The organism is Kosakonia sp. R1.Fl (assembly GCF_023516815.1).
In the GTDB taxonomy this organism is placed as follows: Bacteria; Pseudomonadota; Gammaproteobacteria; order Enterobacterales; family Enterobacteriaceae; genus Kosakonia.
In genome coordinates this window covers 3,843,579-3,900,301 of sequence record NZ_JAMGSQ010000001.1, presented here as the reverse complement: position 1 = coordinate 3,900,301, position 56,723 = coordinate 3,843,579, and the positions used below count along the sequence as shown (strand labels likewise).

The following is a 56,723-nucleotide window of genomic DNA, read 5'->3' as shown; positions in this document are numbered from 1 at the left end:
TAATCAGGATATCGCGGTGTTGCAGGCGGTGGTGATGATCTCCGCGCTCGGCTTTGTGCTGATCAACCTGCTGGTTGATTTACTGATGCCGTGGTTTGACCCGCGGCTGCAAACCGTTAGCGGAGGGGCGTTATGAGCCTGGTTGATTACGCCATCGCCGCACGCAAACGGGTTCCTGTCTGGTCGGGTTTGCGCTGGCAGCCAGGATTATGGCTGGCGTGGACGGTGATTATTCTGGCGGTTCTGGCCGCGTTATTCCCTGCGTTGTTTACCGAGTATAGCCCGACAGAAGGTATCGCCGGTGCCCAGCGGTTGGCGCCACAAGCTGGTCACTGGCTGGGCACCGACCAGCTAGGACGCGACCTGTATGCGCGCATTGTTTATGGCGCGTCGCATTCCCTTTCGGCTGCATTGGCGGCGGTGGCGATGGGGTTGATTGTCGGCACGCTGACCGGCGTTATCGCCGGAGCGCTTGCCGGACGCGTTGAATCGGTACTGATGCGTCTGGTGGATGTTCTGCTCTCAATTCCTTCGCTGTTGTTGTCGCTGACGGTCATTATTTTGCTTGGCTTTGGTACGGTGAACGCGGCAATTGCCGTCGGCGTGGCTTCGGTCGCCAGTTTTGCCCGCCTGTCGCGCGGTGAAGTGGTGCGCATTCGCCATACCGATTATGTCGAAGCGGCCAGAGGCAGCGGCGGCACCTTCCTGGCCGTCCTGTGGCGACACATTTTACCCAACTCGCTCACGGCGGTACTGGCGTTCGCCACGCTGCAATTCGGCCAGGCGATCCTCGCCCTTTCCACCCTCAGTTTCCTCGGTTACGGCACCCCGCCGCCGGTGCCGGAATGGGGCTTACTGATTGCGGAAGGACGCAATTATTTATCCACTGCCTGGTGGCTGACGACCTTCCCGGGTGTAGTCGTGGTTGTGGTGGTGCTGGCGGTAAACCGCATCAGCCGCCAGTTTAGCGGAGACCGCGCATGACAGTATTATCGGTAGAAAATTTACGCGTCAGTTATCGCACCGGGCGAGAATGGCGCGAAGTGGTGCATCAGGTCAGCTTCACCCTCCAGCGTGGTGAAATGCTGGCATTTGTCGGCGAGTCGGGTTCCGGTAAAACCACCACGGCGCAGGCGATTATTGGCCTGCTCGCTGAGAATGCCCGGCGCGACAGTGGCGACATTGTGCTTAACGGCGAAGTGATAAGCCAGTGGTCGGCAAAGCGGCTGAACAGTCTGCGCGGGGCGCGCATCAGTCTGGTGCCGCAGGATCCGGGAAATTCGCTCAACCCGGTCAAAACGATCGGTGCGCAGGTGGCGGAAGTGCTCCATCTGCACAGCAAACTCACCGCCCGACAGCGCGACGCGCAGGTGCTGGCGCTGTTGAGCAAAGTGGGACTTAGCCATCCAGAGCAACGCATCAAACAGTATCCGCACCAGCTTTCCGGCGGCATGAAACAGCGTGTCCTGATCGCCATGGCTATCGCTCTGCAACCGGATGTGATTATCGCCGACGAACCGACCAGCGCGCTGGATGTCACCGTGCAAAAACGCATTCTCGATCTGCTGGATGTGCTGCGGCGTGAATCCGGCACGGCAGTGCTGTTTGTGACGCATGATTTGGCGCTGGCCGCCGAGCGCGCCGATCGGCTGCTGGTTTTCCGTGACGGCGAAATTCAGGAACAGGGTAAGACGGCGGATATTTTGCGCGCGCCGCAGCATGCCTACACCCGCCAGTTGCTCAGCGATGTGCACGGGCAATCACTGACTATCGCGCCAGTTTCCGGCCAGTCGCTCTCCTCGCCGGCAATCCGTTTGCTGGATATCCATAAACGCTTTTCGCTTGGTAAGGACCACACGTTACAGGCGCTGGACGCCGTGAGCTTTGAGGTGCGTCGCGGCAGCACCCACGCGTTGGTGGGCGAATCTGGCTCGGGTAAAACCACGCTGGCACGTATCCTGCTGGGTTTTGAACAGGCGGACAGCGGCAGAGTGATCATTGATGATATTGATGCCACGCAGTTGCGCCCGGAGGCGCACCGGCAACTGCGGCGCAAAATCCAGTTCGTTTATCAGAACCCTTTCGCCTCGCTCGATCCGCGCCAGACGCTGGCGCAGATTATCGAAGAGCCGTTAAAGAACTTTGAGCGCATTGAGAAAGCGGAACGCATGGCACGCGTGGAGGCAGTTGCCCGCCGGGTCGCGCTGCCGCTGTCGTTACTTGCACGCACGGCGCGGGAGCTTTCCGGCGGGCAGCGTCAGCGCGTTGCGATTGCCCGCGCACTGATCCTTGAACCAGCCATTCTGGTGCTGGATGAGGCCACTTCTGCGCTGGATGTCACGGTACAGGCGCAGATCCTCGCCCTGCTTCAGCAACTGCAGCAGCAACTGGGGCTGACTTATCTGTTTATCACCCACGATCTGGCGACCGTGCGCCGTATTGGTCACAGCGTCACGGTGCTGCGTAATGGTCGCGTTGTCGAACACGGTCCGGTTGAGCAACTGTTTGCCGCGCCGCAGCACGACTATACCCGCGAATTAATCAACGCCATTCCCCATTTTTCACCCGCTACGGAGGAGTTCGCATGACGCGAAAACGCCTGGGCTTTTTTACCCGCCTGCTTGATAACGCCGCGCCCAAAGAGCGCTACCGGCTGGCGACGGAACAGATCCGCCATGCTGAACGCCACGGTTTCGATACGGCATGGATTGCGCAGCACCATTTCCATGAACACGAAGGCGGTTTACCGTCGCCGCTGGTTTTTCTGGCGTACGTTGCCGCGCACACCGAACGCATTCGGCTCGGCACTGCCATCATCACTCTGCCGCTGGAAAACCCGCTGCGGGTGGCGGAAGACGCAGCGGTGCTGGACTTGCTCAGCGACGGACGGCTGGAAGTGGGCTTTGGCTCCGGCGGGACGCCGACATCCTTTCTGCCGTTTGGTCTGACGATTAACGAACGTGCGACAGCCTTTGCCGATGGTCTGCATCTGATCCAGAGTGCGTGGCGCGGGGATTCGCTCACTCACCCGGATAACCACCTCTACCCGCCTGCGCCGCAGCTGGCGGAGCGCGTGTGGATCGCCACATTCTCAGTGGAAGGCGCTATCCGGGCAGCGCAAGGCGGTCACGGATTGATGCTATCGCGCACGCAACCGCGCCCTGCGGATGAACCCTTCCTGCCGCTGGATGCTATCCAGAACCCGATGATCGATGCCTACCTTGCCGCGCTGCCATCCGGTGTAGCACCGCGCATTCTGGCGTCGCGCACCGCGTTTGTTGCCGACAGCGTTGATTACGCGCTTCACGTCGCTGCACCGGGCCTTACGAAGCAAGCGCAGCAGCACCGCGCGGCGGGCTATCGCGTAAATGGTGACAACGTCACTGATTACATTCAGCAATTTGATGCCCATATCGGTGATGCGAAAACCGTTCTGGATTCGCTCAGCAAAGACAGCGTGCTGGCGCGCGCCACCGATATCTCTTTCCAGGTGCATTCGGTCGAACCTTCGCACCAGGACATCCTGCGTTCCATCGAACTGATCGCCGGGCAGATCGCCCCGCAGATTTTATAAGGAGTTGTTATGGCGTTTACTCAGGACATTCTTGCCGAACTGGCGGAGATCGCTCCCGGCTCTCCTGTGGCTCAGGCGCGTGACACGCGTGATGCCGCAACGCAGCATGCGCAAGGCAGTTACCAGGCGCTGTTTGATATTCAGGAAGAGGCGTTCACCACCGATGAGCGCTATAGCGTGGCGGCGAAAGTGGCGAAATGGCACAACGCCAATGAACTGGCGGCACACTACGCCGGTTTTGGCCTCGCCGACCCGACTTCGGCACGCTTAACCCCGGCGCTGGAATTCGCCCGCTTACTGACTTTTTCACCGGTGAAAGCGACGCCTCAGGCGCTGAACACACTGGTTGCCGCGGGCTGGAAGAAAGAGAGCATTGTCACACTGGCGCAACTGGTTGCGTTTGTCAGCTTCCAGAGCCGGTTACTGGCCGGATTGCGGCTGTTAAACGGAAAAACGGTAGCTGACAGCGATATTCCGGTGGTGGCCGGTGCCTGGCACACCAGCGCGAAAACGCAAAGCGGCAAAGCTGCGCCGGTACAATTTACGCAACAGGAATTAGGCTGGGAGCCGTGGCTGGCGGCAAAACCGCTGGCGGAATTCACGCCTGACGAACAGGCGATCCTGGCGAAATTTGGCCATACGGATTCCGACTATTTCCGCCTGCTGGGCCGTAACCTGCCGGTGCTGGAGCAGCGCACCTTAACCGATAAAGGCATTTTCTATACGCCGGGTGGTTTACCGCGTGCGGAACGCGAGCTGGCGGCTACCGCGGCCAGTAAAATTAATGGCTGTATCTACTGCGCCTCGGTTCATGCGCGTAAAACCAGCCAGTTATCGAAGGATGATAATGCCGTGGAAACCTTGCTGGCCGTGCAGTCGGGCGGGATTTTGAGCGAGGGACAATCGACGCGCTGGCAGGCAGAAATTGATGCCGCTGCCGCGCTGTCGGTAACGCCGCCTGCGCTAACGGTGGCGCATCTGGAAAGACTCAATGCTCAGGGGCTGGATACCTTGCAGCAACTGGATCTTATCCAGTCTGCTGCGTTTTTCGCCTGGGCGAACCGCTTGATGTTAACGCTTGGCGAGCCGTATTTGCCATGAGTGATTGACCCGGTGAGCACAAGGCTCACCGGGTGGAGGATGAGTGCTGAACAGCCTGTTGCGGTTGATGCTTTGTTTTTCGGTGACCATAGATCAGAAGCGAGGTCATGGCGGCAAACGTCAGCACCGCCGCCGGTAACGTCAGGTAGCTGTAAGTGAAACCAAACGCGATAATCAGCCCGCCGAACCAGGCACCGACCGCGTTGCCGAGGTTAAACGCCATCTGTCCCCCTGCCGCGCCGAGCATTTCACCGCCCTTCGCATTTTGCAGCAGCATGATTTGCAGCGGCGCAGAGAGCGCAAACAGCCCGGCGCAGCAGACAAAACCAAGCGACAACGCCCCCACTTTGCTTTCACCGGCGACAAACAGCGCCAGCATCGCCAGCATAATCAGTAATTCCGTTACCGCCGCGATGCGCACTGGGCTGAATTTCACTGATAAGCGACCACTGAACATATTGCCCAGCACCATGCCGAGCCCCATCAGCATCATGATCAGTGTCATCGCGCTTTCGCTGAAACCGGAAACATTGACCATAAACGGCTTCACATAGCTAAACCAGGCGAATACACCCGCGTTGCCAAACATGGTGGCGGCAAAAATCAGCCACGGTTCTGGTTTCTTCAGGAAGTGAAACTGCTCGCTCAGGCGACTTTCGCTGGTATCAAACAGCGACGGCACCCAGGCAATCACTGAGACGATCACCAGCGCGAAAAAGACGGCGATCAGCAAGAAGGTGTAGCGCCAGCTGAACGCGTGTCCGATCCACGTGCCGAGCGGAATGCCAATCAAATTGGCGACAGTCATCCCGGCGATCATCCCGGCTACCGCCATCGTCACTTTTCCCGGCGGCGCGATTTTAGAGAGGATGATCGCCCCTACGCCAAAAATCGCCCCGTGCGGGAAACCGGAGATAAGACGGGCGATAATCAGCATGGTGTAGGAGCTGGAGAAGGTAAAAATGGCGTTCCCCACCAGACACAGCGCCACCAGAAACAGCAGCGTGTTTTTCAGTGAAAAGCGGTTCGAAAAAAGCGCCATGATCGGTGCGCCAATCACCACGCCAAACGCGTAAGCGGAGATCAGGTGCCCTGCCGAAGGAATCGAAATGCCGACATTGTTCGCGAGTTCGGTCAACACGCCCATAATGCCGAACTCCGCCATGCCCAGACCAAAGGTCGCAAGTGCCAACGAAAAAACGGTTTTTTTCATACCACTAACCACTTGTTAAAAGTTTGCGACAGGCATTATTGACTATTCATGCCGCAGCGACCAGTTGAAATGGCCGGGCTGGCATATAAATCCATGCATTCGGGCAGATTAATGAATAAAGCGCAAAGGTGGGAAACGCAGGTGTGAGGAAAGATAAAACCGCTCCGAACGGTTATCCGGAGCGGTTGGCGGTTTATTTAATGCCTTCGGTGCTCTCTTTTTTCGCTTCCAGATGCTCCACATCGCGATACCAGCGCGGGTGGTGTTTCTGCGCCCAGCGGCGGCTAACTTTGCCTTCGATCATGCCTTTGATGGAGCCTTTTACCCAGAACGCCATATACATATGGATCAGGATAGCGTGCAGCAAAATGATCGCCGAAGTGGCGTGCAGCAGCAGGCTGTAGCGGATCACCTGAATCGGGAAGTAGTGCGCAAAGTACGGACGCCAGATAATTACCCCGGTCACCAACAGCACAAAAATCATGCTCATGATGGTCCAGAACATCATTTTTTGTCCGGCATTGTATTTACCAACTTTCGCGACCTTATGTTCGTTGCCTTTCAGCACTTCGACAATGTTTTTCAGCCACGGCAGATCCTGCTTGTCCGGGATGTTGTGATGCACAAAACGCACAAACATAAACATCAGCGCGAGGAAGACAACCACGCCAAAGAACGGATGCAGAATGCGCCCCATCTGCGGTGTGCCGAAGGTTTCCGTCAGCCATTGCAGCGTCGGGAAGAAAAACGAAATGCCGGACAGCGCGACAAGGAAAAAGCAGATCACCACCGTCCAGTGACAGGCGCGGTCGATAAACCTGGTGCGCACAATCATTTTTGACTTACTCATGATGCTCCTCTTCATCGTCGTCCACTTCTTTGTTCGGCCCGATGCCGATGTAGTGGTAAATCAGCCCGGCGAAGGTGGCGAGGAAGCCCGCCGCCGACAACGGTTTCAGTACCCCTTTCCACAGATTGACTGAGGTATCTATCTGCGGGTCTTTCGGCAAGTTGTGGTACAGGCCCGGCTGATCGGCGTGATGCAACACATACATCACATGGGTGCCGCCCACGCCCTGCGGGTTGTAGATGCCCGCACTGGCGTAACCGCGCGCTTTGAGTTTCGCCACGCGCTGCTCGCCAAGCTCCAGCATCTCGGCTTTGGTGCCGAAATGGATAGCGCCGGTCGGGCAGGTTTTCACGCAGGCAGGCTCCTGGCCGACGCTGACGCGATCGACACAGAGCGTGCATTTATAGACCCGGTTATCCTCTTTGTTGAGGCGCGGCACATTAAACGGACACCCGGCGATGCAGTAGCCGCAGCCGATACAGTTCTCTTGCTGGAAATCGACAATGCCATTGGCGTACTGAATAATCGCGCCCGCCGACGGGCAGGCTTTCAGGCAGCCCGGTTCCGCACAGTGCATACAGCCATCTTTACGGATCAGCCACTCCAGTTTGCCGTTCTGCTCGGTTTCGCTAAAACGCATCACCGTCCAGGATTTGGCGCTCAGATCGGCCGGGTTATCGTAAACCCCGACGCAGTGCCCCACTTCATCACGAATATCGTTCCACTCCGAACAGGCCACCTGGCAGGCTTTGCAGCCCACACAGGTGGAAACGTCGATAAGTTTGGCGACTTCCGCTTTGTAATCACGCGCCCGCGGGGGCGGCGTGACCGGGTTGGTGGCGGAGCGTTTCAGAATGTCCTGCGTTTCCATAGCCATTATTTCGCTCCTTTACGCCTTCTCGATATTGACTAAAAACGCTTTGTACTCCGGCGTTTGCGAGTTTGCGTCGCCCACGTTCGGCGTCAGGGTATTGGCGATATAACCTTTTTGCGCCACCCCTTCAAAGCCCCAGTGCAGCGGAATACCAATGGTTTCCACCTGCTGACCATGAACCTGCAAAGTCCGCAGACGGCGCGTCACCACCGCGACCGCGCGAATAAAGCCGCGCTTGCTGCTCACCGTCACGCGATCGCCGTTGGCGATGCCTTTTGCCGCCGCCAGCGTTTCGCTGATTTCGACAAACTGCTGCGGCTGGGCGATGGCATTCAGGCGTGCATGCTTGGTCCAGGTGTGGAAATGCTCCGTCAGGCGGTAGGTGGTGCCGACATACGGGAACTGATCTTTTTTCCCCATCCGTTTGGCATCGTCCTCGAACAGACGCACTACCGGGCTGGAGATCACGTTCGGGTGCAGCGGGTTGGTGCCCAGCGGTGTCTCCACCGGCTCGTAGTGTTCCGGGAATGGCCCTTCCGCCAGCTTGTCGAGGGCGAACAGCCGACCCAGCCCCTCCTGCTGCATGATGAATGGCCCGGTATTGCTGCCCGGCGGCGCGGTGTTGTAGTCCGGAATATCATTTCCGACCCACTTCGCCCCGTTCCACTGGATAAGCATCCGTTTCGCATCCCACGGTTTACCCTGCACATCCGCCGACGCGCGGTTGTAGAGCACGCGGCGGTTCAGCGGCCACGCCCACGCCCAACCGAGCGTATTGCCAAGCCCGGACGGATCGGCGTTATCGCGGTTCGCCATCTGGTTACCCTGCTCCGTCCAGCTCCCGCTGTAGATCCAGCACGATGAGGCGGTGGTGCCGTCATCGCGCAGCAGCGCAAAGCTATTGAGCAGTTGGCCTTTTTTCGCCAGCAGTTGCCCGTTGGCGTCATAGAGATCCGCCAGCGCGTAGCCGTTGTTCTCTTTCGCCACCTCTTCCGAGTGCGGGTTGTGCGGCTGGCGGTAGTTCCAGGACATCTTCAGCAGCGGCTCGGCGCCTTTGCCGCCTTCGGTGCGGTACATCTCGCGCAGGCGGTGGTAAATCCCGGCGAGGATTTCGCCATCGTTCAGCGCTTCGCCCGGCGCGTCCTGACCTTTCCAGTGCCACTGTAACCAGCGGCCGGAGTTGGCAATCGAACCATCTTCCTCGGCAAAACAGGTCGACGGCAGACGGAACACTTCGGTCTGGATTTCAACCGGGTTGACGTCGTTCATCTCACCGTGGTTCTGCCAGAAGGTAGAGGTTTCAGTCACCAGCGGATCGATAACCACCAGGTACTTCAGCTTGCTCAACGTGCTGACCACTTTGTTTTTGTCCGGGAACGACGCCACCGGGTTAAAGCCCTGACAGATATAACCGTTGACTTCGCCTTTCGCCATCTTGTTGAAGTACTTGATCACATCCCAGGCCTGATCCCACTTCGGCAACCAGTCAAAGCCCCAGTTGTTCTCTTTCTGCGCCGCGTCGCCGTAGAACGACTTCATCAGGCTGACAAAGAACTTGGGATAGTTGCTCCAGTAGTTCACCTGATCCGGCAACAGCGCTTTTGGCGTATTCGCCGCCAGGTACTGTTGCAAATCGGTCTGTTTTTCCGACGGCAGCGTCAGGTAACCCGGCAGGCTGGTTGATAACAGCCCCAGATCCGTCAGCCCCTGAATGTTGGAGTGCCCGCGCAAGGCGTTTACCCCGCCACCGGCCATCCCCATGTTGCCGAGCAGCAACTGGATCATCGCCATGGTACGGATGTTCTGCGCGCCGACGGTGTGTTGCGTCCAGCCCAGGGCGTACAGGAAGGTGGTGGTTCTGTCCACCGCGCTGGTTGAGGCCAGCACATCGCAAACTTTCAGGAAATCTGCTTTTGGCGTGCCGCAGATATTTTCCACCGTTTCCGGCGTATAGCGGGCAACGTGCTGTTTCAGCAAGTTCCAGACGCAGCGCGGATCGCTAAGTGTGTCATCCCGTCTGGCGTAGCCGTTTTCATCAAACTGGTAATTCCACGAAGTTTTGTCGTACTGGCGTTTTTGCGCGTCGTAGCCGCTGAACAAGCCGTCTTCGAAGGCAAAATCATCCCGCACCAGCAACGCGGCGTTGGTGTAGTGTTTGACGTATTCAGCATTGATTTTGTTGTTTTCGATCAGGTAGCGCAGCACGCCGGAGAGGAAAGTGATATCCGTCCCGGAACGTATTGGCGCATAAATATCGGCAACGGATGCCGTGCGCGTAAAGCGCGGATCGACGACGATCAACGTGGCGTCGTTATTGTTTTTGGCTTCCATCGCCCAGCGGAAACCGACCGGGTGGGCTTCAGCGGCGTTACCGCCCATCACCATCACCACGTTGGCGTTTTTGATATCAACCCAGTGGTTGGTCATCGCACCGCGACCAAATGTTGGAGCAAGACTTGCTACCGTTGGTCCGTGTCAGACGCGTGCCTGGTTATCTACCGCCAGCATGCCGAGTGAACGCACAAATTTTTGCGTCAGCATGCCGGTTTCATTACTCGCCGCCGAGGCGCACAACATACCGGTGGAGAGCCAGCGGTTAACTTTTACGCCTGCGGCGTTGTTTTCGACGAAGTTGGCATCACGGTCGTTTTTCATCAGACGGGCGATGCGGCTAAAGGCCTCATCCCAGCTAATGCGCTGCCATTTGTCAGAGCCTGGCGCGCGGTATTCCGGGTAGCGCAGGCGGTTTTCACTGTGTACGTAATCCAGCAGACCGGCTCCTTTCGGGCACAGCGCGCCGCGGCTGACCGGATGATCCGGGTCGCCTTCGATATGATAGATGGCCTCTTTCGCGTTTTTCGCACCATCACCCAGGCTATACATTAATAACCCGCAACCCACGGAGCAGTATGTACAGGAATTTCGCGTCTCTTTGGCGCGCAGTAATTTATAATTTCGCGCCTGCGCCAGCGCCATTTTGGGAGCAAATCCCAACGCGGCCGCTGTGGTTCCTGCCATTCCGCCCGCGCAGATTTTAAAAAATTGTCTGCGGCTGACGTCCATTGCTTTCCTCAATTATTGTCTTCGACTGCGGCCGGAAAACTAAACATTCCACGCGGTGAATTAATTGCGGTAAATCAATAACGCCTGGCGCTTGATACCTAATAGTTTCGCGCGTCGAATTTTTATCCCTCAAAAGGAGTAGGTGTGACCCGGTGAATTTCGCTTAATCATTCAGCCGTGTTATAAAATGTGCGTTTATTTCCGGCGGTTAATGGCAGTAATGAATAAAAAACGCGCAACGTTAATTGGTTTACTGGCGGTATTACTCTGGAGCACGATGGTCGGTTTTATTCGCGCCGTCAGCGAAGGGCTTGGCCCGGTTGGCGGTGCGGCGATGATCTACACCTTAAGCGGGTTGCTGCTGGCGATCATCGTCGGCATCCCGGATTTACGCCGTTTTTCAGCGCGTTATCTTATTGCCGGCAGCGTGCTGTTTGTCAGTTATGAACTGTGTCTGGCGCTCTCGCTGGGCTTTGCCGCGACGCGACAACAAGCGATTGAAGTGGGCATGGTCAACTATTTATGGCCGAGCCTGACGATCCTTTGCGCAATATTATTCAACGGTCAAAAAGCCAGTTTATGGGTTATTCCCGGTTTATTACTGGCGTTATTGGGCGTGAGCTGGGTGCTCGGCGGCGAAAGCGGCCTTAATATCTCTGAAATCCAGCAAAATATTATCTCCAGCCCGTTGAGCTATGTGCTGGCGTTTGCCGGGGCGTTTATTTGGGCGATTTACTGCACCGTCACCACCAAATACGCCAACGGCGCGAACGGCATTACGCTGTTTGTCTTGCTGACAGCCGCGACATTATGGGTGAAATTCGCGCTAACACCGCAACCGGAAATGGTCTTTACGCTGCCGGTGATGGTGAAATTACTGATGACCGGCATTGCGCTCGGTTTTGGTTATGCCGCGTGGAATATCGGGATTTTGCACGGCAACGTCACGGTGCTGGCGGCAGCATCGTATTTCACCCCGGTTCTCTCGTCCGCGCTGGCGGCGGTAGTGTTAAGCGCCCCGCTCTCGTTCTCCTTCTGGCAGGGCGCGCTGATGGTGTGCGCCGGATCGCTGCTCTGCTGGTACTCAACCCGCCAGCGCGCGTGATCCGGCCAAACTCTACGCTTTTTCCACTCGCGCCAGGCTAAACCAGATCCCCACCGCCAGCAGCATTAACAGCGCACCGGCGGTGCTCAGTGCAATGCTGTGCGAACCGGTAAACGCCGTTTTCGCCGCCGAGATGATCCCTTCAGCAAGTGCGGGCGGTGCGTCCTGCGCCAGGCGGAATGCTTCACCAATGGAGGATGAAGCCTGCGCGGCGGTCTCGCTGCTTAACCCCTGCGGAAGCTGGATCGAGGCGGAGAAACTGCGGCTCAAAATCAGCCCAAACACGGCAATGCCAAGACCGGCGCCCAGTTCGTAAGACATCGCTTCTATCGCCCCGGCGGCTGCCGCTTTCTCTTTGGGCGCAGCGGCCATAATCGCCGCCGTTGAAGCCAGTAACGCGCTCGCCGCACTGAAACCGAGCAGCGCCATCAATACGCCGGCCTGCCACGGCTGGGTGGCAAAATTGGTCGCGGAAAGACCAAGAAAACTCAGTGCGCTGAGCGCCATTCCGCCTGCGGCGACGCGGCGTAAGCCCAGTTTTGACACCAGAACCCCGGCAATCGGCCCGCTAAACCCGCTCGCCAGCATGACCGGCAACATAAATACCCCGGCGGCAAATGGCGTGAAACCGTGGACAAATTGCAGCTCCTGCGCCATCAGCAGCTCAAAACCGACCAGCGTGACCATCGCGGTGATCGCCATCAGCACACCGCTTAAAATCACGCGATGTGTAAACAGACGCATATCGATCATCGGCGTGGTGGCGGCCAGCTGAATGCGGACAAACCCGGTCAGCAAGGTGGCGCCCACGAGCACTGTGCTTGCCACGATCCACAGCGGCAACGAGCCTTTCATTGCCGTTTTGGCACTCCACACCAGCAGCAAAATGGCGACAATTAAACTCAATGCCTGATTCAGATGTAACGGCTGCTCGGCGCGGCCCTGCTGGCGCGGTACAAAGCGTGCGGTCAGCGCCATCACGACAATGACGATCGGTACGTTAATTAAAAATACCGACCCCCAGTAGAAATGCTCCAGTAACATACCGCCAATTAATGGGCCGAACGCCGCGCCGCCGGAACCAATGGCCGCCCAGACGCCAAGCGCCGTATTGCGTTGTTGTGCCTGCGAGAAGGTATTACGGATCCCGGCAAGCGTTGCCGGCACGATCATCGCCGCGCCCACAGCTAACAGCGCGCGCGTGGCAATCAGCCAACTGGCGCTCGCGGCAAAAGCCGCCAGCAACGAGGCCGCGCCAAACAAGCCGCTGCCGATAAGCAACAGGCGCTTAAAACCGATTTTGTCACCCAGTGCGCCCATCGGCAGCACCATTCCTGCCATCACCAGCGAGTAGATATCAATTATCCATAACAGCTCATTTCCGCTGGCATTTAACTCCGCGCTCAGTGTGGGCGCGGCGACATGCAGCACCGTCGCATCGATAGCGACCGGAATATAAACCAGCACAATGATGACCAGCGTTAACCACTGACGAAACATACTTCTCTCCATCGTTTTTCATTCCTGGACAGATGTCCAGAATCGCGATCCTACGGGAAGTTGAACACATGTCCAGCTTTTTGTTACACTCCGTTTACCCCCTATTTAGCCGAGGTTTTATGCGCTACCTGAACAAGGACGATCGCCGTGAAGTGATCCTGAAAGCCGCGATGCGCGTAGCGCTGGCGGAAGGTTTTACCGCTATGACCGTTCGCCGCGTGGCAAGCGAAGCCGGGGTTGCCACCGGCCAGGTCCACCACCATTTCACCTCGGCGAATGCATTAAAAGCCGAGGCGTTTATCCGCCTGATTGCGGAACTGCTGGAGGTGGAAGTGGTACCCGCAACCGCGCCATGGCGCGAGCAGTTGCACGCGATGCTGGGCAGCGATGAAGGCGGTCTCGAACCCTATGTGCATTTGTGGCGTGAAGCGTTATTGCTGGCGAGTAAAGAGCCGGAATTCAAAGGCGCGTACCTGCTGACCATGGAGATGTGGCACGTCAAAGTGGTGCAACTGATTGAGCAAGGCCGTGCGGCAGGCGAATTCACGGATACCGATACGGCGGCAAACATTGCCTGGCGCCTGATGGCGCTGGTCTGCGGGCTGGACGGGATTTGCATGCTGGGCATGCCAGATGTCGATGAAGCTGCCTTCAATCGCCATCTGGCCGTCATGATTGACAACGAGCTTGGTTAAATTTTTTCGCCGTGCAAATCGAAACCGGCCATTACCGTTTCCAGCTGTTGCAGGCTAAAGCCGTACTGTGCGTCGCTCACACCCAGCCCAAAGCGCTGTTGCAGCGCGTCATACAGCGCCGGAACATTCGCAAAGGTCACCTCTTCCAGCACCTGACCGTTTTTCCAGTGGGTAAAATGGAAGTTGGTTAACGTCAGTTTGACGCCGTCCGGCAGATGGCGGCACATCAACAGGTGATGGCGAAAATGGGATGCCGGCCAGTGTGCGGAGTGAAAATTCCCCATGACGAAATCGGCCTGATACTGCTGCCCCATCTCAAACTGATACATCGATTGCCAGCGCTCGTGGTGACGGAACTGGAGCACCCAGTCTTCCCCCTTGCGCTGCAAGCGGTAGACGCCATGCGGGGTTGCCTGCTCAATATCCTCCTGTAAGCGAATTGGCGCGGTCAGTGTCTGCCCGCCAAATCCGACATCGGCGATCCATGGCTCGCCCGCAATCTGTACCAACAGAATACGGTGCGTGCGCGGTGGCATCTGGTGTGGATTCGCAATCACCACCCGTCCTAACAGGCTGCGCACCGTAAAACCCACCTCTTTCAGCACGCGTTCAAACAGCCCGTTCTGCTCAAAACAGTAGCCACCGCGACGGGCAACCACCAGTTTATGGAAAATCGCCTCATCGCTGAGTTCGATCTCGCGCGGCAGTACCACATCGAGGTTTTCAAAAGGGATAGCGCCGTTGTGATGTAAATGCAGCGCCCGCAGCGTTTCCAGTGAGACATCGGGCGTTTGTTCCCAGCCAATACGGGCCAGATAAGCGGTCAAAAAAGGGGTCATACAGGCTCCTTGCGAATGGTGTCCCGTTGTTATAGCGCATTTTTTTCGCTTTACCGTCGATTTCGTGCCCTCGATTTATCCCTTTGTGCTGCGCTGCATAATGCCGAGCGCGGTGAGCATCAATACCAGCCCGGTGAGCAGCGTCAGTGTCGCCATCGCCATCCCCTGACCTACTGAGCCTTGCTCGAATTGCCGCCAGATAAATACCGCCACGGTTTGTGTACCTGCCGGCGCCAGCAACAGCGAGGTGACCAGCTCGCGCGAGGCAATGGCGAACACCATTAACATGGAAGCGAGCATCGCCGGGAAAATCAGCGGCAGTACAATCAGCCGCAGCGCCTGAAACGCGCTGGCACCGTGAACCCGCGCGGCAGGCTCCAGGTTACCACCCAACTGGCGCATAGCGCTGCCGATATAACGCACCGGCCACGGCAGCAGCAGGCAACAGTAAGAGATAAGCAAAATTGCCCAGCTGTTATAGGGCGAAACCGGCCAGAAGCTGCGGTTCCACAGCAAAATCAACCCAACGCCAACCACCACGCCGGGCAGCGCGGCTGGCATCAGCGATAACGCATCAATTACCGAGCGCCCTTTTATCTTCTGCATCACCACCAGCCAGGCGGCGCACAAGCCCAGCGCGCCGGTAATCAGCGCCGCGCCGAATGCCAGCGACAAACTGGTGCCCAGCGCGGGTAGCGCATCACCGCGCTGTTCGAACAGCGCCGCAAAATGTTTCACCGTGAGATTATCCAGCGACACGCCGCCGGAAAGCGTGGCGCTGAAGCCGGTGAACGCCATCGACAATCCCGGTAGCACCACGGCGAGAAAACCGACTGCCGCCATCACCAGCAGCACCGGTAAAGTGGCAAAGCCGAGCTTCGCCCCGACAAGCTCGGTCGGTTTCCCGGATACGCTGGTGACATCTTTATCGCCGGTTAGTTTGCGCTGCAACCACCATCCACATAGCGCGATAGCAATCAACACTACCGACAGCAGCGACGCGCCGGGCAAATCGATCGGCCAGTCGGCCAGTTTCTCTTCGATACCGACGGTCAGCATCACCACGCCGGAACGGGTGCCCAGTGCGGCGGGCACACCATACTCTTCTACCGCCAGCGTGAACGCCAGCAACATACCTGCCGCCAGCGCCGGAGAAAGTAACGGCAGCGTGATATGGCAAAAAGCGCGCCACGGCGTGGCGCCATGAACGCGGGCGACTTGTGCCAGGCGCTGCCCGCTGGCGAGCAAACTGCGCGATACGGCAAAGTACACCACCGGGAAGATATTCAGCGTCATCACCAGGATGATGCCGCTCTTGCTAAACAGCAGATTGTTGAGATCCAGCCCGGTGAGCTGCATCAGGTAGCCCTGGGTTTGCAGCACCAGCATCCACGACAGCGCGGCAATATAGGGCGGGGTTAAGAACGGAATCAAAAACAGCAGATCCCACAGTTTCGGGCACGGTAAATCAAGTAAGCCGCGCGCGACGCCGAGCGGCAAGCCAATCAGCGCGCTGCAAAGTGCCACACCGCAGGCAATTTGCAGTGTGCCACCGAACATGGCGGGCAGTTGCGGCTCGGCCAGTAATGTAGGGATGGCGGAAAAAGCGCCGCCAAACTCGCCCGCGCTAAAATGCGGAAATACCGCCTGCAAGAGAATAAACAGCAGCGGCAGCGCGACCAGTATCAGCAGCAGCGCCAGCGTTGCTTGCGCAATTAATCTTTGGTTCACAACGGGTATCCTGAAAGCGGGGTTGCCCCCGCAAAGATCGAAAGGATTACTGAGCAAAGAGCGCGTTAAAGCGCTTCAGAACCTCGCCACGTTCACTGGTGCCGCTGCTCTGGGTTGGCAGTACTTTCAGTTCGGTAAACAGCGGGCGTTTCGCTTCCACGTCCGTGCGGGCAGGCATCAGCCACGCGTCGGCGACCATTTTTTGCCCTTCCGGCGACAGCACATAATCGATAAACGCTTTAGCGTCATCGGCGTGTTGGGTGGTTTTGAGGATCATCATCGGGCGCGGCGCGATAACGGTGCCGCTGGCCGGGAAGATCACTTTCAGCGATTCGCCCTGCGCGATATTGCCATAGGTGACATAGTCGACCGCGCCAAACACCGCCGCTTTCGCCCCTTGCATCACCGGCGTTACCGCCTGGGCGTTCGGGCCGCTCACCACCATGCCGTTCTTTTTCAGCGCCCCGAACAACTGCCATGCGCGGTCGCCCATGCCATTTTGCAGACCGATCAGCAGATCAAGCGAGGCGCCGGAAAGTGACGGATCCGGCGTAGTCACTTTGTCTTTAAAGTCAGGAGATGTCAGATCGTTCCACTCTTTCGGCTCCGGGGTGCCGCTCTTGGTGTTCCAGACAATCCCCAGCGCGGAGATGCCCTGCGCCACATAGTCAGCGCTTTTCAGTGTCTGCGGGACATTTTGGGCATTGGCACTGGTAAACGGCAGCAACCAGCCGCGATGATGCAGATCTTCGGCGGTATCCCACGAGGCAGAAATCAGAATGTCGGCCTGCGGATTGGCCTGCTCGGCTTCGAGTCGCGCCATCACTTTGCCGGTGGTGGCCTGGAAAATATTCACTTTAACACCGGTTTTTTGCTCAAAGCCGCTGGCCAGGCTTTTTGCCAGCGAGCCAGGACCTGCGGTGTAAACAGTCAGCGCGTGCGCGCTGGAGATCATCATCGACGACAGCACCATGGCTAAAGCGACTCCTTTTTTCACGGACAGTAAGGCTTTCATGCAATTTCCCCTGAGGTTGAAGTAACGGTTCGTACAGATTCAACGGTCCCGGACGCTAAATGCACAATGCGATCGGCAAGTAGCTGTGCTTCGCGGTGGTCATGAGTGACATACACGGCGGTGGTGCCGAGCTGGCGCAGCAGTCGTGCCATCTCAAGACATAAGGATTCGCGCAGCGCGGTGTCGAGATTGGAGAGCGGCTCGTCGAACAACAAGACGCCCGGCTCGGCGACAATGGCGCGCGCCAGCGCAACGCGCTGTTGCTGCCCGCCGGAAAGGCCTGCGGGTTTACGCCCGGCAAATTCCGCCAGCCCAACCCTTTCCAGCGCCTGCGATACGCGCAGTTCGCGCTCTGCGCGCGGTACGTTGCGCATTTTCAGCGGGAAAGCGACGTTTTGCGCCACGCTCATATGCGGCCACAGCGCGTAATCCTGAAATACCATGCCGATGTCTCGCGCCTCCGGCGGCAGCGTCCAGCCTGCTTTCGCCACCAGGCGATCGCCAAACCAGATCTCACCTTCCGCCGGTTCACTCAGCCCCGCCAGCAAGCGCAACAACGTGCTTTTGCCGCAGCCAGACGGGCCGAGCAGCGCCACAATGCTGCCAGGTTGAATATGTAAATCGATGTGATTAAGAACGGTATGTGCGCCAAAGGCGTAGGAAACGCCTTGTAAGCGGATGTCTGTGAATGCGCTCATCCACGCCCTCCCGTAACAGAAAGCCGTGACGTTCCCGTGGTCTTCATCCGACGGGGCGCATCCACCTGCACAAAAGTCAGGGGAGCAAACATATTGTTATCCTCTTTGGGATTTGATTGCGGCTGACTATAGGCAGCGAATATGACGAAGAAATGACGTCAATATTGCGCATTGATTTTTAACTGAATGTCTAAACTGATAGGCATATTCCCGCACTCAAGTCGAAAAGGATCCCCCGTGCGCATCGCGACGATCACCAATTTTGCTTATACCGCGACCGTGGTATTAACGCTGACCTCCGGCGTGGCGCTGTTTATGGCGTCGAATGCGGAACGTGCTGAGCGTGACGCCGTGGCGCAAAACCGTGTTTTCGATGCGTTGACGGACGATCTGGAAAAAGAGGCTTATGCGCTGAGTGAACTGGCGCGTGAAGCGGTGATCAAAAAGCAGCCGGAAGTGATTCAAAGCTGGAAAACCCGCCAGCAGCAGGATGTTGACCTGGAAAATCATCTGGTTGCCCTGCGTGACCGTGGCGCTTCCGATGAAGAGCTACTGATCCTGCGCGATGGGCTGTCGACGCTGGATCAGCTGGAAGATGAGCAGCGCATCGCCATTGCCGATATTGACGCCGGGAAAACGGACGAGGCGATGAATCTTTTGTATAGCGCCAGCTATGAAGAGCGGCTTTCCGAAGCGGAGTACCGTTTCGCCCACTTCCGCAGCTTGTCGGATCAGCGTGTCCAGAGCGCGATAAGCGAAGCAACTGACCGCTCTTTACGCTTGCGCACGTTGTCCGAAATTATGGTCGGGCTGACGGCGCTGCTGTTCCTGTTTGTGCTTGGTTTTATTATCAAACACCGTATTTTGCGCCCGGTGGTGACGTTAAGCGATGTGGTTAACCGCCTGGCGACTCAGGATTACAATGTGGAAGCGCCTGTGCTGGCGCAGGTGGATGAGATTGGCGATATGGCGCAGGCCATTCGCATATTTCGCGAAAACGGCCTGACCCGCCAGCGGCTGGAACAGGAGCGTGATGCGGAGTGGGCCACGCGTACCTTACTGGCGCGAATGACGCAGCGTCTGCAGGGGTGTGATTCCCATAGCGCGATTTTTCGCGTGGTCAGCCGCTTTGCACCGCAAATCATCCCCGATATGGGCGGCCGGTTGTTTGTACTCAATTCCCGCACTAAGCGCATGAAATGCGTGGCGCGCTGGGGTTTGCCGCCGGGCGAAGACGCCCCCTTCCCGGCTGAACACTGCTGGGCGTTAAAACGTGGGCAGTTGCATAGCCCGGCGAAAGGCGGCGTTGACATGCCGTGCGAACATATTCAGCCCGAAATTGCCTCCCGCGCGATTTGTGTGCCGCTTAATGCGCAGAATAAAAGCATTGGTTTGCTCACCTTCGATAACTACACGCCGGGCAAAGAGCCACCCTATATCTACCTGGAACTGCTGGCAGAAACGCTGGCGCTGGCGCTGGCAAACCAGATCCTGCGCGATACGCTGACGGAACGCGCCATGCATGATTCGTTGACCGGCCTGTTCAACCGCCACAGCCTGGATGAGACGCTGCGCAACATGCTCGACCAGGCGATGGTGGAAGGCACGACGCTGAGCTGTTTGATGGTCGACGTGGATTATTTCAAGAAGCTCAACGACCAGTACGGCCACGACGCGGGTGACAAAGTGCTGCGCGAGTTGTCGCGGTTGATTACCGAAACGCTGGATGACAACAGTGTTGCGTTCCGCTATGGCGGTGAAGAGTTCCTGCTTGTTCTGCCGGGCGCGGATGAAGTGCAGGCGAAAAAAGTGGCTGAGACGCTGCTGCATAATGTCCTCAATCACCACATGTTGTATGAGTCACAGGATATTGGCCCGGTGTCGGTTTCTATTGGGCTGGCGACCTGGCCGCGCCACGCGCGCGCCGATAATCTGGTGCGGGCAGCCGACCTGGCGCTCTACCTGGCGAAAGAACAAGGCCGCGGCCAGATTGTGGTGGCCAGGAGTACCGGATAATGCGCCATGCCTTGATTTTGCCGCCTGTTCGGCCATTTAATGGCAGAAACGTTTGCACAGAGGAACCGCTATGAGCTATTTCCGCCCGGTGGCGTTAGAACATGCCTGCCGCCTGCTAAACCACGGTCCGACCATTCTGATTACCAGCCGCGATGAGCAGATTGACCGGCGCAATGTGATGGCGGCCGCGTGGTCGATGCCGGTTGAATTCTCTCCGCCGCGAATTGCAATAGTGGTGGATAAAAGCGCCTGGTCGCGCGAGCTAATTGAACGCAGCGGTATGTTTGGCATTGTGGTGCCCGGCGTTGCGGCAACCAACTGGAGTTACGCGGTCGGCAGCGTCACCGGGCGCGATGAAGATAAGTTTAATTGCTATGGCATTCCCGCTTTTGCCGGGCCGGTGCTCGGCTTGCCGGTTATCGAAGAGAAATGCCTGGCGTGGATGGAGTGTCGTTTGCTCCCGCCGACCGCCGCGCAGGAAAAATATGACACGCTGTTTGGCGAAGTGGTTTCCGCCGCCGCCGATGAACGGGCGTTTATCAACGGGCGCTGGCACTTTGATGACGATAAGCTGAACACTATTCATCACCTTGGCGGCGGCACATTTGTCACCAGCGGCAAGTGCATCACCGCTGGCGAGTAACGAAGCATTTACTCCGGCAGTGCCTCGATCCAGTTCATCGTCAGTTCTGGCCAGATCGCTGCCGGTAGGTGTTTCACACCGCGTACGCCAAACCCATGCTGCCCTTTACTGAACAGATGCAATTCGGTGAGCACGTTATTCGCATGCAGCGCGTTGAACATCACCAGCGAGTTGGCAACCGGTACGGAGGGATCGTCCACGGCATGCAGCAAAAATGTCGGTGGGGTTTGCGCGGTGATATTCTGTTCCGGCGAGTAGTGTTTGATCTGCTCCGCCGTTGGCGTTTCACCAATCAGCGCTTTTCGCGAGCCGGCGTGGGCAATCGCCTGATCCATTGAAATCACCGGATAACCCAACACCACAAAATCTGGTCGCGCGTGCTGGTTATCAATGTTGTCCACCGGCGTGTAAACCTTCTCGTCGTAACGCGTTTCCAGGCTTGCCGCAACGTGTCCGCCCGCAGAAAAACCCATCACACCGATTTTTTTCGCATTGAGATGGCGTGATTCCGCCTGCGCGCGCAAGGTACGCAACGCACGTTGTGCATCCGCCAGCGGTGCGTCTGAACCTTCGGCGTGGCCATCTTCCGGCATGCGGTAGGTCATTACAAATAAGGTGTAACCGCGCGCATTGAATGGCGCGGCTAAATCACTGCCCTCTTTATCCAGCACCACGCGTTTATAGGAACCACCAGGGATCACGAGGATGGCGATACCGTTGGTTTTTTGCGGTTTATAAACGGTGATTTGCGGCGCGCGGATGCCGGTCACAGCGCGGTCGGGAAGCGCAGGATCTTTACTGCGTTCGGTTAACACGAAACTGACCGGGCTATTTTTGGCGCCTGGCGCATCGCCCTGCGGCCAGATGGGAAAACTCTCTGGAGCGGCAAATGAAGGGTGCGAAAAAAGGAGCAGCGCGAAGGTCAGTGAACTGAGTTTCCGGAACATAATTATCTCCATGTCAAAGATGCTTATGTACCATTAACCCGGTAAATGAAATTCGAGCCGCTCCACAGAACAACGTTTTACTAAAAATGAAAAACACTTCAGGGTAGCGCTAACAACAAACAACTAATAAATCGCCACAGGGTTGATGTTGACCTGTGTTGAACCGGTGTACAGCGGTTGGCCCAGGACAAACAAGAATTCCCAAACTTGCTTGCCGACCAGTGGACGTGTATCGATCAACTCCAGGTTATAGATCCCCCGTTTTGCTAACAGATATTGATTGATTGGGAATTCCTCCTTAGTTGCCGGGTTTGGATACACTTCAGACGCCCAGGTATCGCCGCCAAACGCGACGATCTGCTGATCCGCCAGCCATTTTGCTGCTTCCATGCCAATACCAGGCTCCTTTTCCAGAAACTGTTTATTGTCTTTACCAACAAGTTCCAGCCATCCTGTGTTAAATAAAACGATATCGCCTTTCTTTAAGGTTAATCCCTGGTTTTTTAATACCGACTGAATATCCTTGACACTAAACTCTGTGCCGCCGGGAACAATCTTTTGTTTATAATAAGTGGTCATATCTAACACCACGCCTCGCGTTACCATCGGCGGGACTTTTTCAATGCCTAATTTTTTAACGCCATCAATAGTGACGAAATCTGCCGCTTTATTGCCGTTGTAATAGATATTATTAATGCCGATATGGCCGATGCCGTTTAATTGTGTGCCCACGCCTGTCCATGCGTTGACCAGTTCATCGTTAAAGGTGAATTTATTCGGCCCAAGTGTTTTCCCATCCTGCTGGCCGGGCTGAATATTGTAGAGATGAAAACTGCGGTGGCGAAACGCCGGGAAATCCTTATCAATTGGTACCGCCAGCGGCACCACAACGCCCTGTTTTACAAGGTGAACGGCTTGTAAAACCACCTCGGGCGTAAGCAAGTTCGCGGCACCTATTTCGTCATTTGCACCATAAATTGAGGGATACCAGTTTTGTGATTCCGCCGCGGGTTCTGTGGCTTGCAACGGCAGCGCTGCAAACAGGGGCAATAATAATATGAAAGAACGGGATGGCTTCATGAAAGACGTTCCTTGTTTAATATGCCGCTGGCGAAATTAATCGAATCAGCGCTTTCCGTGATAATTATATTGCTCTGGTTATTAACCTGAGCGAGATAATAAAAACTCTAGAGTTGTATTTAAGATCGCGCAAATATGAATTTTCTGAAAGAAAAAATAATGAAAAAACTGATGCGCTTACATGCATAATCAGATTGCTGCGTATTATATATTCCGGTCGATAGTTCAAACTAACAACAGTATTTTTTACCTATTGATAAAAAAAAGCCCACGCAACAGGCGCAGGCGGCAGGAAATCTACAGTGAATAGCCAGGCTTCTTGATAAGCGTGTCGATATGCGGCGCAATCTCGGTGTCCCACACCTGCGCTTTCCAGTCGTCCGGCGTGACTTCGTTAAGGGCAACGCTGACAGCGCTATCTTTGCTGTTCAAATGACGAATAATCACCTCGGCGATATCGCTCGCCAGTGCGTTTTTTTGCTCCTCGGTAAGATCGCGGGGAAAACATTTGATATCAACGTGCGGCATTGCAAACTCCTTGTTTTGTAAAGAGAGTGACAGTAGCACAAGTTACTGCTCATTGCGCCGCATTCAGGTTATCAAAGTGTGACAATTCTGGCAGTTATCTTTGACCTTTTTAGCAGCGCACAAAGGCCGTAAGCCAGGATAAAAGCCAGCAAGGAATAAGCAATGATATAAAGATAACTGTCCGCCCTCGGGATGATTCTCAACAGCTTTTCATGAATAAACGCGCTGTGTACTTCCACCACAAAGATGTTGTGTACAAGGTAGATCCCTAACACACTGTCACTCACATTACTCACCCAGCGCGGCAAGGTGTTAATATTCAGATTAACCACAAATAAAAACAAACCGACTGATGTGATAAGTAATAATAGGTTATAAAACTTACCATAAAAGATGGCGATTCCCGCACTGGACGAAATAAACGCCAATATTAACAATGCGATAATTGCCAGCACTAACGTCATAATATGCGCAGTGGAGAATGGCCTGAAGATTGGTTTAACCAGCCCGAGGTACCCGCCAATTAAAAAACAGATCAGTCCTTCGGGTTGAAAAGGAATGAGTAAGTTAAATGCAAATAGTGAGAAATGGAAACTGGCTTCAGTCCATGCATTGATTAATGTCAGATTGGCGATAATCACCATTAACACAATCACTTTCAGAATTTCATTCGCGCGTTCTTTCTTAAAAGCATGTCGCATTAAGGGCGTAAAAATATATAACGGAATAATGGCAAATATAAACCAGAGTGGTGTTGCTTCCGTGGTGGCTTTGCTGACATTCAGGTAATTAAAAAGATCTATTTCCGGCATGTCGGTAAATCGACTTATCCACCAGGTGTCATAGGCGTAATAAAAAAGTAACCAGAAAATCAATACGCCAATGATGCTTTTAATCTTGGCAATGACATAGTTCGCTTGATTCTCGTGTTTGTTATTTAATAAAAAATAGCCGCTACAGATAAAAAACAGGGCAACACCAGATAGCCCCGCCTGTCTGAAAAAGCACAACACGACATCGCTTTCGTCGCGATTGAGAAAAAACAACGTCACGTGCGCCTGGATGACAAGAAAGATGGCGAGTATCTTCAGAAGGTCGATGGAAGCAATTCTCATAGCCACCTCTCCTACAGCGATAAGATGAAGTGCGTAATCTTAGTTGCCAGCCTTTCCATGCCTAATTTTGAAGGGTGCAAACCATCGGAAATCACGCCAGTGGTATTACTGGTCATAATATCCATATTAAGTTCGTTAAAGCCGGAGTTCTTTTGCAGGTCGAGATAAGGTATGGAATATTCCTCACACTTTTCTCTGCTAGCGTTACAATAATCGGCCAGATAATATCCTTTGGCATTTTTTTGCCCATGACCACGCGCAATTGAAACGGGTGTCGTAACAACAAACCCTACTCTGGCCAACGGATATTTTTTTATGACGCCGGTAAGCAGTAGATCCATTGCGCCATAAAAGGTTAATGACGTTTTATCGTTTCTGTCGCCTATTTCGGTGCCGCCTTCCGAACCGAAGTTAAAACCGAAATCATTGCCACCACCCCAGATAGTAATAAGGTCAGGATCTTCCCCCATGGTTTTATAGCGTAAGCAGATAGCGGAATTATCATGCTCATTTTTTTGTGCGATACAGGTTCCACCAATACCGTAGTTTGTCCAGTGTGTCAGCCCTAAATTCTCTGCAACGATTGGTTGATACCATCCTCGTTCTGTTATGCTGTCGCCAAGTGTAAACCATGAACCACCTTTCAAATACGAATGAATATATTCCATCATTTTCACCCTGTTAAATTACTATTCCGATTTTGCTGTAAAGATGCAATATTTGTCGACTACGAAAATTCGCCAAATGTTGTCTCATATAAGCGGGGCGATTTCAAATTATTTTTTCTCGCCCTCTGTTTATATACCGCTTCAACTTATACGAGATGCTAAGAATATTAAAATAATCCGAAATTACGGGTTAACGGATAATTTCATTATTTCGCAGCACGGTTTGCAATTGCGGTAACTGGCATACCGCATCGGCGATGGCGGTAATATTTGGCGCGTGCTCGGCAAACCATGCATGACGCGGCCCCCATGTGCGCATAACGCAAAGATAAATATCCAGCAGCGTCAGTTGTTGGCCAAAAGCATAAGGTGCTGCCTGCAATTGCGTGTCGAGCCACAAATAGAGCGATTTACGATACTTCTGGCAATTTTCTACCAGTTGATCCGGCGCATCCGCAGCCCAGCGTTCCGGGTAATCGGCGTAGGTAAAAGTGGGATAGACATTCGCGACGAGCCACACCAACAGCCGCCAGAATTGCTGGCGTTGCGCGGTACCGGCGGCGGGAGCGAAATCCGGGCGCTGGTCGAGGATCATCAGCGCTACGGCGGCGGATTCCGTCATCACGCTGCCATCATCCAGTTGCAGGGTTGGCACCTGGCACAGCGGGTTTAATTTTCGCAGGGTATCCTGCTGTGGACCGGGTTTGTCGAAGCCATCGACATTGACGAAGTGATAAGGGATATCTGCCAGCGTCAGCATCACTTCGCTGATGGCCGATCCCCAGCCGGGAACACCATAAACCGTAATCATAAGGGCTCCTTATGTTCTGGATGAGCCTTAAGCTTAGGTCAGACTGGCGAGAAATTCGTCAACTTGTTGAGGCGTGGTAAGACGGACAAAGCGCAAATGCTGATAACGCGGATCGGCCATATCCCGCGCATAACGTTCACGGTTTTGGCGCCAGGTCTTTAGCGACCAGAGAATGATCGACTCGCGGCTCAAAAAAGCACGACGCAGACTTTCGCGATTACCCGTTCCCGGCCATAACTCCTGGTCACTTCTGGCGCGCGCAATGGCGCGCAGCGTCACCTGGCGCAACGTGCGCCAGAAGCCGTAATCGACCCACACCACCAGATCAACGTGCCGCCATTTAATGTCACGGCTACGGTTATAGTTGCCATCGAGCACCCAGCCGGGTTGTTCCAGCAGTTTTTCCAGGCGCGAATACAACTCCTCATCCGGCGTCCCCTGCCAGTTGGGACGCCAGTAAAGCAGATCCATTTCGATATAAGGCACATTGAGCTGGCTGGCCAGACGTTTCGCCAGCGTCGATTTTCCGCTGCCGCTGGTGCCAATAACGTTAATTCTCATGAGATCACGCTGATTCCCGTTCAATAAAGTGAAAACCGATATCCACGATCTCCTCCCCGGAACTTGTCCCTTCGATACGCTCCATTAGCAGGGTTGCCGCGCGCTGGCCAATGATTTGCCTGTCGACGCTCACCGTGGTGATGGCGGGATTATTCCCGGCAGCGAAATCGAGATCGCCAAAACCAATAACCGCCACATCCTGCGGTACGCGCAGGCCACGCGCTTGCGCTTCAACAATGGCCCCCTGCGCCAGCGTGTCGGAGCTGCAAACAATCACGTCGGACTCACCCAGCGCCAGTAACTGTGACAACCCTTCGCGCCCTGAGGTAAACCGTGCCGGCAGCGCCACATCCACACTGAGCGGATCGGTAATGCCATGACGCGCCAGCGCTTCACACAGCCCTGCTTTACGTTGCGAGGCGCGCTTATCAACCGTCCATAGCAACCCCGGGCGACGATACCCTTTGCGCAGCAGATATTCTGCGGTAGCTTGTCCCACTTTTTCATGCGAAAAACCGACCAGCATATCCAGCGGTGTGGGCGTTAAATCCCAGATTTCCACTACCGGCACACTGGCATTGAGGATCACTTTTTTTAGATCGGTTGAGTGATGAATACCGGTCAGCACAATGCCATCCGGGCGGCGCGACAACAGCGCTGCGACCAGCTCCGCTTCGGTTTGCTGGGTATAACCGGCGACGCACAGCAGCATATGGTAACCGCGCTTAGCCAGTTCATCACTGATGGCCTGGATCGTATCGACAAACATATTGTTGTTGATCTGCGGTACGACCACGGCAATTAATTTGCTGCGCCGCGATGCCAGGCCCCCTGCCAGCGCATTCGGGATATAGCCTGTTGCTTTAACGGCGGCGAGCACTTTTTCCACCGTTTTCGGGCGTACCAGTTGCGGCGTGTTAAGCGCCCTACTTACAGTCATTGAGGAAAGCCCCGCAGCACGGGCAACATCTTCCAGCGTGGGTGCGCGCGGCGGCACAGGACGGGCGGTTTTCGACATGTTCACTCACAGAGAACCAGACGGTTATTGGCTATTAATAATTCGTGTTTTTGTATTATACCCTTTTCTCCTTTCATTACCTGTCTCCCCTCATAAATCAGTGAGTTAACTCGCATATCACACACATAATGTTATCGCTACCATTTTTAGGTGTAACGAGACACCATCAGAGAAAAAATGTGATTACCGTAGCAATAAGCCCCCTTTTTAGCGCTGGGTTTGTGATCGGTTGTACAAAATCTCCTCCTTTAGCTGGTGATTATTTTTTTGTCGATCTACAAATGTTAGCGCAAACATTATTGTTGTTCACAGGAGCAAAACCATGACCGTAAGTGCTAATTCTGATGCCGTAACCTACGCCCGCGCGTCCGGTGTCAAAACCGCGGCTGAAACCGGCGACCGCATCGAGTGGGTAAAACTTTCCCTCGCCTTTTTACCGCTGGCGACGCCGGTAAGTGATGCGAAAGTGCTGACCGGGCGGCAAAAACCGCTGACCGAAGTGGCGATTATTATTGCCGAAATCCGCAGCCGCGACGGTTTTGAAGGCGTCGGTTTTAGCTATTCCAAACGCGCCGGCGGCCAGGGGATTTACGCCCATGCTAAAGAGATTGCCGATAACTTGCTCGGCGAAGATCCGAACGATATCGACAAGATCTACACCAAGCTATTGTGGGCAGGTGCCTCCGTTGGGCGCAGCGGCATGGCGGTGCAGGCCATCTCTCCTATCGATATAGCGCTGTGGGATATGAAGGCCAAACGCGCCGGTTTGCCGCTGGCGAAGTTGCTCGGCGCGCATCGCGACTCCGTGCAGTGCTACAACACCTCGGGCGGTTTCCTGCATACGCCGCTGGATCAGGTGTTGAAAAACGTCATTATCTCGCGTGAAAACGGCATCGGCGGTATCAAAATCAAAGTCGGTCAGCCGGACACCAAAGAGGACATTCGCCGCCTTACCGCCGTGCGCGAAGCGCTGGGCGATGACTTCCCGCTGATGGTGGATGCCAACCAGCAATGGGATCGCGAAACGGCGATTCGTATGGGACGCCAGATGGAGAAATTTAACCTTATCTGGATTGAAGAACCGCTCGATGCCTACGATGTTGAAGGCCACGCCCAGCTCGCTGCGGCGCTGGATACGCCGATCGCCACCGGCGAGATGCTCACCGGTTTTCGCGAACACGAACAACTGATCCTCGGTAACGCCAGTGATTTTGTGCAACCAGACGCACCGCGCGTTGGCGGCATCTCGCCGTTCCTGAAAATCATGGATCTGGCGGCTAAGCACAACCGCAAACTGGCACCGCATTTTGCCATGGAAGTGCACTTGCACCTTTCCGCCGCCTACCCGCTGGAGCCGTGGCTGGAGCATTTCGAATGGCTGAATCCGTTGTTTAACGAACAACTTGAACTGCGCGATGGCCGGATGTACGTCTCCGACCGCCACGGTCTGGGCTTCACGCTGAGCGAACAGGCGCGCGCCTGGACTCAGCAAAGCTGCGAATTCGGCAAACGCCCATAATCATCGATTCCGGACGGGAGGCTCCTTCCGTCTTTTTGTACCCTACACCGACATTCAACCCTGTTAAAGGAGTTGTGATGAATACAATAATTAAACGCACCAATGTGCGTTACAGCATTCTGTTATTTTTATTTCTTGCTACGGTATTTAATTATGCCGACCGCGCGACACTTTCCGTTGTCGCGCCAATTATGAGTAAAGAGTTAGGTTTTGATCCTGAAGCACTGGGCCTCGCATTTTCCGTATTTGGCATCTCTTATGTGGTAATGCAAATTCCCGGCGGCTGGCTGCTGGATAAATATGGTTCGCGGTTAGTTTATGGTGTGGCGCTAATTGGCTGGTCTGTCGTCACGATGTTTCAGGGTACGATTTATCTCTATGCCAGCCCGCTCATTGTGTTAGTCGTGCTGCGCCTGATGATGGGTGCTATTGAAGCGCCTGCCTTCCCGGCCAACAGCCGTCTTAGCGTGCAATGGTTTCCTAATAAAGAGCGCGGTTTTGTGACGGCGGTTTACCAGGCCGCGCAATATATATCATTAGGTATTATCACCCCGCTGATGACGATTATTTTGCACACGCTTAGCTGGCATTATGTTTTCTATTATATTGGCGCGATTGGCGTAGTGCTGGGGATATTCTGGTTAATTAAAGTTCGTGATCCATTATCCCATAAAGAGATTAACCAACAGGAAATTGATTATATTCGCAATGGCGGTGGCGAACCGGAATTAGGCAGTAAAAAAGGACCAGCGAAAATCAGTCTCGCGCAAATAAAAAGTGTCTGCGTGAATCGCATGATGATCGGCGTTTATATTGGTCAGTTCTGCGTGACCTCGATTACCTGGTTTTTTCTCACCTGGTTTCCCACCTATCTATATCAGGCCAAAGGGATGTCGATTTTAAAAGTGGGCTTTGTCGCCAGTATTCCGGCTATCGCCGGGTTTATCGGTGGCCTGCTGGGCGGCGTGGTATCCGACTGGCTGCTGACGCGCGGCTACAGCCTGACCACCGCGCGTAAATTCCCGGTTATCTGCGGCATGCTGCTCTCCTGCGTGATTGTGCTTGCCAATTACACCGATTCCGAAGTGGTGGTGATTGCCGCCATGAGCGTGGCGTTCTTCGCCAAAGGTTTTGGCAATCTTGGCTGGTGCGTACTCAGCGATACGTCGCCAAAAGAGGTGCTGGGGATAGCCGGTGGCGTGTTCAATATGTGCGGCAACCTGGCGAGTATTGTTACACCGCTGGTGATTGGCGTGATCCTCGCCAATACCCATTCCTTCGATTACGCGATCCTCTATGTCGGCTCAATGGGGCTGATTGGTCTCTTCTCGTATCTGTTTATTGTTGGTTCGCTGGAGCGAATTACGCTTACGCCGACCACAGCCTGAAACTGGCGACTCGGGTTCGCCACGCTGTTCCGCAAGCTGTACTCCCGGCGGAACAGCGTTTTTTGGTTTAATCGTAAGTGATCCCCGGCGGGTTAACTTGCGAACGTTCAACCGCTTCCCCCTGCTCTCCCCAGCGCGCCAGCACCTGTTGATATTCTCCGCGCGCGATGGCGCCATCCAGCGCCGCCTGCAAAGCATACACCAGGCCGTTACCTTTTTTGGTGGTGGTCGCCACCCACGCTTTTTTCGGCCCCAGGCCGACGACTTTCGTGTTGCCGTTAAGCGCCGCTTTATAGGCCGCGACAGATTGCGGGCCAAACACCACATCCGCTCGCCCGGACTGAATATACAAATTCCCCGATGCGTCATCTGTCAGATAAATCGGCTGCGCTAACGGGCGACCGGCGGCCTGGTTCTCTTCATTCCAGCGCAGCAAAATGCGCTCCTGATTGGTGCCGGAACCGACAATCACTTTGCGCCCGGCGAGATCGCCTGCGGAGCGGATGGCCTGAATTGCACTGGAGGATTTCACCGAAAACGCCAGCGAATCCGCGCGGTATGTGGCAAAGTCAAACTTCCGTTTGCGCGCTTCGGTAACCGCGATATTCACCAGCGCGACATCATAACGCCCGGAAGTAATGCCCAGCGGCCAGTCTTCCCATGCGGTTGGCACCAGTTTGAGCTTTAAACCGAGGCTTTGCGCCAGTAAGCGGGCGATATCCGGATCGCTACCGATGCGTGTACGATTATCACTGGCGACCAGCGCCAGTGGCGGTGAGTTAAGCGCTGAGATCGCCACGGTTAATGTCCCCGGTTCGACAAAGCGATAATCCGCCGGGATTTTCGCGATCGCCGCGTCGTTGCGCTGCACGGTGATCGGCTGTTCATTAGCCTTTAAATCAAGCTGCCCGGCGGCGAAACTGCCCGCGCTGACCAGCAGCAGCGCCAGTAATCCTTTCATGGTGGCTCCTTATAAGACCTTCGATAAAAACTGGCGCGTGCGCGGATGCTGCGGGTGATTCAGCACCTCGTCACTGCTTCCCTGTTCAACAATTTTGCCATCGACCATAAACACCACCTGGTCGGCGACTTCGCGCGCAAAGCCGATTTCATGCGTCACCACCACCAGCGTGGAACCGGCGCGCGCCAGCTTTTTGATCACATCCAGCACTTCGCCCACCAGTTCCGGATCCAGCGCCGATGTCGGCTCATCAAACAACATCACACGCGGGCGCAGCGAAAGCGCGCGGGCAATGGCGATGCGCTGCTGCTGTCCACCGGAAAGATGGCGCGACCAGGCATCGGCTTTATTACGCAATCCCACCACATCCAGCAGATCGTATGCCTGATCGATGGCCTCTTTACGGCTCAACTTTTTGTGCGCAATCGGCGCTTCAATCAGGTTTTCCAGCACCGTCAGATGCGGGAATAAATTGAAATTCTGAAACACATACCCGACGTTGACGCGCTGGCGCAAAATCTCCTTTTCTTTCAGCTCATACAGCTTGTCGCCGTGCAGGCGATAACCGATGTATTCGCCATCAATGCGTATAAACCCTTCATCCACGCGCTCAAGATGATTAATGGTGCGCAGCAGCGTCGATTTCCCGGAGCCCGATGGCCCGAGGATCACCGTGACAGAACCGGGCGGGATCTCCAGCGACACCTCATCCAGCGCTTTATGGCGACCAAAATATTTGCTGACGCCGGTAATCGAAATATGACCATTAAGAGAGGTTGGCATGAACAGCCTCCTGCGGTTGCGCCACGCGGGCGGTGGAATAGGAACGAACCCGCGAGGGTGAAATCGCTGAACGCCGTTCGCTGCGCGCCAGCCAGCGTTCAACCAGATACTGAATGGCCGACAGTACGCTGGTGATCACCAGATACCACACCGCACCCACCATCAGCAGCGGGATAACCTCCTGCGTGCGGTTGTAAATCATCTGAATGGTGTAAAACAGCTCCGGCATCGCCAGCACATAAACCATCGCCGTGCCTTTGGCGAGGCTGATTATCTCGTTAAAACCGGACGGCAAAATCGTGCGCAGCGCCTGCGGCAGAATAATGCGCAGCGTGCGCCGCCAGGCGGGTAACCCCAGCGCGGCCGCCGCTTCGTACTGCCCGTGATCGACCCCAAGAAAGCCGCCGCGAATAATCTCGGCGGTATAGGCACTTTGCACCAGCGTCAACCCGACAACCGCCGTGGAAAACTGCCCCAGTACATTGATGGTTTGATAGCTCGCCCACTCAATTCCGGTAAACGGAATGCCGAGCGATAAGGTGTCGTACAGATAGGAGAAGTTATAAAGAATGATCAGCACCACAATCAGCGGCAGCGAGCGAAACAGCCAGATATAACTCCACGCAAGACTACTCAGTAGCCACGACGACGAAAGCCTGGCTAGCGCCAGTAAACCGCCGAAAATCACGCTCAGCGCCGTGCCGAGCAAGGTCAGCAACAGCGTCTGCCCTAACCCTTCGAGGATCACCGGGTCGAAAAACCAACGGGCAAACACTGTCCATTCCCAGCGCGGGTTAAACGCCACGGACTGAACGATCGCCGCCAGCACAAACAGGGCGACAAGTGCGCCGACCGTACGCAGTGGGTAGCGCGCGGGCACCACCTTGATGGTTTCTGTATTCTTCATGGTCGCTCCTCAGGCGGTTTTGCTTAAACACTCAACCGACAACGCTTTGCTAAAGCGCAGCCGACCGTCGAACGGCGGCTGGCTGTACTCTTCCGGATCGCGATGGATATCAAACTGCGGCTGATAGCCCTGGCTCAGATACAGGCGCACCGCTTCCGGCTGGCGAAAACCGGTGGTCAGGTAGATGTGGCTGTAACCGGCCAGTACCGCGCGCCGCTCCAGCTCCTGCACGATTCTGGCCGCCAGCCCTTGCTTACGCAGTTCATGCTTCGTCCAGATGCGTTTGATCTCCGCCGTATGGGTATCAAACGGTTTGTAGGCGCCGGTCGCGATAATTTCTCCCTCACGCTCCAGCACAATAAACAGCCCCTGCGGCGCTAAATACCACTCGGTGAGTTCCACTTCGGCGCTGCGGGAAAAATAGTCGCCATAGCGGGCAGCGTATTCGCCAAACAGCCCGTCTAAAATCGGCTGCAATTCCGGTGCGTCTGGCGAGACATCGCGGAAACGTTCACTCATGACTGCCTCCTTAATCGCCAAGCCCCGCCGGATTCACCTCCGACGCCGGAATACGCTCGACGCCCTCGCCCCAGCGATTGAGCACCTTGTCGTAGTCGCCGGTTTTGATCGCGCCATTGAGCGCCGTTTGCACCGGTTCAACCAGCCCGCTGCCTTTACGCAGGGTGACCGCGATATGCGCCGCTTTCGGCCAGCCGCCGTCCACGCTGCCAACCAGTTTGGTTTTGCCGGTCAGCGCCGCTTTCCATGCGCCAATGACGTTCGGGCCAAAGTAAGCGTCGGCGCGGCCTGATTGCAGCGCCAGCGTCTGAGCGGCGTCATCTTTGGTGTAGACCGGCGTAAAAGGTTTCAGCCCCTTTTTCACGTTTTCGGCGTTCCACGCCAGCAGGATCGCCTCCTGGTTCGTGCCGGAGCCGACAATAATGCGCAGCCCGGCAATGTCTTCCGCTTTCTCAATCGATGTCAGCGGACTGGTGGATTTGACGTAAAAACCGAGGGAATCCTTGCGGTAAGTGGCGAAGTCGAATTTCGCTTTGCGCTCTTTGGTGACGGTAATATTGCTGATCGCGGCATCATATTTGCCGGAAGTGACGCCGAGCGGCCAGTCCTCCCACGATGTCGGCACCACGTTCAGCTCCAGGCCTAAGCTGCTGGCCACCAGGCGAGCGATGTCCACTTCGCTGCCGAGCAGAGTTTTATTGTCATCCGCAAAGACCGTCAGCGGCGGCGAGTTGAGCGCTGCCACGGCGACGGTCAGTTTTCCCGGCACGACAAAGTGGTAATCCTTCGGCAACTGCGCAATGGCTTGCACGTTTTTCGCGGTGGTGATCGGCGTTTTGTTGGCTTCCAGACTCACGCCCGTCCCGTTGATATTGACGTCTTCGGCCCAGGCCAGTGGTGTCAGGGCCAGCATTGCCGCCAGCAATAGCGATGTTTTCTGCATAGCGTTTTCTTCTTTTATTGATGTGAGGAAGGATGAACAGGCAGCGGTAAACCTAAACTCTCGCGCAGCGTCGTGCCGGGGTATTCCGTGCGAAACAGGCCGCGAGCCTGCAGCAACGGCACCACTTTTTCGACAAAGCGCGGGAACGTATCCGGCGTCCCGCCCTGGATGATAAAGCCGTCGGCGGCGTAGCTTTCGAACCACTGTTGCAGGCCATCGGCCACTTGCTGCGCCGTGCCGGAAAAGCGTGGGCGCGGCGAGGCGCTCTCCAGCGCCACCTGGCGCAGCGTTAACTGACGCTCGCGCGCATTACGCTTGATCTCATCAGTGGTGCTGCGAAAACTGTTTTGCCCCAAATCGCCGATATCCGGGAACGGCTCGTCGAGCGGGTACTGGCTGAAGTCATGGTGTTCGAAATAGCGCCCGAGGTAGTTCAGCGCATCCGTAATGGAGACCAGCGCGGCGGTGGTCTGGTACTGCTGTTCAGCATCTTCTTCGCTGTCGCCGACAATCACGCTGACGCCCTGGAAAATATGCAGGTCATCATGGCGGCGGCCATATTTTTCCAGCTGATTTTTCACATCGCGATAAAACGCTTTAGCTTCATCAAGTGTCTCCTGATGCGTAAAAATGGCGTCGGCGTGACGGGCGGCCAGTTGTTTTCCATCATCTGAGGCACCAGCCTGGAAAATAATCGGTCGCCCCTGCGGTGTGCGACCAATATTAAGCGGCCCGGCAACCTGGAAAAAATCACCGTGGTGATTCAGCGGGTGTAACTTTGTGGCGTCAAAGAATTGTCCGGTCGCTTTATTGCGCACAAACGCATCCTCTTCCCAGGAGTTCCATAACCCTTTCACCACATCGAGATATTCATCGGCAATGCGGTAACGTAAGGCGTGATCCGGGTGCTGCGCGCGGGAGAAGTTTTTCGCCGAGCCTTCCAGCGGCGAGGTCACCACGTTCCAGCCCGCACGGCCATTGCTCAGATGATCAAGGCTTGCGAACTGGCGCGCGACGGTAAATGGCTCGCTGTAGGAGGTGGAAAGTGTGCCCACCAGACCGAGGTGCGAAGTCACGCTGGCGAGCGCGGATAATACTGTAATGGGTTCAAAACGATTTAAAAAATGCGGGATCGATTTTTCGTTGATATATAAGCCGTCGGCGACAAAGAGAAAGTCCAGTTTTCCCTGTTCAGCAATACGCGCGGTGTCCTGCACGAAGCCAAAATTAATGCTGGCATCGGCGAGCGCCGCCGGATGTCGCCACGCGGACATATTTCCCGACGCGCCATGTAATATGGTGCCAAGCCGCAGTTGTCGTGCTGTAGACATAATCGATCCTCATATTCAGGCAACAGGTGGCCCGGAGCGTGCGCCCCAGGCAGACAAATTTCACATCAGGATTGCAGCAGTGCTTTTTCTGCCAGCAGCGCGAAATAACGCGCCGCCTCTTCGATTAACGCTTCATCGGGGTTAAACGCCGGGTGGTGCAGGCCGTAATCGCTGTCGCTGCCGATGCTGACAAACGCGCCGGGAATATGCTGCAAATAGACGGCGAAATCCTCGCCCCCCATGTGCAGATCCGCCTCCTGTGTCTGGTAACCGTGCCAGTCGGCAACATCTCGGGCGAAGGTTGCCCAGCGATCGTGATTGACCAGCGCGGCAGGTCCTGCAAACCAGCGCACCGTGATATTAGCGTCAAACGCCTGCGCCAGACCGGCGGCAATATCGTCAACGCGGCGTTTCACCGTGTCGCGCACCGCCGTCTGGTGAGTACGCAACGTGCCTTCCAGCTCGACATGTTCCGGCAGCACATTCCACGTATTGCCCCCCTGAATGCGGGTGACGCTCAACACCACCGACTCCAGCGTATTGACGTTACGGCTGGCAATGCTTTGCAGCGCGACCACCAGTTGGCTGGCGAGCAAAATGGCGTCGTTACCTTCGTGCGGGCGTGCGGCGTGCGCGCCTTTGCCGGTGACGGTCAGCGAAAAACGATCCACATTGGCGTAAAACGCGCCGCCGCGTGTGGCAAACGATCCGACCGGTAAGCCGGGTTCGTTATGCATGCCAAAGATGGCGCTAACGTTGTCCAGTGCGCCGGCGTCGATTAGCCGTTTTGCGCCGCCAAAATTCTCTTCTGCGGGCTGGAACAGAATGCGCACTCGGCCGGTTAGTTGTGGCTCCTTCTGTTTCAGCAGCAGCGCCGCGCCGAGCATAACGCTGGAGTGAATATCATGCCCGCAGGCGTGCATGACGCCAGGGTTGCGCGAGGCAAACGGCACGTCGACCGCTTCTTCTATCGGTAAGGCATCGATATCGGCGCGCAGGGCGATCACTTTTTCGCCGCTGCCCACTTCCGCAACCACGCCTGTCGGCAGGCTTAACGGCAGCAATCTCAGCCCGGCGCTCTCCAGCCAGTGGCGAATGCGCCGGGTGGTTTCAAACTCCTGCAACGACAACTCCGGGTGCTGGTGTAACTCGCGTCGCCAGTCGATCAGTTGTTCCGCAAAGCTCATCCCGCCACCTCCTGTGTTGCTTTGGCGTTTGCGTGAGCCTGCGCCAGCCGCAATATGGAGGTCAGCCGCGCGCTGCCTTCGCTGATCGGCGTATCGATAATAAATTCATCAATGGCGAACTGCTGATGCAGTTGATCCAGCCCCGCCAGAACCATCTCTGCCGTTCCGGCGATCAATGACGGTTCGCGTTTTGCGATACGCACCGCCGGGCTGCCTGCCTGGCGGGCAAACGCCTGACCTTGTGCCTCGCTGGCGACGCTCACGCGCTGGCCGTTTGCCAGCTCGACGCCCCAGACTTCAACCTGCTGCGCCAGCGTATTCGCCTGCGCTTCGGTTTCCGCGACGATCACCTGCACGGCAACCAGGGTGTCGCGCTGGCTCTGCTGCTGCCACTGTGTGACAACGTCACGCAAAAGAGCTTTGTCACCGTTGAGATGGGCGGCAAAAACGAAATTCCAGCCCAGTTTTGCCGCAAGCGCCGCGCTTTCGAGGCTTGCGCCAAGCAGAAAACCGTCCGCACGCTGCGGTGGCAGCGGCGTAGCCAGAACGGTTTCTTCCGCGTGGTCATCTTTTGACAGGGATAACCAGTTATCCAGTTGCGCCAGTTGATCGGCAAAACTGCCCTTTTCGGCGCTGTTTATTCCCTGCTGAAGTGCGCGGGTGGAGAGCGGCAAGCCGCCGGGGGCTTTGCCGACGCCAAGATCAATGCGCCCTGGCGCAAGGGTTGCCAGCAGGTTGAAGTTTTCTGCGACTTTGAACGGGCTGTAATGTTGCAGCATCACCCCGCCGGAACCGACGCGAATTCGCCGCGTTTGCCCCAGTATCCAGGCGATAACCAGCTCCGGCGATGGGCTGGCCAACTGGGTGGTGTTGTGATGTTCGGCAATCCAGAAGCGGTGATAGCCCCAGTTTTCCGCCTGCTGCGCCAGTTGCAGCGTGCGGGCCAGGGCGTCCTGTGCGGTTTCATGCTCCGCGATGGGGCTTTTATCCAGCAAACTCAGGCGATAAGACATGCAATAGACTCGCGTTAGAGGAGATAACCCCATTAATAGGGCGACGCGCGCATGCTGTGAAACAATTAATTTACATTAAATAAGCAAAAAATTTGCAAAGACGCGGATGCCGGCGCTGCGGTCGTCATGATGACTGATAACAACCACGTAATAATTCTGTAAATTTGTTACACATTCTTTTTACTTATACAGGTTATTTCTGTTGCATTTTTCATCGGGTTAAATCATTTGCTCTGCTCGTTACCCTTAACCTCACAATTTCCGCTAATAGTCGCGTGCTATGTCACTGGTATGTTTTGCGTCGTATATCGATTGCGGTTACGATGCTGCGCCATGTTTGGTCTTATCCATACGAAGAAACACTGGAAAGACAGAACATTTTCCCGCGCCAGGCAATCGATTGGTTTTTTGCCTGCCGGGTTGAGGAATTCCGCAAGGTTCAGACAGGTAAACAGGTAACGCAATGAAAACAGACAACAACGTCACGGATCATCACGCCGCGAAACGACGCTGGCTCAATTCTCACGAAGAGGGCTACAACCGCGCGATGGGTAACCGCCAGGTGCAAATGATTGCTATCGGCGGCGCAATCGGTACAGGTTTATTTCTGGGCGCGGGCGCCCGACTGCAGATGGCGGGGCCGTCGCTGGCTATCGTTTATCTGGTGTGTGGTATTTTCTCCTTCTTTATTCTGCGGGCGCTGGGCGAACTGGTATTACACCGCCCTTCCAGCGGCAGCTTCGTCTCTTATGCGCGTGAATTTCTTGGCGAAAAAGCCGCGTATGTTGCCGGTTGGATGTATTTCATCAACTGGGCGATGACCGGCATCGTGGATATCACCGCCGTTGCGCTGTATATGCATTACTGGGGCGCGTTTGGTGATGTGCCGCAATGGGTGTTTGCCCTTGGCGCGCTGGCGATTGTCGGCACCATGAACATGATAGGCGTGAAGTGGTTCGCGGAGATGGAGTTCTGGTTTGCGCTGGTCAAAGTGCTGGCGATTGTGGTGTTCCTGGTTGTCGGGACCATTTTCCTCGGTAGCGGTAAACCGCTCGATGGCGGCGCGACCGGTTTTCATTTGATCACCGATAACGGCGGTTTCTTCCCGCACGGGCTGTTACCGGCGCTGGTGCTGGTTCAGGGCGTGGTGTTCGCATTCGCCTCTATCGAACTGGTAGGTACGGCGGCTGGCGAATGTAAAGATCCGCAGACCATGGTGCCAAAAGCTATTAACAGCGTTATCTGGCGTATCGGTTTGTTCTATGTCGGCTCCGTGGTGCTGCTGGTTCTGTTGCTGCCGTGGAATGCGTATCAGGCGGGACAAAGCCCGTTTGTCACCTTCTTCTCCAAACTGGGCGTGCCCTATATCGGCGACATTATGAATATGGTGGTGCTGACCGCGGCACTCTCCAGCCTGAACTCCGGGCTTTACAGCACAGGTCGTATTCTGCGCTCAATGTCGATGGGCGGTTCCGCGCCGAAATTCATGTCCAAAATGAGTCGTCATCACGTGCCTTACGCGGGCATTCTGGCGACCATTTGCGTCTACATTGTTGGCGTGTTCCTGAACTACCTGGTGCCATCGCAGGTTTTTGAAATCGTGCTTAACGTTGCCTCGCTGGGGATTATTGCTTCCTGGGGCTTTATCGTGGTGTGCCAGATGCGTCTGCGCAAAGCTATCCACGAAGGCAAAGCGGCGGATGTCAGCTTTAAAATGCCTGGCGCACCGGTAACTTCATGGCTGACGCTGCTGTTCCTGCTCAGCGTACTGGTGCTGATGGCGTTCGATTACCCGAACGGCACGTACACCATCGGTTCTATTCCGCTGATCGCGGTGTTGCTGGTTGCGGGCTGGTTTGGCGTGCGTAAGCGCGTTAATGAAATCCACAGCACCGCGCCGGTTCATCCGGATGCCGCACAGAAGACACGTTCGTAACGCGTCATAAAAGCAAAAAGCCGCAGCGGAAACGTTGCGGCTTTTTTGCTGGCGCGAAAGTTACGCCTGCGCGTGTTTAAAACGTTGCCAGGCGGCAGTAATCTGCGGCGCAATCAACGCATAGTTTTCCTGGGTATTATCCACGTGGTAGATCGTTGGCAGCCCTGTCGCCAGCACGCGCTCGTAATCGTCAAAATACCCTGCCGTCTCAGTGGTGTAGTAATAGTCAGTGAAAGCCTGACCCTCTGCGTTTAAATCCTCTTTCCAGAATTTTTCATCACACATATTGATGAGAAAATCGCGACCCGTGATCGCGCGGTTGCGCACCGCGGCCAGCTCATCAGCAGACTCTTCCCGGTGAAACTCCCCTTCGAGCTGGTTGTCGATAATCCACGTCAGGTAAAAGCCGATATGGGTACCGGCGTTCTCCATCGGCAGCTCGTCCGGATATTGCCCGCCGTAGTGCCAGTCCATTCTATCGATAGCCATCTTATCCCCTTGGGAATGTTGTTAATCGGGACACGCGCCATTGCGTATCCAGCCTGAAATCATGTCCAGCGCGCCTGCTGCATACGCCTTACGCCCTGATAACAAAAATAGCCCTTGTTTCCACGCTGGCCACTGAGACGCTAATTGATAATCGTACCAGCGGCTATTGAGCAGCCCGTGGGTGGCCGCCGGGATCAGGCGCAGGCAGCGCGGTGTTTTCACCGGTAACCGCGCCCGCCAGACAGCCAACGTTTCCTTTGAATCAACATTACGATCGTCTTGCCCCATCAACACCATGACCGGCGTTTGCATGCTGCCGATGGCAACACGTGCATCGGCAAGCGCGTTACGGCGTTCAAAGTCGTCGCGCGTACAGGCTGCGGCACACGGGCGGGACGTGATTTCTTGCGTATAGTGCGCATCAAACGCGGCGGTATCGCTCGCCACCGCCCGGGCAATCTCGTTCGCAGATTGCCCGGCAAGCTGCAAACGCTGGCGCAAATAATATGCCCCCTGGTTACGCCAGTTTATTGCCGGGCCCACCAGAACGGCAAAATCTGCCTGCGCCAATTGACTGGCCTGCGGCACCACCCAGCCCGCCTGAGAAAAGCCAACAAAACCTAACCGGCTGTGCGCCAGCGCCGGTTGTTGTCGCAACTGTTGCAGTATAAAAGCGGCTTCCTGTGCGCGATCGTCCATGGTTTGCGCCAGCCAGTCTCCTTTGCTCTCACCAACACCGGGTTTATCCCACGAAAAGACCGCAATTCCCTGCGAGACAAGATGGTTAACCAGCGGCAGATAGCCACCATCCGACCAGCGATCCTGCGCGCCATCGCCATGAACCAGCAGCGCCACCGGCGGCGACGAGACACCTGCGGGCAGGATCAATGTTCCAGCCAGTGAATCGCTACCGTGGGTGATGCGCAGGGTTTGCTGCCCGCCCGCATCGGGAACGTCAAATTCGCTCAGGCGGAAAAAGAGAAAAAGCGCCAGCAAAAGAGCGGTCACGATCGTGGCAAGCAATGTACTGCGCATGGTATTTCCTTGCTGTAAAAGAAAAAGCTCCCCGCAGGGAGCTTAAGATATCAAACGATTACAGCGCAATACGTATCACATCATCTGGCTGCGTGGCCTCTTTTTCGCGCGTTGAAGCCTGTTTCACACTGACGTACAGTGTGTTGCCGTCCGCTGAGAGCGCCAGGCTGTTCGGATGAGTTGGTGTGGCGAAGGTTTTCACTACGCTATAGCTTTTGGCGTCGATAACGCTCACTTTCCCCGCCTCGCGGTGCGTCACGTAGACTTCATTGCGCGCGGGATTGAACAGCACCGCCAGCGATTCCGGCGCGGCGATTTTCTCCACTACCTTGCCGTTACGAGTATCGACAACCAGCACTTCCGCCGCTTTTGAGTCGGTGATAAACGTGCGATGACCGGTGGTATCGAGGCTCAGGTTGAGATAGAAGTGCTCTTTACCATCATCCTGCAATTTTTTACGTTCGAGGATGCGGTTAGTGCGGGTATCAATGGTAATTAGCTCACCGTCGGCGTTGGTGGTGTAGAGGCGTTTCGCCGCGCTATCAATAGCAAGGCCGGTGCTGTATGTTCCCGTACTGGTAATAGTCGTTTTTAGCTTCAGCGCCGCGCCGTCCACTACCCATACCGCACTCTCTTTCCCGACGCCGGTGATGTAAACCGTGTTGGTCTCTTCATCCACCGCCAGCTCGCGCGGGCTGAGCGGGCGCACCGTTTCCGAACGTTTACGCGCATCCAGCACCACGCGGCCTTTAATGACGCCAGTTTTGGCGTCTACCGCCGTTACGCAACCGTCTGTGGTGTTGCCGAACCACAGCGTCTGCGTGCGGCTATTGAGCGTTGCACCAAACGGTTTTAAATCGCTGTGAATGGCTTGCGTAATGTCAAGCGTGGCCGGATCCAGACGGTAAATCACCCCACCTTTATCCGTTTTGCGGCTCTGCGCGGTCGCCAGCCACAGCGCATTTTCCTGCTGGCTGATGGCCATTTCATAGGCACCTTTGCCGACGGCTTTGCGCAGCATCTCTTCTGCGGCGTGGGTGTTAAATGACCCCGCCAGCAGTAACGATCCCAGAACCAACGTACGGCGCAAGCGCGGTGCGCATAATTGACGTAAAGACATGACGACTCCCTTTGTTCAACTTAATGGTTACGTTTTCACATGCGTCCAGTGCACGAAACGGCGGTTTCGCTTATTGTTATAGTTGAGAATAGTAATCATTAATGACAAGAAAGTGGAGCGTTAATCTTCGCGACGCAGGATCCTGTTTCCTCCGTTACACTCATCGTTAACGTAATGTGCGTTTAAAGTTTTCAAATAATTTACATACGCTTTAACATATTGGCGTATTTCCTTTTTTTGGTTCGTCTTTTAACTTGGTTCCGTCATGAATATCATTTCCGCCACAAAGGTCACCCTGCCGGTGTTATTGCTACCGGCTGCGCTCTCCGCTTCCGCTTATGCGGCCGACAACGAACAAACGATGATTGTCAGCGCCACACCGCAGACTGTTTCCGAACTGGACAGCCCCGCCGCCGTGAGCGTCGTTCAGGGCGACGACATCCGCCAGGCCGCGCCGCGCGTGAATCTCTCGGAATCGCTGAACAGCGTTCCCGGTTTACAAGTGCAAAACCGGCAAAATTACGCCCAGGATCTGCAACTGTCGATTCGCGGCTTTGGTTCACGTTCCACCTACGGCGTGCGCGGTATTCGCCTGTATGTTGATGGTATTCCCGCAACCATGCCGGACGGCCAGGGGCAGACATCGAATATCGATTTAAACAGTGTGGAGAGCATTGATGTGCTGCGCGGCCCGTTCTCGGCGCTGTATGGCAACGCATCTGGCGGAGTAATGAATGTCACCACGCAGACCGGGCGTGAACCGGCAACCATTGAAGCCAGCAGCTATTACGGCAGCTTTGGTAGCTGGCGCTACGGGCTGAAAGCCACCGGCGCAATGGGTGACGGGACGCACGCGGGTGATGTCGATTACACCGTCTCCAGCACCCGTTTTGTCACCCAGGGCTATCGCGATGGCAGCGGCGCACGAAAAAATCTCGCCAACGCGAAACTCGGCGTTCGTATTGATGACGCCAGCAAACTGAGCCTGATTTTCAACAGCGTGGACATTAAAGCCAACGACGCCGGCGGGTTAACCGAGTCTGAATGGAAAGACAACCCGCGCCAGTCGCCGCGTGCGCAGCAATACGACACGCGCAAAACCATTAAGCAAACCCAGGCGGGCTTGCGCTATGAGCGCCAGATGAGCAGCCAGGACGATTTCAGCGTGATGATGTACGCCGGTGAGCGTGAAACCACGCAATATCAATCGATTCCGCGCGCCCCACAGCTCAACCCAACCCACGCGGGCGGCGTGATTGATTTAACGCGCCACTATCAGGGCATTGATACCCGCTGGACGCACCGTGGCGAACTGGGCGTACCAGTCACTTTTACCGGTGGTCTGAACTACGAAAACATGAGCGAGGAGCGCAAAGGTTACGAAAATTTTGTCATGGATGGCACCACGCCGGTGTATGGCGAAAAAGGCAATCTGCGCCGTAACGAACGCAACCTGATGTGGAACGTCGATCCGTATCTGCAAACCGCGTGGCAATTGACCGATAAGCTGTCGCTGGATGCGGGCGTTCGTTACAGCTCCGTCTGGTTTGATTCCAACGATCATTACATTACGGCGCGAAATGGTGATGACAGCGGCGAAGCCAGTTATCACAAATGGCTGCCTGCCGCGTCGCTGAAATATGCCATGACCGAGGGCTGGAATGTGTATGCCGCCGCCGGTCGCGGTTTTGAAACGCCCACCATTAATGAACTCTCCTACCGCGCGGATGGAAAAAATGGTCTGAATTTCGCGCTGAAACCGTCGACGAACGACACCGTGGAGATCGGCAGCAAAACGCGTATCGGCAATGGTCTGCTGACCGCCGCCCTGTTCCGCACGGATACCGATAATGAGATCGTCACCGATACCAGCACTGGCGGGCGCACCACCTATAAAAACGCCGGGAAAACCCGTCGTCAGGGCGCGGAATTATCCCTCGATCAGCAATTCGCCGGGAACTGGCGGGCAAAACTGGCGTGGACCTATCTTGATGCAACGTATCGCAGTGAGGTGTGCGACGGCGGATGTAATGGCAACCGAATCCCGGGTATCGCGCGCAATATGGGTTTTGCCTCGCTGGGCTGGATCCCGGACCAGGGTTGGTACGCGGGCGCAGATGTGCGTTATATGAGCGATATTATGGCCAATGACGAAAACAGCGCCAAAGCGCCCTCTTATACCGTCACCGGATTGAATACCGGATATAAATTCAGCTATGGCAACTGGATGATGGACGTGTTTGGTCGGGTCGATAACCTGTTTGATCGCAAATACGTCGGTTCCGTTATCGTTAATGAAGGCAATAACCGTTACTACGAACCGGCGCCGGGGCGTAATTACGGCGTTGGCTTATCGGTCGCGTATCAGTTTGAATAATATGAAAGCCCCTGTTAGCAGGGGCTTTTTTATAGCGATAACGACCAGGCGTGGGACAACTAGGCATGTGACAACAGTGGGAACATCACCTGATGGTCGCGAAACACATTCTCTTTGCCGCTGAACAGAAACAGCGTGTCCTCATCGTCAATTAACGTGCATTCGCATTCGCGGGTTTCTTTGGGCGTAAAACCTAACACCACACGCTGGGTTTGTTGATTGGCTAATGCATTAACGATTTGCGTTAATGTCGTGCCCGGTTCGGCAAAAATATCGAAGCACAGCAGCGTGCCTCTGTTTTGCGTGGCAATGGCGATAGCCTGATGTTGTTCTGAAAAGTAGACGCACGCTTTTAAATACGACGCACAGTAAAACATCAACAAACCCACGTTATTATTCATCGGCAGCGCCGAAAAAGGGTTGGATTTCGCGTAATAGCGCAGCAACTGCTGCCTGTCGGCGTCGTCGTCCATATCCAGCCGGCGAAAGTCACTCGCCACCGGCGTGGCACGCAGGGTGTATTGATATTCCCGCGCTTTCTCAAAGCCAAACTTCGGATAAAAATCCCGCACGGTGGCGTTTGCATACAAATAGATTGCATCGGCCCGGTGTTGCCAGTCCTGGATGATTTCCGTCAGCAGGTAACGGGCGAGTCCGTTATTGCGATAGCGCTTATCGGTCATTACCGTGCCTATCTGGATATAGCGTTTTTCTGCGCCCAACCAGCGTGTATCGATAACGTTAACCGAGGCATTGGCGATAACCTGGTTGTCATCAATCAGCGCGTAGGGAATGTAGTTTTCCGTCCAGAATCCCGCCTGATACCAGGCCTCGAAGGATAAATCGAAGGTATCTACGGCTAAATCAATAAAGCTTTGGCGCAATATGTCGTGCTGTTTTAGTTGTTTTACCAGAGGGTATTTCATACCGCCGTTTCCCATAAAAAAGCCCGGTTGCATCGCGCTTCCGGGCTGCTACTGATGCGCGTATCAAAGGTTAAAAGGTGGTCCAGCCCTCATCACTCGTGGCGGTTTCACGCGGTTCAACGTTCTGCTTCACAGCGGGCGTGGCGGTCGGTTTACCTGTTTTGGCGACCGGTTTTGCGCCATTCTGATCGAGACGGAACGTAGCGACCAGTTCTTCCAGCAAACGTGCCTGCTCTTCCAGCGAACCCGCCGCCGAAGAGGATTCGCTTACCAGCGAGGCGTTCTGCTGCGTGGTGCTATCAAGCTCGCCCACCGCGCGGGCGATTTGCTCAATGCCGCGGCTCTGCTCCTCGGAAGCAGACGAGATTTCGCCCATGATATCGTTAACACGAGTAACAGACTGCACCACCTGATCCATGGTTTCACCAGCTTTTGCCACCAGTTCACTACCGACATTAATGCGTGATACAGATTCGCTAATCAGCTGTTCAATATCTTTTGCCGCCTGCGAGCTGCGTTGCGACAGGCTGCGCACTTCGCTGGCGACTACCGCAAAGCCACGGCCCTGTTCACCGGCGCGTGCCGCTTCTACTGCGGCGTTCAGTGCCAGAATGTTGGTCTGGAAAGCGATGCTGTTAATCACAGCAGTAATATCGGCAATTTTGTTCGAACTGTTATGAATATCGCCCATGGTGTTTACCACTTCGCGCATCACCGTACCGCCTTCGCTGGCAGTTTTCGACGCCTGGGCTGCCAGGCTACTGGCATTACGCGCGTTATCGGCGTTGTTTTTCACCGTGGCGGTCAACTCTTCCATGCTGGCTGCGGTTTCAACGACTGCCGCTGCCTGTTGCTCGGTGCGGGAAGAGAGATCGGTATTGCCTTCGGCAATCTCCGTCGCCGCACGCGAAACCTGGCTTACGCTGTTGCGCACTTCGAAAATCATGTCGCGCAGCGTATCGTTCATCCGGCCCATTGCACCGGTTAATTGCCCCAGTTCATCGGTGCTCTGCGCACGGATCTGCGAGCTGAGATCGCCACTGGCGATGCGTTCCGCCAGCGCCAGGTTGCGATCGATAGGACGTGTAATCTGACGGATAACCCACCAGGAGACGATCACGCCAAGCAGGATAGCAATCACGCCGATAATCGATGCAATGGTGCTGGAGGTGTACGCCAGTTCATCGTTGTGCGCTTTCACCAGCGTAATGATCTGTTTGAGCGAGGCGCTGCTCTCATCCCCGCCCACTTTTACTTTATCTTCCGCGGCTTTTAATGCCTGGAAAGCGCTGAGATAGTTGAGGCTTAAATCGCGGTATTTCACCGTGTCATCCCACAGGGATTGCAACGGTGATTGCAGCTCACCCGGTAACTGGCTTGCCAGTGCCTGAACGCTCTTTTGCGTTGCGCCAAAACGGGCATCCAGCGCCTCTTGCGACGCTTTACCCGGGCTGTAACGCACCACCAGTGCGGCGTCGCGCACGGTGCTGATCGCAAACAACTGTTCGTAAATTTGCGCCATCAGCGCCGGGTCGGCCACCGGCGTGCGCACCAGCGTGGTGTAGCGCGCCGAGAGATCTTGTGCGGCCAGTTTATCGAGCGATTCGCGCACGGTTTTGATGTCACCGGTGGCTTTTTGCATCTCGCCAATCGCGCTCTGGAACTGTTCCAGGTGACTGGCGACATCGTTAATAATTTGTTTTTCGTTTGCAGACCAGGACATATCGTCGGCGCTGGCAGTCAGCTCGGAAGCGTGACGTACATAGTTGGCCATCACCTGCCCTGATTTATCATCGCCATAGAAGTATTTCAGACGATTAATCTTGGCCTGAAATACTTCAATGTTGATGTTGTACATAAGGTTGGTTTTTTCGTAGACGTCGCGTATTTCTTTGAAGCGCAATACGCTGAGGACGGTGGCAATAGCAACCAGAAAGAGAACTAACCCAAAACCGACTGACAGCTTCCTACTAATTTTTATGTTGCTTAACCGCTGGCTAAATGACATTCCGGACTCCTTGCTAAACCCCAATGTTAGCGCCCAACAACTGCACGCACACATTGTTATCGGCAAAGAAAGCAGGGATTTCAGATGCTGGCTGGTCTTATCAGTCAAAAACGTGATATTGATGCGCCCCATTCGCAAATTTTCCCGGGGAGCATCAATATATAAAGAGAATGATTATGTCGTTGAATTGGAATTCAGCGATAGAATTGTTTGTGAACGATGTTTGCGCCCTCATCAATCGCACGCCATAACGCGCGTTCGCTAGCGAAAGCGTCTCCCTCTTCTAACGCCGCCAACAAATCACTGTAATTTTCGACGCGCGTTAAATCCTCAGAATTTGGATAAAGATAATTGTAACAAGGGCCAATTCGGACCCATAACTGCTCAATCAAGGCGGTTAGCGTTGGCATCCCGGCGTGGCTGTAAACGCTAAAGCGAAACACGCGGTTAGCCTGCAGGCCCTGCTCGGTGTTACCGCTTTTCATTGCTTCATGGAAATTCGCCGCCAGGATACGCAACTCACGAATTTTCTCCTTCGTCATATGCTGGCTGGCAGCGCGTGCGGCCATACCCTCAAGATTTTTACGAATCTGGTTAATTTCGTTATAGCGATCAAGGCTGACTTCCGGCACCAGAAAAGCCTGCGCCGGCGTGGCATGCAGCGCGCCTGCGGAGACCAACCGCAGTAACGCTTCCCGCACCGGTGTAATACTGGTGCCTAATTGATCGGCTATTTCCTTTGTGATGAGTCGCGCGCCCGGTTTAAGCGCACCAATAATAAGCGCACTTTTAAGACTCGCCTCAACTTGCATGGTGAGACTGGTCCGCTGCGCTTTTTCCAAATCAAGCATGTTTGTATCCCGTATAATTTCTTATTTATTCTCAGCCTGGTAGCGTGTCCGTGATTTGTGTCAATGAATATATTATATACACATGCCTGGTCTTGGATGGTCGCGTAAAAGTTAAAGCAATTTGTATTTATTATGCACAACTACCAGGAACCGCCTTCACAAGGTCATCAGTTCCTTATGCTTATCTAATTAAAGACGTTTCTCAAAAATTTGCACGATTTCTGATGGCGGTTTTTCACCGCCATCATTCTTTTAGCTGAGAGGCCCGATTTGCACTACGACTTTACCGAAATTTTTCCCTTCCAGCAGGCCAATAAAAGCGTCTGGCGCATTTTCCAGCCCGTCGATCAATTGCTCACGGTACTGAATTATTTCTTGTCGTATCCATTGTTCCATTTCTTGTTGAAATTCATGAATACGGTGGCCGTAATCCTGACCAATAATAAAACCTTGCAAGCGAATTCGTTTTTTCAGCAGGGTTGCCATTAATAACGGAATACGATCCGGACCGGCGGGAAGATCGGTGGCGTTATAGCCGCTGACTAATCCGCAAAGCGGAATTCGCGCGGAGGTATTTAATAACGGCAGTACCGCATCAAATACTTTTCCGCCGACATTTTCAAAATAGATATCGATACCTTGCGGGCACGCCGCGGCCAGTTGTTCGGCAAAATCCTCTGCATGATGATCAATGCAGTGATCGAACCCCAACACATCTACGGCATGACGGCATTTCTCGCTGCCGCCGGCCACGCCGACTACGCGGCACCCCTTAATTTTAGCGATTTGCCCTACTGTTGCGCCTACCGGACCGGTTGCCGCGGCAACCACCAACGTTTCACCGGATTTCGGCTGGCCGATATCCAGCAAGCCCATATAGGCGGTAAACCCTGGCATACCAAGAATGCCAAGTGACCACGACGGGTGCGGCGGATTGTCTCCCAGTTTGACCAGGCCTTCACCGCCCGAAATATCGTAATCCTGCCAGCCGCTGTAACCCAGCACCCAGTCACCTTCGGCGAAATCCGGGTGCTGCGATTTGACGACGCGGCTAACGGTGCCGCCGCACATCACTTCACCAATTTTTACCGGCGGTGAATACGATGGCGCATCGCTCATACGCCCGCGCATATAAGGATCTAACGAGAGAAAAACCGTGCGCAACAACACCTGCCCTTCGCCCGGCGTGGCGATGTCATCTTCTTCAAGGCGGAAATTATCTGCGGCGGGCGCGCCATGCGGGCGGGAAGCCAGCACCCAGCGGCGATTGCGGTGAGGATCTTGTTTCATTGTTCGCTCCTGTACATGTCAGACTAACTATTGATACTAGTCTCTGACAGCCAGGAGCGCGTTTACATTACGAGCTGGAAGGATTTAGCCGCACCACCAGATAACGGCAAGGTGTGTCACTTTCATTAATAAAGCGGCAATCATTTGGCGGGCCGAGCTCCAGACAATCTCCGGCGCGCATCTCATGGCGCGTGTCGCCTTCAACGAACACCAGTTCCCCCTCCTGCAACCAGATAAGCTGGCGCGCCAGCGCATAAGCAGACGCCGGCATCGGAATATCACTCCCGGCAGGCAGCTCGATTTGCACCAGATCGATAGGCAAATCGCTGCGCGGCGACACGTGACGGCGCAGATAGTTGCTTTGCGGATCGCGCCAGACGGGCTGATCGGCGTGGCGCAGCAATTTACCTTCCTGCATTTCTGCGCGCGCAATCAGCGTTGACATACTGATGCCAAACGCGCCGGAAAGCCGCGCCAGCAGCGCCGCCGTCGGGTTACTGTCACCGCGTTCAATTTTGTGGATCATCGCCCGCGATACACCGGCACGCTCCGCCAGGTTACTCAGCGACCAGCCGCGTGATTCACGTTCAACGCGAATTCGCGCACTGATCCGTTGATTTATATTGTCTGAGATAGTATTCATAACGTAATACTATAGTGTACAAATTTGAGGTTCAACCATGAATGTTCGTTACGCCGGGAAAGAAGATTGCGCGGCCATAGCCGTCATTTACAACCATGCAGTGGTTAATACCGCAGCCATCTGGAATGACCAGACGGTCGATGTCGACAACCGTATCGCCTGGTTTGAAGCACGCGCCGCGCTCGGCTATCCGGTGCTGGTCAGCGAAGAAAACGGCGCAATCACCGGTTATGCCTCGTTTGACGACTGGCGCGCTTTTGACGGTTTTCGCCACACGGTTGAGCACTCGGTTTATGTTCATCCGGAACACCAGGGCAAAGGCATCGGCCTGGCACTGATGGCGCGCTTGATCGACGAAGCCAAACGCATCGGCAAACATGTCATGGTGGCCGGTATCGAAGCGCAGAATCACGGCTCAATTCATTTGCACAGCAAGCTTGGGTTTGTGATTACCGGGCAAATGCCGCAGGTCGGCACGAAGTTTGGCCGCTGGCTGGATCTGACGTTTATGCAGCTGCAACTCGATAACCGCACCGAACCGGACGCCATTGCATGAATCAGTCGCTCACCCTCACCTTTTTGATTGCTGCCGGTATTGGCCTGGTGGTGCAAAACACCTTAATGGTGCGCATTACCCAGTCGGCCTCGACGATCCTTATCGCCATGCTGCTGAATTCGCTGGTCGGCATTGTGCTGTTTGTCTCTATTTTGCTGATCAAACACGGTGTCGCCGGGTTTCAGGAGTTGTACGCCAGCGTGAAATGGTGGACGCTCATTCCCGGTCTGTTGGGGTCGTTTTTTGTCTTTGCCAGTATCAGCGGCTATCAATATGTCGGCGCGGCAACAACTATTGCGGTGCTGGTGGCAAGCCAGCTTATCGGTGGTCTGGTGATGGATGTGGTGAGAAGCCAGGGCGTGGCGCTAAAAGCGCTGATTGGCCCGGTATGCGGCGCGGTGCTGCTGGTGATTGGCGCCTGGCTGGTAGCCAGACGCCAGTTTTAATTACAGGATTTCGCCACCTTTGGTGAGCTGCTCGCGGCGCGCTTCCATATCTTCTTTGTGCTGCCGGCCATGGTGCGCAATTGCCTGACGCAGGCGCTGTTGCTGGGTGTAGCGTTCATCCCGGCTCAGTGCCGCATCATCGCTGAGTTCAACCAGTAACGCATTCATCCCGATAATAACGCCCTGTTCGATAGCCGCGTCGACACGTGCGATAACCTCATCCAGATGTGACATAGCCTCTCCTTTAATTCAGCTTCGCTTTAGAAAAATCGCTGCCCATCAGGCTGACGGTATAACCGCTGACATTACTGCGGGTAGCGTAAAACGTTTTGCCGTTAGCCAGCGCGATCCACGGTGCCTGCTGGTAGAAAATCTCCTGCGCCTGGCTGTAAAGTTTGGCGCGCTCGGCAGGAGCGGCAGTGACTTTGGCTTTCTGCACCAGGGCATCATACCCCTTATCGCACCAGCGGGCGGCGTTGGAGCCGGTTTTGATGCTGTTGCAACCGAGCAGCACATCAGCAAAGTTGTCCGGATCGCCGTTATCCGACATCCAGCCGAACAGCGCGGTATCGTGTTCCCCTTTGCGCATCCCGGCCAGATATTCACCCCACTCGTACGAGACGATCTTCGCCTTCACGCCAACTTTCGCCCAGTCTGCCTGAATCATCTCGGCGATGCGCCGCGAATTCGGGTTATACGGCCGCTGCACCGGCATTGACCACAGCGTGGCTTCAAAGCCCTTTTCCAGCCCGGCCTGCTTGAGCAGTGCTTTGGCTTTTTCAGGATCGTAGCTGTAATCCTTCAGATCTTTATTAAACCCGAGCATGTTCGGCGGCAGCGGTGATTTTGCCACCGTACCGGAGCCGAGGAACACCGCATTGACGATAGCTTGTTTGTCGGTCGCATAGTTCAGCGCCTGGCGCACCAGCACATTATCAAACGGCTTTTTCTCGGTGTTAAACGCGAGGTAGCCCACATTCAGCGCATCAATGGTATGCAGCGTTAAGTCTTTGTTGTTTTTGATCTGATCAAACTGCACCGGTGCCGGGGCGGGAATAATCTGGCATTCATTGGTTTGCAGCTTCGCCAGACGGGTTTGCACATCCGGCGTAATAGAGAAGATCAGATGTTTGGTCGGCACTTCACCATCCCAGTAATTCGGGTTGGCAATATAACGGATTTGCGCGTCCGTCTTGTACTGCTGCAAGGCGTACGGGCCGGTGCCGATTGGCGAGTTATCGACGTTTTCAGGTGTGCCTTTTTTCAGCATCGCATCCGCGTATTCCGCAGAGAGAATCGAGGCGAAATCCATCCCCCAGTCGGCAAGAAAGGCGGCGTTCGGCTCATTCAGTACAAACTGAACATGGTTATCATCGATTTTTTTCACTTCTTTGATCAGCTTATCAAGGCCGACATCGGTGAAGTATTCGTAATTACCTTGCGAAACATTATGATAAGGATGTTTCGGATCCATCTGGCGCATCACAGAGAAGACGACGTCATCGGCGTTAAAGTCGCGCGTCGGTTTGAAATATTTATTGCTGTTAAATTTAACGCCCTGGCGCAGCGTAAAGGTCCAGGTTTTGCCGTCTTCAGAGACTTTCCAGTCGGTCGCCAGCGAAGGGATCGGCGTATTTTTCACCGGGTCAAAGGTGACCAGGCGGTTATAAAGCACCTGCGAACTGGCAACAAATGTCGGCCCGGAGCTGGCAATTTGCGGGTTGAAGGATTCCGGTGACGCTTCGGAGCAATAAATGATTGTATCGTTGGACGCCGCCCATGCGGCACTTGCCGGTAACAGTGTGCTCAGCGCAAGGGCGAGCAGCGTTTTTCCCGTGGACATTATCAGGAGCCTTCTTTTTTATATGGAGCATTAATCTCAGCACAGCCGATGAGATGTGGCAAATAATGATTCCGCATCAGGTTATTCTAAAGCATTTGTTTTTGCTGAAATATCCACCATTATTAATGAATAAATTTGTGTTAAATAAATTTCGTGCCGTCAAGCGGGTTCGGCGCGCTCAATGCGTCGAGAATTCAATGGTTTTGCGCTTTCCTCTGCCTTTTACTGGTAAGAAGTTTGCGTATAGTAGACGCGTGAAGAAGTCTATGGGATGAAAACGTGGCAAAAACTCTCTTGCGTAGCGGCGATTTGGATGATTTCCAGGCCGTTGGCGGCGGCGGTCAGGCCGTATTCGATTCGGCATTGCAAATTCGTGAAGCACTGCGTCTGCGTAAGCAGCAGGCGCTGGTAGATTGCCTGGCAATACCCCAGGTCAATGATGAAGGCGATCGGGTCGACTGGTACTCACCCATCGATGGTCGCGCCCAGGCATGGAAAGCGGCGGAACCCGAGGCGCGCGCCCGTGCGCTGCGTTACCTTGAAAGCACGCTGGACAGCGCCGCCGCGCTGAGCCGCAAATGCCTGCAATCACCGAAAACCGCGCAGCAACTGTTTGGCTCGCTGCTGGAAAAAGCGCTGCAATTCCCCGGCGAAAACCATGTTTTCCTTGTTGATGGCAAACCGGTCATCACCTTCTGGGGCTTCGTGAATCTCAATGAAAGCGCCCGCGAAAATGTGCTCGAGTGCCTGCAAGAGCCGGAGCCAGAAATCCCTGAAATTATTATCGAACCGGAGCCAGAGCCGGAAGAAGAGCCCGCTGTCGAGGTGACATTCAGCCAGGCAGATGCGCCGCTACTCACGCCGCAAGCAGAAATCAAACCGCAGCCCGTGGCCGCACCGCCCGTGCAGGAAGCAGCACCGGTGGTTGCACCTGAACCCGCTCCTCAGCCTGAACCTGCACCGGTGGTGAAAAAACGCCGCCGCTACGGTCTGTGGGCGTTGCCCGTTGCTGCGGCAGTCGCGGCGGCAATTGCCGTGCCGTTGGTGCTTAATCAGCGACAACAAGCACCTGCGCCTGCCCCCGTCGAACCAAAAGCGGAGCCGGTCGCTATTGCGCCGCCGCCGATGCAAGCCGAGCCGCTGCCTGAACTGGCGGGGAAACTGCCGCTGCATCAGGCTGAAATTGTTGCGCCTGCTGTCAAAGCGCCGGAAGTCAAACCGGTTGACAAAGGGCCGGTGGTTATCGCTTCTATCCCGAAAGATGTACTGGTGATGGATGCGTTAGAGGTGAAAATCGGTTCCACCAAATTCCTTAACGGTAACTGGCGTGTGGCGATGGATGTGAAAGATCCGGTCACTGGCAAAGCCCCTGCCGTGCGTTACCAGATCCAGAACAATAAAGGGACGGCGCGTATTGTGATGGGTAAAAATGTGACCTGTCGCGCCGATCTGTTCTCCGGCCTGCATGAAACCGGCGAACTGCTGATTAAGAGCCGCAGCAACGCACGTTGCAGCGACGGGACGCGTTACCCGATGCCGGACATTTCCTGTAAAGCAAGCAGCAACGACGTCGCGGAATGCAGCGCGCGTTTTGACGCCAACACCACCGTTCCGGTGACGTTCAGAAAAACAGGTGACTGAGTTTATGCTGGTTAATCTTTGCGACTACAAACAGAGCGTGACGCTGATTGCCAATAGCGGCGTGCAGTTTCTTGATTTTGGCCTGACACCGCAGGATTCTGCCAACAGCGGTCGGTTCGTGCGTAAAACCGCCAACGGCCCGCTGCTGCGTCTTGATTTCGATCTGGTCAACGAACGTTATACGCTGCCAAACCGCGACGGCGGTCAGCCGGAAGTGGTAAAACCTGAAAGCACGCATTCGCTGCAATATTCGTTGTCGATCCTCGATGGCGTCTGGCTGCCGATCCCTTTCCTGCGCTTTAACCCGCCCCGCACTTTCGTTGAAGGTCCGGATAACTGGGCTCGCGTGCAGATCCGCAAGCTCAGCGAACCGGACAGCGCCGGAAATACCCACCGCGTGGCGCTGGCGCTCGACAGCCAGATTAACGGTAACTCGCCTGCCGCACTGGCGCCGCAGGAAAACGATATTCTCAATGGTACGCGGTTCTCGCTGGCCTGGCGTGACGACGAAGTGGCGGATTTTCTCGATCAAACCTGGGTCGATGGCTGGCTGCGCGAAGCATTTTTGCAATTCATTACGCAACACGAAACCCGCAGCGAGCGCGAAATTAATCAGGCATTGCGCGGCTTTGAATATCAGGCGCACTGGCTGAATCTGATGAGCCTGCTCGGCATGCAATTGCAGGTGCCGGAAGTCAAAATCGTTACGCACACGCTGAGCACCCCGGCGATCCCGGTCGATCTGATTCTGGATGTCGGCAACACCCACACCTGCGGCGTGATCATTGAAGATCACGGCGATGCCAATGATGGGTTGCGCCAGACGGCAGAATTGCAGGTGCGCTCGCTCAGTGAACCTCAGTTCCTCAATGAGCCGCTGTTTACCAGCCGTCTTGAGTTTTCTGAAGCACGTTTCGGCAAACAGCACTTCTCTGTTGAGAGCGGTCGCGAAGATGCCTTTATTTGGCCATCGATCGTGCGCGTGGGCGATGAGGCCCGCAAACTGGCAACGCAGCGCCTTGGCACCGAAGGCAATAGCGGTATCTCCAGCCCGCGCCGCTATCTGTGGGACGAAACACCGGTATTGCAGGACTGGCGCTTTAGCCAGATGAACAGCAAAACCCAGCGCGAACCGCTGGCGACCGCCTTCCCGTTAATGAACCTGATGAACGACGAAGGCCAGCCGCTGTATAGCCTGCCGCTGGATGAGCGTTTACCGGTCTTTTCTCCGCAGTACAGCCGCAGTACGCTGATGACCCACATGCTGTGCGAATTGCTGTCGCAGGCGCTCGGGCAGATCAACAGTGTCGCCACGCGTCTGCGTTTGGGTTTTCCGGCGTCACCGCGCCAGTTGCGCACCATTATT

General features: G+C 55.2%; 52 protein-coding genes (2 of these 52 cut by a window edge). 17 read left to right on the top strand and 35 right to left on the bottom strand.

What is annotated here, in order from left to right:
- The 5 genes in view from M8Q36_RS18470 to M8Q36_RS18450 are tightly spaced (at most 9 nt apart) and all read left to right on the top strand, a layout consistent with a single transcriptional unit that may run on beyond the window.
- A protein-coding gene (locus M8Q36_RS18470; RefSeq protein ID WP_249881865.1) for an ABC transporter permease crosses the window boundary here: on the top strand, positions 1-136 show its 3' portion. The gene continues 809 nt to the left of window position 1, outside the view; 136 of the gene's 945 nt are visible here — the last part of the coding sequence; the start codon falls outside the window, past its left edge; it ends in the stop codon at positions 134-136.
- Entirely contained in the window at positions 133-984 is an 852-nt protein-coding gene (locus M8Q36_RS18465) for an ABC transporter permease (protein ID WP_249881864.1), read from the top strand. Before M8Q36_RS18470 ends, M8Q36_RS18465 begins: the two co-directional genes overlap by 4 nt.
- Entirely contained in the window at positions 981-2,588 is a 1,608-nt protein-coding gene (locus M8Q36_RS18460; protein WP_249881863.1) for a dipeptide ABC transporter ATP-binding protein, read from the top strand. The genes M8Q36_RS18465 and M8Q36_RS18460 overlap by 4 nt, the downstream gene beginning before the upstream one ends.
- Positions 2,585-3,574, top strand: coding sequence for a putative FMN-dependent luciferase-like monooxygenase (locus tag M8Q36_RS18455; protein ID WP_249881862.1), 990 nt, complete (start codon positions 2,585-2,587; stop codon positions 3,572-3,574). The genes M8Q36_RS18460 and M8Q36_RS18455 overlap by 4 nt, the downstream gene beginning before the upstream one ends.
- A gap of 9 nt (positions 3,575-3,583) precedes the next feature.
- On the top strand, positions 3,584-4,675 hold the full coding sequence (locus tag M8Q36_RS18450; RefSeq protein ID WP_249881861.1) for an alkylhydroperoxidase domain protein: 1,092 nt from the start codon (positions 3,584-3,586) through the stop codon (positions 4,673-4,675).
- 25 nt (positions 4,676-4,700) lie between these two features.
- Here M8Q36_RS18450 and araJ read toward each other — a convergent pair whose 3' ends face one another.
- From araJ to fdnG, 4 genes are all read right to left on the bottom strand, one after another.
- Positions 4,701-5,888, bottom strand: coding sequence for an MFS transporter AraJ (gene araJ, locus M8Q36_RS18445; protein WP_249881860.1), 1,188 nt, complete (start codon positions 5,886-5,888; stop codon positions 4,701-4,703).
- A 193-nt stretch (positions 5,889-6,081) separates the two neighbouring features.
- A complete protein-coding gene (fdnI, locus tag M8Q36_RS18440) occupies positions 6,082-6,738 on the bottom strand; it encodes a formate dehydrogenase-N subunit gamma (RefSeq protein WP_249881859.1) in 657 nt (218 codons plus the stop codon).
- Entirely contained in the window at positions 6,731-7,615 is an 885-nt protein-coding gene (gene fdxH / locus M8Q36_RS18435) for a formate dehydrogenase subunit beta (protein WP_016496044.1), read from the bottom strand. The genes fdnI and fdxH overlap by 8 nt, the downstream gene beginning before the upstream one ends.
- 12 nt (positions 7,616-7,627) lie before the next feature.
- The gene (fdnG, locus tag M8Q36_RS18430) at positions 7,628-10,675 is read right to left on the bottom strand and encodes a formate dehydrogenase-N subunit alpha (RefSeq protein ID WP_249881858.1); all 3,048 of its coding nucleotides are present in this window, start codon (positions 10,673-10,675) and stop codon (positions 7,628-7,630) included.
- A 220-nt stretch (positions 10,676-10,895) separates the two neighbouring features.
- On the opposite strand from fdnG, the gene yddG reads away from it, so the two are divergent.
- Positions 10,896-11,780: an aromatic amino acid DMT transporter YddG gene (gene yddG, locus M8Q36_RS18425; RefSeq protein ID WP_249882808.1), complete on the top strand. Its 885-nt coding sequence runs from the start codon at positions 10,896-10,898 to the stop codon at positions 11,778-11,780.
- Between the two features lie 12 nt (positions 11,781-11,792).
- On the opposite strand, the gene M8Q36_RS18420 is transcribed toward yddG, so the two are convergent.
- The gene (locus M8Q36_RS18420; protein ID WP_249882807.1) at positions 11,793-13,280 is read right to left on the bottom strand and encodes a SmvA family efflux MFS transporter; all 1,488 of its coding nucleotides are present in this window, start codon (positions 13,278-13,280) and stop codon (positions 11,793-11,795) included.
- A 119-nt stretch (positions 13,281-13,399) separates the two neighbouring features.
- Here M8Q36_RS18420 and M8Q36_RS18415 point away from each other — a divergent pair, with 119 nt between their 5' ends.
- Positions 13,400-13,975, top strand: a complete 576-nt coding sequence (locus M8Q36_RS18415) for a TetR family transcriptional regulator (RefSeq protein ID WP_249881857.1) — start codon at positions 13,400-13,402, stop codon at positions 13,973-13,975.
- Here the strand turns inward: M8Q36_RS18415 and M8Q36_RS18410 are convergent.
- The 4 genes from M8Q36_RS18410 to M8Q36_RS18395 all read right to left on the bottom strand — a co-directional run bounded on the left by M8Q36_RS18410 (position 13,972) and on the right by M8Q36_RS18395 (position 18,258).
- Positions 13,972-14,814 (bottom strand): arylamine N-acetyltransferase, encoded by an 843-nt coding sequence (locus M8Q36_RS18410; protein ID WP_249881856.1) that lies wholly within the window; start codon positions 14,812-14,814, stop codon positions 13,972-13,974. The genes M8Q36_RS18415 and M8Q36_RS18410 overlap by 4 nt on opposite strands.
- A 75-nt stretch (positions 14,815-14,889) precedes the next feature.
- Complete coding sequence (locus M8Q36_RS18405) at positions 14,890-16,545, bottom strand: ABC transporter permease (RefSeq protein ID WP_249881855.1); 1,656 nt, start codon at positions 16,543-16,545, stop codon at positions 14,890-14,892.
- A 46-nt stretch (positions 16,546-16,591) separates the two neighbouring features.
- Positions 16,592-17,560: an ABC transporter substrate-binding protein gene (locus tag M8Q36_RS18400; protein ID WP_045508334.1), complete on the bottom strand. Its 969-nt coding sequence runs from the start codon at positions 17,558-17,560 to the stop codon at positions 16,592-16,594.
- Positions 17,557-18,258 (bottom strand): ABC transporter ATP-binding protein, encoded by a 702-nt coding sequence (locus M8Q36_RS18395; RefSeq protein WP_249881854.1) that lies wholly within the window; start codon positions 18,256-18,258, stop codon positions 17,557-17,559. Before M8Q36_RS18395 ends, M8Q36_RS18400 begins: the two co-directional genes overlap by 4 nt.
- A 237-nt stretch (positions 18,259-18,495) precedes the next feature.
- Between M8Q36_RS18395 and M8Q36_RS18390 the strand changes: the two genes are divergently transcribed.
- Together M8Q36_RS18390 and M8Q36_RS18385 are read left to right on the top strand one after the other, a co-directional pair.
- The gene (locus tag M8Q36_RS18390) at positions 18,496-20,274 is read left to right on the top strand and encodes a diguanylate cyclase (protein ID WP_249881853.1); all 1,779 of its coding nucleotides are present in this window, start codon (positions 18,496-18,498) and stop codon (positions 20,272-20,274) included.
- Between the two features lie 70 nt (positions 20,275-20,344).
- Positions 20,345-20,917: a flavin reductase family protein gene (locus tag M8Q36_RS18385; RefSeq protein WP_249881852.1), complete on the top strand. Its 573-nt coding sequence runs from the start codon at positions 20,345-20,347 to the stop codon at positions 20,915-20,917.
- Positions 20,918-20,925: 8 nt separating this feature from the next.
- Here the strand turns inward: M8Q36_RS18385 and M8Q36_RS18380 are convergent, their stop codons facing one another.
- From M8Q36_RS18380 to M8Q36_RS18345, 8 genes are all read right to left on the bottom strand, one after another.
- Complete coding sequence (locus M8Q36_RS18380; RefSeq protein ID WP_249881851.1) at positions 20,926-21,864, bottom strand: alpha/beta hydrolase; 939 nt, start codon at positions 21,862-21,864, stop codon at positions 20,926-20,928.
- Between the two features lie 123 nt (positions 21,865-21,987).
- The gene (locus M8Q36_RS18375) at positions 21,988-22,944 is read right to left on the bottom strand and encodes a cyclase family protein (RefSeq protein WP_249881850.1); all 957 of its coding nucleotides are present in this window, start codon (positions 22,942-22,944) and stop codon (positions 21,988-21,990) included.
- 297 nt (positions 22,945-23,241) lie between these two features.
- Positions 23,242-23,472, bottom strand: coding sequence for a tautomerase PptA (pptA, locus tag M8Q36_RS18370; protein ID WP_249881849.1), 231 nt, complete (start codon positions 23,470-23,472; stop codon positions 23,242-23,244).
- Between the two features lie 71 nt (positions 23,473-23,543).
- Complete coding sequence (locus M8Q36_RS18365) at positions 23,544-24,587, bottom strand: acyltransferase (RefSeq protein WP_249881848.1); 1,044 nt, start codon at positions 24,585-24,587, stop codon at positions 23,544-23,546.
- A gap of 11 nt (positions 24,588-24,598) precedes the next feature.
- A complete protein-coding gene (locus M8Q36_RS18360) occupies positions 24,599-25,258 on the bottom strand; it encodes an SGNH/GDSL hydrolase family protein (protein ID WP_249881847.1) in 660 nt (219 codons plus the stop codon).
- A 187-nt stretch (positions 25,259-25,445) separates the two neighbouring features.
- Positions 25,446-26,066 carry a glutathione S-transferase family protein gene (locus tag M8Q36_RS18355; protein WP_249881846.1) on the bottom strand — a complete coding sequence of 207 codons (621 nt, stop codon included), beginning with the start codon at positions 26,064-26,066 and terminating at the stop codon, positions 25,446-25,448.
- 33 nt (positions 26,067-26,099) lie between these two features.
- Positions 26,100-26,627 carry an AAA family ATPase gene (locus tag M8Q36_RS18350; protein WP_249881845.1) on the bottom strand — a complete coding sequence of 176 codons (528 nt, stop codon included), beginning with the start codon at positions 26,625-26,627 and terminating at the stop codon, positions 26,100-26,102.
- A gap of 4 nt (positions 26,628-26,631) precedes the next feature.
- The gene (locus tag M8Q36_RS18345; protein ID WP_249881844.1) at positions 26,632-27,645 is read right to left on the bottom strand and encodes a LacI family DNA-binding transcriptional regulator; all 1,014 of its coding nucleotides are present in this window, start codon (positions 27,643-27,645) and stop codon (positions 26,632-26,634) included.
- A gap of 322 nt (positions 27,646-27,967) precedes the next feature.
- Here M8Q36_RS18345 and M8Q36_RS18340 point away from each other — a divergent pair, with 322 nt between their 5' ends.
- The gene (locus M8Q36_RS18340; RefSeq protein ID WP_249881843.1) at positions 27,968-29,164 is read left to right on the top strand and encodes an L-talarate/galactarate dehydratase; all 1,197 of its coding nucleotides are present in this window, start codon (positions 27,968-27,970) and stop codon (positions 29,162-29,164) included.
- Positions 29,165-29,241: 77 nt separating this feature from the next.
- Positions 29,242-30,552, top strand: a complete 1,311-nt coding sequence (locus tag M8Q36_RS18335) for an MFS transporter (protein WP_249881842.1) — start codon at positions 29,242-29,244, stop codon at positions 30,550-30,552.
- 67 nt (positions 30,553-30,619) lie between these two features.
- On the opposite strand, the gene M8Q36_RS18330 is transcribed toward M8Q36_RS18335, so the two are convergent.
- From M8Q36_RS18330 to M8Q36_RS18300, 8 genes are all read right to left on the bottom strand, one after another.
- Positions 30,620-31,513 carry a transporter substrate-binding domain-containing protein gene (locus M8Q36_RS18330; protein WP_249881841.1) on the bottom strand — a complete coding sequence of 298 codons (894 nt, stop codon included), beginning with the start codon at positions 31,511-31,513 and terminating at the stop codon, positions 30,620-30,622.
- A 9-nt stretch (positions 31,514-31,522) separates the two neighbouring features.
- A complete protein-coding gene (locus M8Q36_RS18325; RefSeq protein WP_131410267.1) occupies positions 31,523-32,296 on the bottom strand; it encodes an amino acid ABC transporter ATP-binding protein in 774 nt (257 codons plus the stop codon).
- Complete coding sequence (locus M8Q36_RS18320; protein ID WP_249881840.1) at positions 32,280-33,203, bottom strand: amino acid ABC transporter permease; 924 nt, start codon at positions 33,201-33,203, stop codon at positions 32,280-32,282. Before M8Q36_RS18320 ends, M8Q36_RS18325 begins: the two co-directional genes overlap by 17 nt.
- 9 nt (positions 33,204-33,212) lie before the next feature.
- Complete coding sequence (locus M8Q36_RS18315; RefSeq protein ID WP_249881839.1) at positions 33,213-33,722, bottom strand: GNAT family N-acetyltransferase; 510 nt, start codon at positions 33,720-33,722, stop codon at positions 33,213-33,215.
- 10 nt (positions 33,723-33,732) lie between these two features.
- A complete protein-coding gene (locus M8Q36_RS25615) occupies positions 33,733-34,665 on the bottom strand; it encodes an ABC transporter substrate-binding protein (protein WP_502825479.1) in 933 nt (310 codons plus the stop codon).
- A 14-nt stretch (positions 34,666-34,679) separates the two neighbouring features.
- Complete coding sequence (locus tag M8Q36_RS25610) at positions 34,680-35,996, bottom strand: LLM class flavin-dependent oxidoreductase (RefSeq protein WP_502825478.1); 1,317 nt, start codon at positions 35,994-35,996, stop codon at positions 34,680-34,682.
- 65 nt (positions 35,997-36,061) lie between these two features.
- Complete coding sequence (locus tag M8Q36_RS18305; protein ID WP_249881838.1) at positions 36,062-37,183, bottom strand: amidohydrolase; 1,122 nt, start codon at positions 37,181-37,183, stop codon at positions 36,062-36,064.
- On the bottom strand, positions 37,180-38,196 hold the full coding sequence (locus tag M8Q36_RS18300; protein WP_249881837.1) for an MsnO8 family LLM class oxidoreductase: 1,017 nt from the start codon (positions 38,194-38,196) through the stop codon (positions 37,180-37,182). Before M8Q36_RS18300 ends, M8Q36_RS18305 begins: the two co-directional genes overlap by 4 nt.
- A 463-nt stretch (positions 38,197-38,659) precedes the next feature.
- Here M8Q36_RS18300 and ansP point away from each other — a divergent pair, with 463 nt between their 5' ends.
- The gene (gene ansP / locus M8Q36_RS18295; protein WP_249881836.1) at positions 38,660-40,132 is read left to right on the top strand and encodes an L-asparagine permease; all 1,473 of its coding nucleotides are present in this window, start codon (positions 38,660-38,662) and stop codon (positions 40,130-40,132) included.
- A 60-nt stretch (positions 40,133-40,192) separates the two neighbouring features.
- Here the strand turns inward: ansP and M8Q36_RS18290 are convergent, their stop codons facing one another.
- From M8Q36_RS18290 to yncE, 3 genes are read right to left on the bottom strand one after another with little or no spacing between them, the layout of a single operon-like run.
- Positions 40,193-40,621 carry a DUF7832 domain-containing protein gene (locus M8Q36_RS18290; RefSeq protein WP_249881835.1) on the bottom strand — a complete coding sequence of 143 codons (429 nt, stop codon included), beginning with the start codon at positions 40,619-40,621 and terminating at the stop codon, positions 40,193-40,195.
- A gap of 21 nt (positions 40,622-40,642) precedes the next feature.
- Positions 40,643-41,656 carry an alpha/beta hydrolase family protein gene (locus tag M8Q36_RS18285; protein WP_249881834.1) on the bottom strand — a complete coding sequence of 338 codons (1,014 nt, stop codon included), beginning with the start codon at positions 41,654-41,656 and terminating at the stop codon, positions 40,643-40,645.
- 58 nt (positions 41,657-41,714) lie between these two features.
- Positions 41,715-42,776 (bottom strand): 7-bladed beta-propeller protein YncE, encoded by a 1,062-nt coding sequence (gene yncE, locus M8Q36_RS18280; protein ID WP_249881833.1) that lies wholly within the window; start codon positions 42,774-42,776, stop codon positions 41,715-41,717.
- Between the two features lie 265 nt (positions 42,777-43,041).
- Between yncE and pqqU the strand changes: the two genes are divergently transcribed.
- Positions 43,042-45,153: a TonB-dependent receptor PqqU gene (pqqU, locus tag M8Q36_RS18275; protein ID WP_249881832.1), complete on the top strand. Its 2,112-nt coding sequence runs from the start codon at positions 43,042-43,044 to the stop codon at positions 45,151-45,153.
- 59 nt (positions 45,154-45,212) lie between these two features.
- Here pqqU and M8Q36_RS18270 read toward each other — a convergent pair whose 3' ends face one another.
- The 5 genes from M8Q36_RS18270 to M8Q36_RS18250 all read right to left on the bottom strand — a co-directional run bounded on the left by M8Q36_RS18270 (position 45,213) and on the right by M8Q36_RS18250 (position 50,871).
- On the bottom strand, positions 45,213-46,079 hold the full coding sequence (locus M8Q36_RS18270) for a GNAT family N-acetyltransferase (RefSeq protein ID WP_249881831.1): 867 nt from the start codon (positions 46,077-46,079) through the stop codon (positions 45,213-45,215).
- Between the two features lie 70 nt (positions 46,080-46,149).
- A complete protein-coding gene (locus M8Q36_RS18265; RefSeq protein ID WP_249881830.1) occupies positions 46,150-48,087 on the bottom strand; it encodes a methyl-accepting chemotaxis protein in 1,938 nt (645 codons plus the stop codon).
- A 194-nt stretch (positions 48,088-48,281) separates the two neighbouring features.
- The gene (locus tag M8Q36_RS18260; RefSeq protein WP_249881829.1) at positions 48,282-48,938 is read right to left on the bottom strand and encodes a GntR family transcriptional regulator; all 657 of its coding nucleotides are present in this window, start codon (positions 48,936-48,938) and stop codon (positions 48,282-48,284) included.
- Between the two features lie 252 nt (positions 48,939-49,190).
- Positions 49,191-50,228, bottom strand: a complete 1,038-nt coding sequence (gene curA, locus M8Q36_RS18255) for an NADPH-dependent curcumin/dihydrocurcumin reductase (protein ID WP_249881828.1) — start codon at positions 50,226-50,228, stop codon at positions 49,191-49,193.
- Positions 50,229-50,295: 67 nt separating this feature from the next.
- Positions 50,296-50,871 (bottom strand): helix-turn-helix domain-containing protein, encoded by a 576-nt coding sequence (locus tag M8Q36_RS18250; protein WP_249881827.1) that lies wholly within the window; start codon positions 50,869-50,871, stop codon positions 50,296-50,298.
- 37 nt (positions 50,872-50,908) lie between these two features.
- On the opposite strand from M8Q36_RS18250, the gene M8Q36_RS18245 reads away from it, so the two are divergent.
- On the top strand, positions 50,909-51,427 hold the full coding sequence (locus M8Q36_RS18245) for a GNAT family N-acetyltransferase (protein WP_249881826.1): 519 nt from the start codon (positions 50,909-50,911) through the stop codon (positions 51,425-51,427).
- Positions 51,424-51,873 (top strand): DMT family transporter, encoded by a 450-nt coding sequence (locus M8Q36_RS18240; protein WP_016496003.1) that lies wholly within the window; start codon positions 51,424-51,426, stop codon positions 51,871-51,873. Before M8Q36_RS18245 ends, M8Q36_RS18240 begins: the two co-directional genes overlap by 4 nt.
- On the opposite strand, the gene M8Q36_RS18235 is transcribed toward M8Q36_RS18240, so the two are convergent.
- Positions 51,874-52,107, bottom strand: a complete 234-nt coding sequence (locus tag M8Q36_RS18235) for a DUF2526 family protein (protein ID WP_016496002.1) — start codon at positions 52,105-52,107, stop codon at positions 51,874-51,876.
- A 10-nt stretch (positions 52,108-52,117) separates the two neighbouring features.
- Positions 52,118-53,716: an ABC transporter substrate-binding protein gene (locus tag M8Q36_RS18230; RefSeq protein ID WP_249881825.1), complete on the bottom strand. Its 1,599-nt coding sequence runs from the start codon at positions 53,714-53,716 to the stop codon at positions 52,118-52,120.
- Between the two features lie 279 nt (positions 53,717-53,995).
- Here M8Q36_RS18230 and M8Q36_RS18225 point away from each other — a divergent pair, with 279 nt between their 5' ends.
- Complete coding sequence (locus M8Q36_RS18225; protein WP_249881824.1) at positions 53,996-55,357, top strand: SrfA family protein; 1,362 nt, start codon at positions 53,996-53,998, stop codon at positions 55,355-55,357.
- Between the two features lie 4 nt (positions 55,358-55,361).
- Positions 55,362-56,723, top strand: partial view of a virulence factor SrfB gene (locus tag M8Q36_RS18220; RefSeq protein WP_249881823.1) — the beginning only. 1,620 nt of this gene lie beyond the right edge of the window; the window shows 1,362 of its 2,982 coding nt (coding positions 1-1,362); its start codon is at positions 55,362-55,364; its stop codon lies beyond the right edge, outside the window.

What these genes read in the sequence shown, in the direction of transcription:
- M8Q36_RS18455 (WP_249881862.1), top strand. Translation starts at nt 2,585, where the DNA reads ATGACGCGAAAACGCCTGGGCTTTTTTACCCGCCTGCTTGATAACGCC.
- fdxH (WP_016496044.1), bottom strand. Translation starts at nt 7,615, where the DNA reads ATGGCTATGGAAACGCAGGACATTCTGAAACGCTCCGCCACCAACCCG.
- M8Q36_RS18325 (WP_131410267.1), bottom strand. Translation starts at nt 32,296, where the DNA reads ATGCCAACCTCTCTTAATGGTCATATTTCGATTACCGGCGTCAGCAAA.
- yddG (WP_249882808.1), top strand. Translation starts at nt 10,896, where the DNA reads ATGAATAAAAAACGCGCAACGTTAATTGGTTTACTGGCGGTATTACTC.
- curA (WP_249881828.1), bottom strand. Translation starts at nt 50,228, where the DNA reads ATGAAACAAGATCCTCACCGCAATCGCCGCTGGGTGCTGGCTTCCCGC.
- M8Q36_RS18330 (WP_249881841.1), bottom strand. Translation starts at nt 31,513, where the DNA reads ATGAAAGGATTACTGGCGCTGCTGCTGGTCAGCGCGGGCAGTTTCGCC.
- M8Q36_RS18410 (WP_249881856.1), bottom strand. Translation starts at nt 14,814, where the DNA reads ATGACCCCTTTTTTGACCGCTTATCTGGCCCGTATTGGCTGGGAACAA.
- M8Q36_RS18395 (WP_249881854.1), bottom strand. Translation starts at nt 18,258, where the DNA reads ATGAGCGCATTCACAGACATCCGCTTACAAGGCGTTTCCTACGCCTTT.
- M8Q36_RS18345 (WP_249881844.1), bottom strand. Translation starts at nt 27,645, where the DNA reads ATGTCGAAAACCGCCCGTCCTGTGCCGCCGCGCGCACCCACGCTGGAA.
- pptA (WP_249881849.1), bottom strand. Translation starts at nt 23,472, where the DNA reads ATGCCGCACGTTGATATCAAATGTTTTCCCCGCGATCTTACCGAGGAG.
- M8Q36_RS18350 (WP_249881845.1), bottom strand. Translation starts at nt 26,627, where the DNA reads ATGAGAATTAACGTTATTGGCACCAGCGGCAGCGGAAAATCGACGCTG.
- ansP (WP_249881836.1), top strand. Translation starts at nt 38,660, where the DNA reads ATGAAAACAGACAACAACGTCACGGATCATCACGCCGCGAAACGACGC.
- fdnI (WP_249881859.1), bottom strand. Translation starts at nt 6,738, where the DNA reads ATGAGTAAGTCAAAAATGATTGTGCGCACCAGGTTTATCGACCGCGCC.
- M8Q36_RS25615 (WP_502825479.1), bottom strand. Translation starts at nt 34,665, where the DNA reads ATGCAGAAAACATCGCTATTGCTGGCGGCAATGCTGGCCCTGACACCA.
- M8Q36_RS25610 (WP_502825478.1), bottom strand. Translation starts at nt 35,996, where the DNA reads ATGTCTACAGCACGACAACTGCGGCTTGGCACCATATTACATGGCGCG.
- M8Q36_RS18265 (WP_249881830.1), bottom strand. Translation starts at nt 48,087, where the DNA reads ATGTCATTTAGCCAGCGGTTAAGCAACATAAAAATTAGTAGGAAGCTG.
- M8Q36_RS18380 (WP_249881851.1), bottom strand. Translation starts at nt 21,864, where the DNA reads ATGTTCCGGAAACTCAGTTCACTGACCTTCGCGCTGCTCCTTTTTTCG.
- M8Q36_RS18375 (WP_249881850.1), bottom strand. Translation starts at nt 22,944, where the DNA reads ATGAAGCCATCCCGTTCTTTCATATTATTATTGCCCCTGTTTGCAGCG.
- M8Q36_RS18340 (WP_249881843.1), top strand. Translation starts at nt 27,968, where the DNA reads ATGACCGTAAGTGCTAATTCTGATGCCGTAACCTACGCCCGCGCGTCC.
- M8Q36_RS18355 (WP_249881846.1), bottom strand. Translation starts at nt 26,066, where the DNA reads ATGATTACGGTTTATGGTGTTCCCGGCTGGGGATCGGCCATCAGCGAA.
- M8Q36_RS18290 (WP_249881835.1), bottom strand. Translation starts at nt 40,621, where the DNA reads ATGGCTATCGATAGAATGGACTGGCACTACGGCGGGCAATATCCGGAC.
- M8Q36_RS18315 (WP_249881839.1), bottom strand. Translation starts at nt 33,722, where the DNA reads ATGAGTGAACGTTTCCGCGATGTCTCGCCAGACGCACCGGAATTGCAG.
- M8Q36_RS18245 (WP_249881826.1), top strand. Translation starts at nt 50,909, where the DNA reads ATGAATGTTCGTTACGCCGGGAAAGAAGATTGCGCGGCCATAGCCGTC.
- M8Q36_RS18320 (WP_249881840.1), bottom strand. Translation starts at nt 33,203, where the DNA reads ATGAAGAATACAGAAACCATCAAGGTGGTGCCCGCGCGCTACCCACTG.
- M8Q36_RS18460 (WP_249881863.1), top strand. Translation starts at nt 981, where the DNA reads ATGACAGTATTATCGGTAGAAAATTTACGCGTCAGTTATCGCACCGGG.
- M8Q36_RS18385 (WP_249881852.1), top strand. Translation starts at nt 20,345, where the DNA reads ATGAGCTATTTCCGCCCGGTGGCGTTAGAACATGCCTGCCGCCTGCTA.
- M8Q36_RS18415 (WP_249881857.1), top strand. Translation starts at nt 13,400, where the DNA reads ATGCGCTACCTGAACAAGGACGATCGCCGTGAAGTGATCCTGAAAGCC.
- M8Q36_RS18360 (WP_249881847.1), bottom strand. Translation starts at nt 25,258, where the DNA reads ATGATGGAATATATTCATTCGTATTTGAAAGGTGGTTCATGGTTTACA.
- M8Q36_RS18230 (WP_249881825.1), bottom strand. Translation starts at nt 53,716, where the DNA reads ATGTCCACGGGAAAAACGCTGCTCGCCCTTGCGCTGAGCACACTGTTA.
- M8Q36_RS18400 (WP_045508334.1), bottom strand. Translation starts at nt 17,560, where the DNA reads ATGAAAGCCTTACTGTCCGTGAAAAAAGGAGTCGCTTTAGCCATGGTG.
- M8Q36_RS18270 (WP_249881831.1), bottom strand. Translation starts at nt 46,079, where the DNA reads ATGAAATACCCTCTGGTAAAACAACTAAAACAGCACGACATATTGCGC.
- yncE (WP_249881833.1), bottom strand. Translation starts at nt 42,776, where the DNA reads ATGTCTTTACGTCAATTATGCGCACCGCGCTTGCGCCGTACGTTGGTT.
- M8Q36_RS18450 (WP_249881861.1), top strand. Translation starts at nt 3,584, where the DNA reads ATGGCGTTTACTCAGGACATTCTTGCCGAACTGGCGGAGATCGCTCCC.
- M8Q36_RS18420 (WP_249882807.1), bottom strand. Translation starts at nt 13,280, where the DNA reads ATGTTTCGTCAGTGGTTAACGCTGGTCATCATTGTGCTGGTTTATATT.
- M8Q36_RS18465 (WP_249881864.1), top strand. Translation starts at nt 133, where the DNA reads ATGAGCCTGGTTGATTACGCCATCGCCGCACGCAAACGGGTTCCTGTC.
- M8Q36_RS18285 (WP_249881834.1), bottom strand. Translation starts at nt 41,656, where the DNA reads ATGCGCAGTACATTGCTTGCCACGATCGTGACCGCTCTTTTGCTGGCG.
- M8Q36_RS18300 (WP_249881837.1), bottom strand. Translation starts at nt 38,196, where the DNA reads ATGTCTTATCGCCTGAGTTTGCTGGATAAAAGCCCCATCGCGGAGCAT.
- M8Q36_RS18260 (WP_249881829.1), bottom strand. Translation starts at nt 48,938, where the DNA reads ATGCTTGATTTGGAAAAAGCGCAGCGGACCAGTCTCACCATGCAAGTT.
- M8Q36_RS18305 (WP_249881838.1), bottom strand. Translation starts at nt 37,183, where the DNA reads ATGAGCTTTGCGGAACAACTGATCGACTGGCGACGCGAGTTACACCAG.
- M8Q36_RS18335 (WP_249881842.1), top strand. Translation starts at nt 29,242, where the DNA reads ATGAATACAATAATTAAACGCACCAATGTGCGTTACAGCATTCTGTTA.
- pqqU (WP_249881832.1), top strand. Translation starts at nt 43,042, where the DNA reads ATGAATATCATTTCCGCCACAAAGGTCACCCTGCCGGTGTTATTGCTA.
- M8Q36_RS18250 (WP_249881827.1), bottom strand. Translation starts at nt 50,871, where the DNA reads ATGAATACTATCTCAGACAATATAAATCAACGGATCAGTGCGCGAATT.
- M8Q36_RS18235 (WP_016496002.1), bottom strand. Translation starts at nt 52,107, where the DNA reads ATGTCACATCTGGATGAGGTTATCGCACGTGTCGACGCGGCTATCGAA.
- M8Q36_RS18365 (WP_249881848.1), bottom strand. Translation starts at nt 24,587, where the DNA reads ATGAGAATTGCTTCCATCGACCTTCTGAAGATACTCGCCATCTTTCTT.
- M8Q36_RS18240 (WP_016496003.1), top strand. Translation starts at nt 51,424, where the DNA reads ATGAATCAGTCGCTCACCCTCACCTTTTTGATTGCTGCCGGTATTGGC.
- araJ (WP_249881860.1), bottom strand. Translation starts at nt 5,888, where the DNA reads ATGAAAAAAACCGTTTTTTCGTTGGCACTTGCGACCTTTGGTCTGGGC.